A 53672-nucleotide genomic window follows, 5' to 3' on the forward strand; every position below is an offset into this window, starting at 1 on the left:
GGGCCGGCCGGCGTCGCCCGCCGCATCCACCTGCCGCTCGCGGCCCCCGCGGTCGCGACGGCGGCGCTGCTGGTGTTCGTGGACGCCATGAAGGAGCTGCCCGCGACGCTGCTGCTGCGCCCGCTTAACGTCGAGACGCTCGCGACCCACGTCTATGGCGAGGCCGCGCGCGGCACTTACGAGAGCGGCGCGGCCGCGGCGCTCGCCATCGTGCTCTGCGGCCTGCCGCCGGTGGCGCTCATCGCCCGCGCCACCCTGCGCCGGGGCTGACGGCCTCATCCCATCGTCCAAAGCCGCGACGTTCTGTCGCTAAGGAGAGTTCCGCGCGCGACAATTTGCACTAGAACGATTATGACCTGTCGTCGAAACGAGAGGCCGATGAACTACGACGACGTCTTCAAACACGCGGTCGACCAGCTTCATCTCGAGAAGCGCTACCGCGTCTTCGCCGACCTTGAGCGCCGCGCAGGGTCCTTCCCCCACGCCACCTGGCATGCGGAGGACGGCCAGCGCCGTCCGGTCGTCATGTGGTGCTCCAACGACTATCTCGGCATGGGTCAGCACCCCGCCGTGGTCGGGGCCATGACCGCGACCGCCCAGCGCCTCGGCGCCGGCGCCGGCGGCACCCGCAACATCGCGGGCACCAACCACCCGCTGGTGCTGCTGGAGCGCGAGCTCGCCGACCTGCACGGCAAGGAGGCGGCGCTGGTGTTCTCCTCCGGCTACGTCTCCAACGAGGCCGGCATCTCCACCATCGCCCGGCTGCTGCCCAACTGCCTGATCCTGTCGGACGAGCTGAACCACGCCTCCATGATCGCGGGCGTGCGCGGCTCGGGCTGCGAGAAGCGCGTCTTCCCGCACAACGACGTGGCCGCGCTGGAGCGCATGCTGCAGGAGGCGGGCGACCGGCCGAAGCTGATCGCCTTCGAGAGCGTCTACTCCATGGACGGCGACGTGGCGCCGATCCGCGCCTTCTGCGATCTCGCCGACCGCTACGGCGCCATGACCTATCTGGACGAGGTCCACGCGGTGGGCATGTACGGGCCCCGCGGCGCCGGCATCGCCGAGCGCGAGGGCGTCATGCACCGCATCGACGTGATCGAGGGCACGCTCGCCAAGGCCTTCGGCGTCATCGGCGGCTACATCACCGGCTCCCGCTCGCTGGTGGACGCGGTGCGCTCCTACGCGCCGGGCTTCATCTTCACCACCGCCATGCCGCCCGCCATCGCGGCCGCGGCCAGCGCTTCCATCGCGCATCTCAAGCGCTCGCAGGTGGAGCGCGACCGGCACCAGCGTCAGGCGGCCCGCACCAAGGCGGCGCTCGCCGGCCGCGGCCTGCCGGTGATGCACTCCGACACCCACATCGTGCCGGTGCTGGTGGGCTGCCCGGAAAAGGCCAAGGCCGCGACCGACCTGCTGCTGGCCCGCCACGGCGTCTACATCCAGCCGATCAACTACCCGACCGTGCCTCGCGGCACGGAGCGGCTGCGCATCACGCCGACGCCGTTCCACACCGACGCGCTGATCGCCCATCTCACGGACGCGCTCGATGCGGTCTGGTCCGAACTCGGTCTGGACCGCGCCGCGCTGCCGCTCGCCGCCGAGTGACGCCAGCGTCCGCCTGACACACGAAAACGGCCGGTCCTTGGGACCGGCCGTTTTCGTTTGCGCCGATGCGCGCTTTCGCGACGCGGAGACTTTCGCCCCGCCCGCCGATCGGGCGGGAGATCGCGGCCGTCCGCCCCGCCGCGCGGCCTGTCAGGCCTTGGGCGCGGCCGCGGCGCCCGTCTTCTCCGACTGCTCGCTGGCGCGGTGCTCGTCGGTGTCCTCGCCCTTGGGGTTCGGGGCGTGGCTGTCGCCCTCCTTGCCGTGGGCGTCGTCGGTCAGCCAGTCGGTGAGGGCGAGGAACACGCCGGACAGCACGAACACCGCGTGCACCAGCGTCATCCAGTAGATGTCGCGGTCGCTCACCGCCCCGAGGTCCATGAAGGACTTCAGCAGCTGGATGGCGGAGATCGCGACGATCGAGGCGATCAGCTTCAGCTTCAGGCCCGAGAAGTCGATCTTGCCCATCCATTCCGGGCGCACGCTCTGGTCCTTCAGGTCCATGCGCGAGACGAAGTTCTCGTAGCCGGAGAAGATCACCAGCAGCACCAGATTGGCGGTCAGCGACAGGTCGATCAGCGACAGCGCGCCGAGGATGACCTGGCTTTCGGTGGCGTGCAGCACGCCTTCGGCGAAATGGACCAGCTCCTGCAGGAACTTGACCAGCAGGACCACGAGGCCGACCACCAGGCCGACGTAAAACGGCGCCATGAGCCAGCGGCTGGCGAACAGGGCGCGTTCGAGCGTGCGTGCGATCATCATCGTCAATCCCCGGCCACGGACGCCCGCGGCGAAACCGGCCGTGCGAATGGCACGGCGCCGGACCTTGAGCAAGGCCCGGCGCCAAGACACATCCGCGCGTGCGTGATCACGCTTTCGCGCGCCGCCCTTACGGGCAGGCGACGCCGAGGCCGCGCACGCCGCAATAGCCGTCCGGATTCTTCGCCAGATACTGCTGGTGATAGTCCTCGGCGTAGAAGAATTCCGGCGCGTCCACGATCTCGGTGGTCACCGGGCCGTGCCCGCGGGCGGCGAGCGCCTCGCCATAGGCGGCGCGCGCCTGCGCGGCCGTCTCCCGCTGCGTCTCGTTCAACGGGTAGATCCCCGAGCGGTACTGCGTGCCCACGTCGTTGCCCTGGCGCATGCCCTGCGTCGGGTCGTGGCTCTCGAAGAACAGCTTCAGCAGCGCCGCGTAAGAGGTCTTCGCCGGATCGAACGCCACCTGCACCACCTCGTTGTGGCCGGTCAGCCCGGTGCAGACCTCGTGATAGGTGGGGTTCGGCGTCACGCCGCCGGCGTAGCCCACGGCGGTGGAGAGGACGCCGGGCGCGTTCCAGAACACGCGCTCCACGCCCCAGAAGCAGCCGAGGCCGAACAGGGCGATCTCCGTGCCCTCCGGGAACGGGCCTTTGAGTGGGCCGCCGAACACGAAATGGGTTTCGGCGGTGGGCAGCGGCGCGGCGCGGCCGGGCAGGGCGGTGGCGGCGGTCGGCAGGTCGAGAGGCTTGCGGGCGAGGCCGAACATGCGGGTCTCCATCGGTTCGCGTTCATGACGCCCCCGACCCGATCTCCCCTCGGGCCTTCAGCGCGGTCGGTTCAGGGCGCGACGCCCACGGCGGGGCGCGGCCGCCGTCCGAGAATCATCAGCAGCAGGCCGATCACGATCAGCGCCGCGCAGGCGGGCGCGCCGAGCAGCCAGGCGAAGGCCGGATCGACCAGCCCGGGCGAGCCGAGGCCCGCCACGGCGGCCCTGGCGCTGGCGAGCCCGTTCGCCGACAGCAGCGCCCAGGCCTGCTCGGCGGAGGTGAGGCGCAGCGCGCCGGCGGCGATCGAGCGGGCGCCGTCCGCGACCAGCGCGACGAAGCCCGCCGCGAGCACCAGGAAGCCGAGCAGGCGGAACAGGAAGCGAATCATCGGCGTCGGCGGCCTTTCGGGACGGCGGAACGGAGCGGCGCCGGGGCCAAAACCCCGTCCGCCGCCGAAAGATGGGCCGCCGGACGCCATCCGGCAATGCGGGAAAGCAGCTTATCGTCGCCCCATCCCCATCAGACGCTTGTCACCGCCCCCGCGGCTTGATAATCCCTGCGGCCTCCGACGGAGGGGTGGCCGAGTGGTTGAAGGCGCACGCCTGGAAAGTGTGTATGCGGGAAACCGTATCGCGGGTTCGAATCCCGCCCCCTCCGCCATTTATTCCTATATCATCATCCACTGAAGCCCCTTTCGCCATGATCCCCTTGGGATCAGGTTCGAAGCGGACTCTCTCGCGGTCCCCCGTCATACCCGGCAATCCGGCACGAAGCCGGGACAAAAGCCGGGTATCGGTAGCCGCAGGACCGGGTATAGGAGCCGTCCCGCCATGCCGCTCACCGATGTCCAGATCCGCAAGGCAAAGCCCGCGGACAAGCCCTACAAGCTCACGGACGGCGGGGGGCTGCACCTCTACGTCTCGATCGCCGGCGGCAAGGCCTGGCGCTACCGCTACGAGATCGGCGGCCGGGAGAAGCTGCTGACGCTCGGGACATACCCGGCCATGAGTCTCGCGGAAGCTCGGGAGGCCCGTGCTGTGGCGCGCGGCACGGTCAAGGCGGGGCGTGATCCCGGCGCGGAAAAGCGCCAGCAGGCGCTTGCGAGCGCGCCCGAAGAGGCCGCGCCGGTCGGCCCGACGTTCAAGGAAATCGCCGTCGAGTGGCACGCGCTCAACGCCGGCCGGTGGACGGAGACGCATGCCGGCGACGTGCTGGGCAGTCTGGAGAAGAGCGTGTTCCCCGACCTCGGGGGCAAGACGCTGGCGGAGATCGACGCGCCGACCCTGCTGGCGACGTTGCGCAAGATCGAGGCGCGAGGCGCGATCGAGACCGCCCGGCGGGTTCGCCAGCGCGTGTCCGCCGTCTTCGCCTACGCCATCGCCTCGGGCCGGGCCGCGCACGATCCGGCCGCCCAGGTTGAAAAGGCCATGGCCCCGCTACCGAAGAAGGGCCGCCAGCCGGCCATCACTGATCTGGACGACGTCCGGCAGGTGCTGCGCGACGCCGACGCGACGCCCGCGCACCCGGTCACGAAGCTCGCGCTGCGGGTGCTGGCGCTCACCGCCCTGCGCCCTGGCGAGCTGCGCGGCGCCCTATGGGACGAGATGCGCCTCGACGGCGACGATCCGCTGTGGGTCGTGCCGGCCGAGCGGATGAAGATGAAGGTGGAGCATGCCGTTCCGCTTTCCAAGCAGGCCGTAGAGACCTTGAAGGCGCTGCGCACGATCACGGGCAGGAGCCGCTTCCTGTTCCCGAACGATCGGCACGTCTCCAAGCCCATGTCCGAGAACGCAATGGGCTACCTGCTGAACCGGGCGGGCTACCACCGCCGTCATGTTCCGCACGGCTGGCGGGCCGCCTTCAGCACCATCATGAACGAGCGCTTCCCGGCCGATCGAGCTGTGATCGACCTCATGCTCAGCCACGCGCCCGATGATGCGGTGGAGGCCGCTTATAACCGGGCGCGGCACGCTGAACGGCGGCGCGAGCTGGCGCAGCTCTGGGCCGACCTGCTGATGGTCGATCAGACGCCGGTGGCTGAGGTCACGAGGGGAGTGAGAAGCGGGCGGTGATCAGTCGACGCCGGGGTGAGCGCGCTCCGTGTCGGCACATAGCGAGCATCGTCGGAGCTTGGACTGGCGGTCATCCGCCGATCTCTTTCTTCAGCCACGCCGCCACTTCCGATTGCCACCAGCGGGCGGCGCGCGACCCGACCTTGACCGGCTTTGGAAAGCCCGCCGTCTCGATCTTCTTGTAGATCGTCGACACCGCCAAGCCCGTCCGGTGGGACACCTCCGAAATGCGGAGCAGGCGATCGTTCTCAAGGTCGATCGTGGTCATTGCTCCACCTCTTTTGCCAGCACCGCGTGCGCAAGCATGGCCTGCGCCTCGTCTTTCTCACGGTGGCCTCCGTCCACGGCGCCGTTGCGCCAGCCGTGCCAATACGACAGCGAGCGGTTGTCGCCCGGCTCCGGGTCTCCGGCTCGTCCATCCATGTAGCCCTCCAGAACTTCGGCCTCGTCGAGCTCCGAGAGATCGGGCGCGTTGATGATCGGCTGGCGGCTCATGGCGCGCCCCCGTCCGTCAGCCGCTCCAGCGTCTCCGCGAGCGCGCCTCGCGTGCCGGGCGGCGGGATGTCCGCGGGCGGCGGGCCGGCGGCGATCATGTCGAGCAGCACGCCCATCGCGCCGGCCGCGGCGCCGGAGCCCTCCCGCGTCATGGCGCGGCGGATCGTGTCGAGCGGCGCGCCGAACTGCAGCGCGAGCGAGACCGTCACCGCCGCGTCGCGGGCGATGGCCTCACGCTCGGTCCCGGCCTTGGCGGCGTCGAGGAACACCTCGCCGGGGCGGCCGTCGTCGTAAAAGCCGACCGTTGCGTGATAGCGGGTGCCGAGATGCCAGAACGACAGCGTCTCGGAGCGTCGGCGGGCCGAGAGGGCTTCGCGGTGGTGGGTATGGCTCCAATTGGAGCCATCATCCGACGAAATCCGTCGCACGTCGTCGTTCGGGCGGTCGGTCATGCCCCCTCCTCGGCAGCCGCCGGCTTCCGCCGCTTCGGCCGCGCCTTGAACCAGACGATCGCCATCGCGCGCCACGCGGGCACGTTGAGCGTCGTCGCTGTGATCTTCGTCTCGTGCTCGACGGTGGGCGCCGCGGCGACGATCGCCGCCGTCAGGCCCTGTAGGTCGATCTCCGACGACATCTCGCCGTCGTGCAGGATGAAATCCGCCGCCTTGATCGCCGCGGCCGAGATCGGCGCGAGCTCCGCGTTCGCCAGCGCCTCGACGATCTGGCGGGCTCGCATCGCGCCACGCTTCGAGACCAGCGCCCCGATGGCGGCGAGCGCGACGGTGTCCCGCGGCGCATAGGCTCCGCGGTAGGGAGGCTGGCGGCGGATGGTGACGCCGGCCCTGTCACAGATCTGCTGGACCGTCAGCGCGTCCTCGTCCCCGGCCGCCACCGCCGCGTGGTGGAGATCCATGGCGGACACGGCGATCCGGTCGCGGTTGTGACCGATGAAGGCCGCCGCCCGCTGCTGGACCTCCGCAGCCTCGACGATCATCACGGGGATGGTCGCGACGCCGGGATGCGTCGCCGCGGCGATGGCCGTGTGCTGGCCGTCGATCAGCTCCAGCCCGTCGTCCACCATGACGGCGACCGGCGGCTTGAACCGGCGCCAGTCCCAGCCGGCGACGATCTTCGCGATCAGCGCGCGGCCCTTGGGCGAAAGCTCCCGCTGGTAGCGCTCGTCCACCAGAAGCGTTGCCGGGTCCACGTCCTCGAAGATCGGCCCGGTGGACGCCACCTCGTTCGGAGCGACGTCCGCGAGCGCGAGGGCCTCGACGGGGCGGCGGTCGGTGACGCGCGCGCCCTTGGTTTCCGAAACGGGATTTCCCGTATCGCTCATGCCGCCATCCCCCACGCGAGGACGCGCAGGCGCTGGACGTCGAGCGCCAAAGGGCGGCCGGCGTCGCCGCTGACCTCCTCGGTGGGCTGCGCGGCGAAATCGAGCGGCCGATCGTCCTCGGGCTCGTCGATGTCGTGCGACGGGCGCCCGCCGTGGGCGTTGAACCAGACGACCTGACCCTTCACGATCACCCCGGCGATCAGCGTCCCACGGCACTCGGCGCAGTAGGTGCGGCCCGGTAGGGTCGCCGCGCCGCAGACCATCATGTCGGCGACGGGCGTGCGGCGGCTGTCGTCCCAGAGCGGGCGGCGGCACTGGTCAAACCGGGCGTCGAGGAAGTGGGCGCTCATGGCTCCGTCCTCCATGCCGCGGCCGTGATCAGCGCCGTGGACGAAATGACGTAGCCGAGGCACGCCTGCTCGACGTCGGTCGCGCCGAACCAGAGCGCGATGGTCGCGACGATGTGGACGGCGGCGCCGCCGTATTCGAGCGCGCGGCAGACGGTGGCGGGCGTCATAACCGGCGGCTCCGCACCGTGCGATACGGGCTATCGCCACCGGACCCCTGCTCAATTTTGCGCAGGGCCGCCTCGTCGTATCCCGCCAGGTCCATCGCTCGAACCTGCTGCTTCGTCACGCCGAGCGCAGCCAGAAGGTCGAAGGCGTAGACCGGCTGGTCGAACAGGTTCACGAGGTTGCAGCAGGCGATGACGTAGCCGCGGTTGAACTCAGCCTCGGCGACCTTGTCGCGCCGGGATTTCTCGTCCGCCTGCGCCGCCAACCAGGCGTCGAGCCGCCGGATCATCGGGCATGCCGCTTTGCGCTCCTCAATGACTTCGACGCAAAAGGCCACGCATTCGTCGCAGATGCAGGTGGTCCGCTCCGTGAACATCACGCCCACGTCGTTGTTGCTCTTGCCGCAGAAGGAGCAAGAGAGGGTGACGTCTCTCATTGCGTCCTCCCCGTTGCAGCGGCGACGATGTCAGCCATGGGCGGCGGGCTCCGCTTGAACGACACGGCTCAGCGCTTCATCGCGCCAGCGCCGGAAGTCCTCCGTTGCAGCGGCGCTCTTCACCACCGCGTAGAAATGGGCCTCGAACGTGAGGGAGCGCTTGGCCTCAGCCTCGGCTCGTCCGGCGGCGTCACGCTCCTTGGCGGCGCGCCGGATGGCTCCGCGACGCTCCTGCGCGGCGTTGCGGCGGCGCCGGGCGGCCTTCAGGAACCGGCGAGCCGCAGTCGCCCAGACCGGATCAAGGCGCGCTCGTGAGGAGCTGATCTGGGCGTCGGTCGCGCCGATGGTGTGGTCGAGCGCGGCCATGACCGCCACTGCCTCGTCCTCGGTCTCGATCGCGGCGATGTCCTCGTCCGTGATGCGGGTCATGTCGTTCGGCAGGCTCATGCCGGCGTCCTCAGAGTGGCGACCGCCCGGCGCACCTGACACACGACCTTGCGGCTCATGTGCCCGTGGCTCTTGGGCGAGTTGGGGAACGGGATGCGGCGGGTCCGGCCATCGACGTCGATGACGACGACGGGGTGCTTGCCGCGGATGGTGAGGCGGTAGGCGACGCCAAGGCGCTGCAGCTCGGCTTCCACCGCCGGCCAGACGTCGCGGGTCCGCAGCATGGCGGCGAGGCGGTTTTTCACGACACCACCTCCGGGCCGAACGACACCGCCTCGGACCCGAGGAAGTAGGCGAGGGCGGAGAGCGCCAGCGCGGCGCCCATCTGATCGTTGTGGTTGCGATAGGCCTCGGTCGCGAGGCGCGCGGCGGCACGGGCCTCCGCGAGCGTCGTGCAGTCCTCGCCGCGCTCGATCACGACCGCCGCAACCGCCGCCGCAACGGACCCCCGCACATGAAAGCCAGCATCCGCCGCCGCCGTCGCGCCGCCGCGCCTCAGCCGCGCCTTCCGGGCCGTATGGTGCTGCCGGAGGACATGCTTCGGCCTGGCGCCTATGAGGCGGCTGTGGGCAGCTTGCGCGCCCGTCCCAAGACGCCCGGCCCGCGGGTCTGCGTGCGCCCCAAAGAGCCTATCGCGCCGCTCGACGTCGAACGGCGGTTGCTGCGGGCGATGATGACGCTGCGCGCCCTGCCGGATCGCGAGGCGCGGTTCCTCCGCGTCGGGAGCGGCTGGCCGGACTACGTGAGGGAGTTCATGGACGCTTATGGCGCCGTGGAAGCCATCGTCCCGCGCTTCCGGCCGTCACCCGCCGACATCTCCGACTGCCTGACGGCGCTGGCATGGGCTCGCCATCTTCAGGCCCACGAGTGGCGCGTGATCTGGTGGCGGTCTTTCGGGCTGTCCTTCGGGGTGATCTCCGAGCGGATCGGCCAGAGCGACGAGACCGCGCGCCGGAAGTACCGGAACGTCCTGCTCGACGTCTGGAAGGCGGCGAACGCAATTTAGCTTGCGCACCGCGTGGCTGTTGTGGCAATAAATGGGGTATTCCATTCAATTGTCGGAATTGCGCCTGGCGGTCAGTCGGGCGTCCTTCGTTTCAACCCGCCCGGTCGCCGAGGCGGGTTTTTTCGTGTCTGGCGGGAAGGCGCAGATGGACATTCAGAACCCCATCGAAGACCTGCGCCTCGCCGCGCTGGACGCCTATCCCGGCCTCGACTGCATCGTGCGGTTCGTGTCCTTCCCGGAGGAAGGGCCTTTCGGCGAGACGTTCTTTCCTGACGATGGGAGCCGCCCGGTCGTTCAGGTCGCGGTCGGCATCCCGCTTGAGGGTTCGATCGAGGTGATGGCGCACGAGCTGGCCCACGTCGTCGCGGGTCACGACGCCGGCCATGGCCCCGCCTGGGAGGCGGCTTTCGCTGCGATCCACGCGGCCTATGTGGCGCGGGCGGCCGCACACCCCGAGGTGGGATAGCCCCAGCACTTCAGCCCACGGGCCACGGCCTGACATCCAGCGCCAGCGCCGACATGGCGAGCCGCAGCGTAAGGGGGTAGTTCACCGGGCGCCCGTCCGGGTTCTGGCCGTTCTCGTAGATGCGGACCATGGCGACGCTGAGCCCCAGCGCCTCGGCGGTCGCCTTCTGCCCGCCGCGTCCGTCGAAGCCCATTCGGGTCTGCCAGCGGCGGAAGTCTTGGACATCCATCGGGATCGCTCCTATCTTCCTCTGCGGCAACCAGCCCCTTGTGGAAGGGGGCTGGCCGCCGGGATTACCGAGACTTCAGGATCAGGATCAGGCAGACCAAGATCTGAAGTTCGGCCCCGGAGAGTTCGATGATGAGGGTCATCGTCTTCTCCTTCGGTGGCGGGGATGAGGTGTTCATCCCCTCGACCACGAGATGACTATCGCTAATTATTAGCGCTTAGTCAAGGGCCGAAAGCTAGAAATTAGCCGTCCGCAGCGGAAAAGTTGCGGGCGGCTTCTTCGTGGATGACCGCCCGCATGGTCGCAATTTCGTTTAGCTCGCCAGATGCGCGCCGACTGGCTGGCGTTAGCCGGGCTGTGTGCGCGCAGTGGATGTCGCGGAGCATTTTCAGGCTGTCGAAAAACGACGACAGAGGGCGTAAGGGGCGTGGAGGCGAAGCCCGCATTTCTCTTGAAACTGCGCTCGTCTTGGCAGCCGCCGCCACTCTCGTTCGCTCGGGCTTTTCCGTTTCGAGCGCCTTTGCCCTTGCGGACAATGTGCGCGGCGAGGCCGGGATAGTAAGCCAAGGGGGCGACATCGCTCGGGTCCGTATTGATGCGGGCGCGATACGCCAGCGTCTCAAAAAAGGCTGGGTCGAGATTGAGGTCGCCGCCGGACGATTGAGCGAGGCTGACGCTTGGCTGGCGCTGGGCAGTAGCGCCAGCACTCAGGCGTGATGCCCAAGCGCCCGCCGCTGCACGCCAAGGCGGACGACAAGGCCCGCGAGCGCCGCAACGACCAAGCCAGGGGCTCCGCCCGCGCCCGAGGCTACACGGCGCAGTGGGATCGTGAGGCCCGCGCGTTCCTCCTCCTCAACCCGGTGTGCGCCTACTGCGACGCTGATGGGCGGACGGCGGCGGCCAAGGTGGTCGATCACCTGTACCCGCAGCGCCAGTGGCCCGGCGCGTTCTGGGAGCGGCGCTGGTGGGTGCCGTCCTGCCGCCCGTGTCACGATGGCATGAAGCAGCAGGTGGAGAGGCAGGGGCGCGAGGCCATCGACGACCTGGCCCGGCGTCTGGGCATGCCGACCATGGGCGAAGCGGCGAGGGGCTGACCGGAAGGTGGGAGGCGGCCCGCCGCCACCCCAAGCGATGTTGCAAATATATCACCATCATTTCGGTGTGTATTAGAGTGTTGCACTTGGGCAACATGCGACATAAGTACAACACTTGAGGGGGAGGGGAAGGGTCGATCTCTCAGGGGCGCGGCTTGCAGGACCGGCGGCCCCGTCACTTTTCTCCGCGTGCGAAATTGAGGACGTTTTCCATGCGTGGACGCAAGCGGAAGCCCGACCACCTCAAGGTCGTCTCGGGCACGGACCAGCCGTGCCGCATGAACCCGGATGCGCCGGTGGCTGACGCCGGCTTGCCGGAGCCGCCCGAGAACCTGTCGCCGCTCGCTGCGGAGAAGTTCCGGCAACTGGTGCGGATCATCGCCGATATGGGGATCGCGTCTTCGTCGGACGTTCACAACCTGACGGTGCTCGCCATGAGGCTGGAGGAGGTCGACGTCTGCACGGTGGCGATCGAGGACGGCGGTAGGTTCTTCGTCTCCTCGGTCGAACTCGACGATCAGGGCCGCGTGGTGAGCCAGCAGATCAAGGGCCACCCGGCGGTGGCGCAGCGCTCCGAAGCCATGCGCCACGCGCAATCCCTGCTGTCCGAGTTCGGATTGTCGCCGGCCGCGCGGTCGAAGGTATCGGCGACGAAGAAGGCGGACGAGAACCCGTTCGCATCGTTCGGCTGATGGATGAGCAAGCACCCTCACGTCGCCGCGGCGAACCGCTACGCCAAGGACGTCGTGGCGGGGAAAATCCCGGCCTGCCGATGGGTGCGGCTCGCGTGCCAGCGGCATCTGGACGATCTGGCGAAGTCGAAGGACCGGGCCTACCCGTACCGCTTCGACCCTGACGCCGCTGAGAAGTGGTGCCGCTTCATCGAGATGATGCCCCACACCAAGGGGCGGTGGGCGGCGAAGTCGGAGAAGCTGAAGCTGGAGCCCTGGCAGGCGTTCAAGACGGCCTGCATCTTCGGGTGGCTGCGGAAGTCGGACGGGTTCCGCCGGTTCCGCAAGGCGCTCATTCTGGAGCCGAGGAAGAACGGCAAGTCGGCGTGGGCGGCCTCGGTCGGTCTCGGCATGCTGACGATCGACAAGGAGTACGGCGCGGAGGTCTATTCGGGAGCGACCACCGAAAAACAGGCGTGGGAGGTCTTCCGTCCGGCCCGGCTGATGGCGGCCAAGACGCCGGCGCTCCAGTCGCATTACGGCATCACTGTCAACGCCTCGAACCTGCACATCCTGGCGAACGGGAGCAGGTTCGAGCCGGTGATCGGGACGCCCGGCGACGGCTCGTCCCCGAGCTGCGCGATCGTCGACGAGTACCACGAGCACGACACGGACGCGCTGGTTTCGACGATGGAGACCGGCATGGGCGCCCGCGACCAGGCGCTGCTGCTGATCATCACGACCGCCGGCTCGAACATCGCCGGCCCCTGCTACCAGATGGTGCTGGAAGCCCGGCTGATGCTGGACGGGGTCACGGACGACCCGGAGCTGTTCGCGCTGATGTACGGCGTGGACGCGGCGCGCGGCAAACCGGGCGACGACGACTACGAGCCGGCTGACGACTGGACGAAGCCGGAGACCCTTCGCAAGGCGAACCCGAACTTCGGGGTGTCGGTCAAAGGCGACTGGCTGGAGAAGCAGCAGCGGGACGCCATCGCCAACGCCCGCAAGGCTTCGGCCTTCCGGACCAAGCATCTGAACGAATGGGTCTTCGCACGCGAGGCCTATTTCAACGTCGCGAAGTGGATGGCCGCGGCGCAGCCCGGTCTGAAGCTGGAGGACTACGCGGGCATGTCGTGCTGGGTCGGCGTCGACCTCGCGAGCAAGATCGACATCGCCGCGGTCACGTATCTGAGGCGCCCGGCGATGACGCTTTAGACATCAATGCGTTTGGCGTTGCGGTGCGGTCAGGCTTCGTCACGCCCCAAGCCGATGACGAGGCCCATATCCGCCATGCGCTTGGCTTGCCCGACATGGGCGCGGCGGTGCGATCGTTGTGGGACGAGCAGGGTGGCGTTCACCACCTTATCGCCCATCCATAGGAGCTTTCACGATGGCGAATGCGCAGGAACTGAGCGGGCGTCAGATCGAGCGGCGGGCGCAGCAGATGACGAAGCGCCTCGACAGCATCACGGCCGCCACGCTGCGCAGCGTGGCTCCGGGCTTCGGCGTTCTGGCGGGCGCCATCACCACCGGCGAGGTGCTGAAATACGCCGACGCCTGGACCAAGGCCAAGAACAGCCTGGCGGTGGCGGGCGTCACCGGCCGCAAGCAGGCTGCGCTGCTGGACGAGCTTTATGAGAGCGCTCAGCGGAACGCCGCGCCGATTGGCGCTCTGACCTCGCTTTACGGTTCCGCGGCGCAGGCCCAAGGCGAGCTTGGCGCGTCGTCCGCCAGTCTCGTGAAGTTCACGGACGGCGTCGCGGTGGCGCTGAAGGTAGCGGGCAAGTCCTCGACCGAAGCCTCGGGCGCGCTGATGCAGCTCGGGCAGCTTCTGGGCTCTGCGCGCGTGCAGGCGGAAGAATTCAACAGCATCAACGAGGGCGCGCGCCCAATCCTGATCGCCGTAGCAAACGGCATCGACGAGGCCGGCGGCTCGGTCTCGAAGCTCAAGGCTCTCGTGAACGATGGGAAGGTCTCGAACAAGCAGTTCTTCGACGGCTTCCTCAAGGGTATGCCGGCCATTCAAGCCATGGCGGCGAGCAGCACGCAGACGCTGGAGCAGGGATGGACGAAGGTCGACAACGCTCTCACGCGCTACATCGGCCGTCAGGATCAGTCACTGGGCGCGACCTCGATGCTGTCGAAGGGCCTGAACGCGCTGGCGGACGACTTCGACAACATTGCCGACGTGACGCTGAAGGTGGCCGCCGTCATCGCCGCCGCGCTGGTGGGCCGTGCGGTCGGCGGCCTGATCGTCAAACTTATCGCCGCCGGCGTCGAGGTGAAGAAGCTGGTTGCGGCGCTCCGCGGCCTTCAGGGCGCCACCGCGCTCATGTCGTTCTCGTCCGCTGCAGGACCCTTGGGGGCGGCACTCGGCATCGCGGCCGCGGCGACTATCTACTTCTCGTCGAGCGCTCGCGCGGCTGGCTCCAACACAGATGGACGCCGGCTGGGCCGTGGCCTCGGGCGCGGTCAGCGACCCGATCCACCCTGTCACCATCGCCCGCGGGGAGCTCGCGCACGCGCTGGCCTGCGCCATCGACGCCATTGCGGCCTGAGAGGTCATCATGCGGTTTCAAAACACCAATGCGCCGGCGAGCGGCAACGCCATCGGCTATGATTTCCCCGACATTGCCGGCCTGATCGGCTTCTGGAACTTCGGCGGGTCCGAACTGGCCTCGCGCCGGAACTGGGTGGACGGCTCGCTCGCCAGCGTCACCGGCGCGGTGACCTATGCCGACAGCTACGCCATCTTCGACGCGGACGCGGGCTTCTATACCACCAACATCGCGGAGCCGCGCGACGTCAGTGTGCTCGCGCTTTTCAAGACGCCGGACACGCTCGCCGACAACGCGCACCGGCCGGTGATCCTCGCCAACGACGACACCGCCGCCGTGGCTGACCCCTTGCGGACGTCGCAGGGCGTGAGCCTGTTTGTGTCGTCGGCCACGGCGATCTCGTTCGCCGCGGCGCGCTATGCATCCGGCACGTCCTCCTCGGGCGCGCTGGCGGCGACTCTGCCGGCCGGGGCTCTGGCGAGCTGGAGCCTGCTGGGGGGGCGAGCCTCAGACACAGTACGGCGCACCGAGTCCGTCACCGGCAACGTCAGCGCGACGGCCGCCGCATCGGCGCGCGATCCCGCCTCCTCGTTGATGAAAATCGGCGGTGGCATCTCGGGTTACGGAGGCGTCGGACACCTGTCGCTGCTGGCGATTGTGAGCGCGGCCTACAGCGATGCGGACCGCGACCTGCTCGCCGAGTTCATGCGCGCCGTTGCTGCGGGCAAGCCGACGCCGATCACGGGCATCTGACATTCCTCGCTACCAACTGACCGTCCAGCCCGCTTCGAGCGGGTTTTTTCATTTCAGGAGGACTGCACACATGGCGTCACCCATGACGGCCATTGGCCTCGCCGCGCTCAAATCACGCGAGGGCGTTCGGCTCACCGCCTACAAGGACAGCGTCGGCGTCTGGACGATCGGTTACGGCTCGACGAAGGGCGTGAAGCAGGGGGACAAGATCACCCAGGCGCGCGCCGACGAGCTGCTGATGGAGGATCTGGCGGCCCACGACATCACCGCTTTCGTGACCGTGCCGCTGGCGGATCACGAGGCGGACGCGCTGCGCTCGATCGCCTTCAACATCGGGCTCGCGGGCGCGAAGGGTTCGACCTTCATCAAGCGGCTGAACACCGGCGAGAGCCGCCAGAGCGTCGCCGAGGCGATCATGATGTGGAAGAAGCCGGCGGAGATCATCAGCCGGCGCGAGGCGGAGCGGGACCAGTTCCTGACGCCGTACACGAAGGCTCTGCCGAAGGCCCGCAGCAACGACGCGAAGCCGGTGACCGCGCCGGCGGAGCCTGCCGCGCCCGAGCCGGACGACATTCTCGCCGGCGCTGAGCCTGAGGTCGGAGAGGATGACGACCCCGCTGCCCGGCTGGCCGAGCTCGACGCAGCCATCGCCCGGCTGCGCGCGGCGCTGGTCGACGTGCTGGTCGCGCGTGAGGCGCTGTCGTGACCCCGCCCGACGAGCCATACGAGCCGCCGCTGCCCCCAGTGCCGGGCGCGGATGACGGCGCGGACGCGTAGAGCGCGGCCGCCATCATGGACCTGCTCGTCATTCTCGGGCTGCTGCTCGCCGCCCATGCGCTCTGCGATTACCCGCTGCAGGGCGACTGGCTCTCAAAGGCCAAGAACCACACGCTCGGCCTCGTGCCGGGCGAAGCCATCTGGCCCGGCGCGCTCGCCGCCCACGCAGCGATCCACGGCGCCGCGGTCGGCCTCATCACGGGCTCGCTTTGGCTGGCCCTCGCGGAGACCGTTGCTCACGCGGCGATCGACTACGCCAAGTGCGACGGCCGGCTCTCCTACAACGCGGATCAGGCTCTCCACGTCGCCTGCAAGCTGGCCTGGGTGGCTCTGATCGCCGCCGGCGCCTGATTCCCAAGCTGACCAGAGCACCACCCACCACGCCGAGATCGTCTTGGCGCGGACATCGATTCCCTTTTCCTCGGAGCACCATCATGACCACCCGCATCATCAACGCCGATCAGTTCGCCGCGCTGCTCCGGACGGCTCTCCAACTTGCCGGCGCATATGTCGCCGCCAATGGCTATGCGAGCGGAGCTGAGTGGGAGCTGATCTCCGGCGCGCTCCTGACCCTCGCCACCACCGCCTGGGGCATCTGGGCTCGCTCCGACGCCAATCTGATCGTCTCCGCGGCCGAGGTGCCCGGCGTTGAGAAGATCGTCGCTCCCGGCACGCCGCCGGCGGCGCTCGACGGGCACCCGAAAGTGACGGTGCGCTGAGCGTCGCCGCCTCCATAGGATCACGCATCGCATGACCGGCCACTATCCCACGGAGGGGCCGATGCCTCACCAGATGCCGCAGCTCACCCGTCCGCCGGCGGTCGACTGGATCAAGATCGCGCCATACGTCACGGTCCTGCTCACCATCGTGAGCGGCATCCTTGGGGTTGGGATGTGGCGGATGATCGACCAGATCAGCGACACGGCCAAGCTCGCCGCCACCAACGCGGCGGCGATCGAGCGGATCGACCGGGACCGGGCGTCCCGGATCGCCACGACCACCAGCGCCATCGAGCAGCTTGAGCGCCGCACCGGGCCGATCGACGCCATGCTCAAAGACATCGGCCGGCTGGAAAGCTCACGCGACCAGCTCGACACGCGGCTCACTCAAGGCCGGGACGAGCGGCTGGCGGACACGGCCAAGCTGGTCGACGCGATGGCGGCGCTCCGCACAGAGGTCGCGCTGCTGCGGCAGGAGCAGTCTCAACTGAGGCAGGCGGTTGAGGCGCGGGAGCGCGAGGACCGGCCGATGATCCCGCGGCGCTCGGACCTTGTGCTGCCGGTGTGGGAGACGCCAGGGTGAGAAGGAAGGGGGGCGGCGGGGAATCGAACTGAACCGCTGGTCGTAGCTCCGTACAAACCGGGTACATAACCGGGTATAAAGGCGAACGATATGGCGCATTAACCAAGAGAGCCAACGGTTCTTGACGGACGCCCCCTCCGCCATTTATTCCTATATCATCCACTGAGGCCCGTTTCGCCCTGATCCTCTGCAGATCAGGCGTTAGACGGCCTCTCTCGCGGTCCACCCTCATACCCGGCAATCCGGCTCACAGCCGGGACAAAAACTGGGTATCGGGCGCCGCAGGACCGGATATAGGAGCCGTCCCGTCATGCCGATCACCACACCCCCACCAATCGGCATACAGAAACGCCTATTCTACGCTAAAACCCGGTATTTCTTGAAGGCCGGCAATAGCCGCCACCGCCCGTTTTGACCATTCATGCGGTTTTGAACGCTCCTGAAAGCGGTCTCTTTCACGGGCTACTGACCGCAGCAATAAATGCCGCAGAAGTTAGACACAAAAATTGAACAGAACTGGGTATTCTGCGACGGTGTCATGGCTATTCACAAACTTTACGGCGAACTCGCTGTCTCTCTCGTGCAAGGGTGCTGGCGACAAGGTGTGGTGCTCCCACGCGCCGGAGCCGACCTCGGCGGTTGGGGAGGCTTGTCTGCATTCGAGGGAGCTAACGATATCCTCAGAAGGCTGGGGTTGGCGACGGTTGACGACAGACTGACGGTCGATACTGACCAGGTCTTTCAGTTTATTTCCGACCGATCCCAGGCGAGCCACATGACCTTGCCGCCGATCGACGCTGTCCTTGCAGCCTGGATATCTTTGATGAACCAGCTGGGGCGTGCATCCTTGAAGCGCCTGCCTTTTGTACCGCACAATGATATCATGCCTGTGATGGATGCTCTTGTTGGGTTGGATTACGCTAGGATGCTCGACAATACGTTCTTATGGACGGACAAGATCGGTCGCGCGATGCAGATGAGCGGCTGGTGGGACGAGCAGGGCTTTTCATATGAAGAGCTGCAGGAACGGGACGTTGATCGGGAGATGCGCTCTGCTTTGACCTCCATCCCCGAGGAGGTCAGACTTGCAGCTCTGAGGGACGACCAAATGACTGTCGCCAAGGCCTTGCAAGCTCGTTGGGTCGCCGGCGCGTGGCTGCCCGATAGCATTGATGACGCCTCGCCATGGCGTTGGGCGGCTCTCGGTCCTGAGGCAAAACGGCTCGTGCAATTGGTCCAAGGCGCGGACGGTCCATCGACGCTCGCCATAAACTAAAACCGCATCACAATTTAGAGGGCTGTAGCTTAGAGACTGTTTGGAAATTCGTGTTTGACGTCATGCCCGAGCTTGTCTCGGGCATCCACGACTTGAACGACCAAGATATGCTCGTCGAAAAGTCATGGATACCCGGCTGCGCCGGGCATGACGGGAGCTTAAATCGCCCGCCGCGGCCATTTCCAAATAGGCTCTTAGCTGTAGTTCTCCGCTTCGTTGCTCTCGGCCCGCCACCCAGATCAGCCCACCGCGATAAAGCACTCAGGTCTGAGCGAAGCCGGTCGTCGGCGCTTAACTGATGTTACCCGTTACGTTGCCCACGTTCGGGCTGCGCGCTGGTCGTCAGCCTCCGGGCGGATCGCCCGTTTGCGCGTCGGAGGCACTGGGCTTTCGGTCCCATGCGCCGGCCGGCGGCTCATGGCGGGCTGTGTCGTCGCCGTTCTTTTGCGGACGGCCGCCACCTCTGCGCGGTGGACACCGCGGTCACCTCTCGGCTCTATCCCTGACCGGACGGCTCGTCTGGCGCGCGCTTTGCTTCAGGGCGGGCGGCTTCGGCTCAGGCAAGGGATCGCGGCGCTTGGCTCGCTCGTCGGAGCGGGCGCTCGGCGCAGGACGCGGGGCACGGCGGATGGCTGGGCTTTCAGAACGGATGGAGACGGCATGACGGACGACACCAGGGCGCTCGAGGCGCATCTCGACGCGGCGACCACGTTGCTTGGCCTGCCGCTGTCGCCCGCCTGGCGCGGCTCGGTTCTGGCGCATCTGGAGGCGACCATGCGGGCCGCGCGCTTTGTCGACGCGTTCCCGTTCGACGACGTGATCGAGCCCGCCCCGGTGTTCGCGCCGGCCGCGCGGGAGGTCGCGCCGTGACGGCGGCGTCGGGTTCCGGAACGCCGGGTTCCGTCGAGCAGGCGATCGGGGCCTCGCTCGCGCGGATCGGTGAGGTGAACGGGCGCGTCGGCGCCTTCACCGACGTGACCACGGAGCGGGCGCTCGCCACCGCGCGCGCGATCGATGCCGGCGCCGTCGGCGGCCCGCTCGCCGGCGTCGCCTTCGCGGTGAAGAACCTCTACGACGTCAAGGGACTGGCGACCCGGGCCGGCTCGCGGATCAACCGCGAACGCGCGCCTGCGGCGAGCGACGCCGAGCTCGTCACGCGCCTGGAGGCCGCAGGCGCGGTGCTGGTCGGCGCGCTCAACATGGGCGAATACGCCTATGACTTCACGGGCGAGAACATCCACGACGGTCCCTCGCGCAACCCTCACGATCTCGGGCGCATGACCGGCGGATCGTCGGGCGGCACGGGCGCGGCGGTGGCGGCCGGTCTGGTCGACGTCGCGCTCGGCTCCGACACCAACGGCTCGATCCGCGTGCCCTCGGCGCTGTGCGGCTGCTTCGGGCTGAAGCCCACCTATGGCCGGCTGCCCCGCACCGGAACCTTTCCCTTCGTGCAGAGCTTCGACCATCTCGGCCCGATCGCGCGCTCGACCCGGCTGCTGGCGCTCGCCTATGACGCCATGCAGGGGCCCGACGCGGGCGATCCCGCCACGACGACGCGCGCGCCCGAACCGGCGGCGCCCTCGCTCGACGCAGGGCTCGGAGACCTCCGGATCGCAACGCTCGGCGGGCATTTCGCGCGCGGCGGCGAGCCGGACTGCTTCGAGGCGGTGGCGCGGGCCGCGGCGGCTCTCGGCGCGGAACGGGTCGTGGAGCTGCCGGAAGCCGCGCGCGCCCGCGCCGCCGCCTATGTCATCTCCGCCACCGAGGGCGCGGCGCTCCATCTCGATCGCCTGCGGACCCGGCCGGACGATTTCGACCCCGCGGTGCGCGACCGCCTCATCGGCGGAGCGACGGTTCCGGCGCCCTATGTGGCCAAGGCGCAGCGCTTCCGCCGCTGGTTCGCCGACGCGGTGGCGGCGGTGTTCGAGGAGGTCGATATTCTGCTCGCGCCCGCGACGCCCTGCCGGGCGCCGCGTCTCGGACAGACGACGTTCGAGCTGAACGGCGAGACGGTGCCGGTGCGGCCCAATCTCGGCGTGTTCACACAGCCGATCTCCTTCATCGGCCTGCCGGTCGTCTGCGCGCCGGTCTTCCTCGACGACGGCCTGCCGCTCGGCGTGCAGGTCATCGCCGCGCCCTGGCGCGAAGCCGACGCGCTGCGCGTCGCCCGCGCGCTGGAGGCCTCGGGCGTGTCCCGGTTCCGCGACGCCAGGCTCTGACGTTGACGCGCCCGCAGCCCTCACTGCGGGCGCGTCACGCCGTCAGCCGCGGCCGGCGAAGATGTCCTTCTTCACCACGGCGTGGACGCCCCAGTTGCCGTCCACGACCTGCGTCACGCCGAAGTCGACCGCGATCGACATGAGCGAGATCGCCTCGTCCTCGGTCAGCTTCTGGGTCGTCATCAGGAAGTGGCGCATCTTGCGGAAGGCGTCGCGCATCGCGAGGTCGACCGAGGACTTGCCGTAGATCGCCGACTGCGCCTCCGGCCCGAGCTCCTTCAGGTAGTTGGCGAAGGAAAAGCCGTGGACGAGCCACTCGTCCTTGGTCTCGAGCATTGGATAGTCGAGCGCCTCGAGCGGGGTGCCGGCGAGGTCGGCCTTCTTGTGCAGGATGAGCTGGAAGACGCCGGTGAGCGAGCACTCGATCGCGGTGCCGCAGAGCTCGCTGTCGCCCTGGCTCGCATGCGGGTCGCCGACCGAGAGCAGCCCGCCCTCGACCGCGACCGGATAGTACATCGTCGCGCCCTTGCCGATGCGCCAGTTGTCGATGTTGCCGCCCACCCAGTTCGGCGGGATCGTGTCGACGAAATCGACCTCCGCGGGCGCGAGCCCGAGCGTGCCGAAATGCGGCCGGATCGGCACGCGCACGCCCTTCAGCACGTCCATGTTCCGCGTGGTCGTCGCGTGGTCGACCGGCACGCCCGGATAGTCGATCGTCTCGTGGACCACGCCGAAAGGGTCGGTCTGCGGAACCCATTTGAAGTTGTAGACCGCCTGCGCCCAGCTCTTCGCGCCGGAGGCGTCCACCTCGTAGATGGTGATGACCTCGCGTTTGTCTCCGTTCAGCAGGTCGTTGTAGTGAAAGCCCCACCAGGCGGCGGCGTTCGACCCGAAGCTCTTGCCGGGGAATTTGGCCGAGGGCCGCGGCGCGCAGTCTAGGATGCGCACCTCCAGCACGTCGCCGGGCTCGGCGCCTCGCACATAGACTGGCCCGGTCATGACGTGGACGCCCTGACCCTCGCCGGACCCCTTCTTGTAGACCTTGGGGTCGGTCGGCCCCGCGCCGCGGCGGTCGACGCCCTTTTTGTCCTTGGTCCAGAGGAAGACGCTTTCGGCCCCCTCGTCGCCCTCGACCATGCGCTCGCGGTCGTCGCAGGCGTGGTGGGTCAGCGTCTCGATGGTGACGATGTCGCCGGAGTCGCATTCGACGCGGGGCTTCAGGGTCTTGGAGAAATAGCCCCAGTGCACTGTGTCGGCGTTCGCCGGCAGGTAATGATGCGTGCGCTGCGCCGGCGCCTTGGCGGCGGTCGCCTGCGCCAGGGCGGGGGTCACCAGCGTGGCGCCGCCGGCCGCGATCGTCGCGAGACCGCCGGCGGCGACAAAGCTGGACTTGAGGAAGCTGCGCCGCTCGGCGGCCAGATCGCGCTTCAGCGCCTCATGGTGCAGCCTAAATTCCGGGCAGCGCGGATCGTCACCTTGGCACATCGTGCGACAGTCTCCCGAAGACAGCGTGACTGCACGACGGTTCGCGCAGCTCCCGGGCGAGCGCAGCAAGCGCGGCGCCAGTCCGCGCACGGCAAGGCTTGGACGTCTCCGGACCGCGCAGACATTTCCGGCGATGGGAGGTCCGGAGCGGGCGCGCGATCGGCCCGCCCCGGACCCCGCGAGCTTATGCGGCGCTCCACGGCGCCGGGAGGCCGAGATCGGCGGCGATGAGATCGGCCGCGCGTTCTCCGATCAGCACGCAGGGCGCGAGCGTGTTGCCGCCCGCGATCGCCGGCATCACGGAGGCGTCGGCGATCCTCAGGTTCTCGACCCCATAGACCCTGAGGCCGCCGTCGACGACGGCCATGGGGTCCCGGCCCATCTTCGCGGTGCAGGACTGGTGGAAATAGGTGCCGGCGGCGTTGCGCAGGAAGTCGAGCTGGGCGGCGCCGGCGAGCGGGCCGGGCATCAGCTCGCGCGCCACGAAGGGACGCAGCGCGTCGGAATGGCCGATCTCGCGGCAGAGTTCGAGCGCGATTCTGAGCGCCGTCACGTCCGCCTCCTCGCTCAGGAAGTTGGCGTCGATGCGCACCGGGTCCTCCGGGCGAGGGCCGGTGAGGCTGACGCGTCCGCGGCTTTTCGGGCGGATCAGGCCGGGCGCCAGCGTGAAGGCGAGCGAGGGATCGACCGGCAGCCCGTAGGCCGGGCCGGTCACCTCGGAGCCGAAGGCCGTCTCCTCCAGCATGGGCTGCAGGTCGGGCGAGGGCAGGGAGGCGTCGCTCTTGCAGAAGAAGGTGAACTCGGCCGAATTGTTCCGGGGCGGCTCGGGCGTGCGGTATTCGAACACGCAGCCGCCGACGAGGATGTGGTCCTGGAAATTGCGGCCGACGCCCGGAAGATGCTGCGCGACGCTGATGCCGTGCCGCTTCAGCTCGCTCTCGTCGCCGACGCCGGACAGCATCAGCGCCTTGGGCGTGTGGACGCCCCCGAGCGACAGCACGACCTGCCGCCGCGCCTCGACCATGCGGATCTCGCCGTCGGCCTCATATTCCACGCCGGTCGCCCGGCCGCCCTCGATCCGCACCCGGCGGACCGTCGCGCCGGTCAGGACCGTGAGGCTGGGCTCGCCCCTGCGCGGGGCGAGATAGGCGCGCGCCGTGGAGACGCGGGTTCCGTCCGGCGCGACGTTGACGTTGGCGACGGCGCAGCAGCCGTCGCCCGCCATGGCCTCGGCGTTGTGATCCTCGACGCGCGGCACGCCGAAGCCGGGGAGAGCGTCCAGCAGGCCGCCGACCACGGGCGCGGGGTCTTTCGGAAGGGTGATGGGCATGGGGCCGGACGTTCCGCGCATCGCCGAGGGCGGGCCGTCCCAGGCTTCGATCCGCCGGTAGAGCGCGACCGCAGCGTCGAACCCCCAGCCGGCGTCGCCGGTCTCGGCCTCCCAGAGGTCGAAGTCCGCCTTGTGGCCGCGCGCCCAGACGAGGCCGTTGACGCTGGAGCCGCCGCCGAGCACGCGGCCCATGGGCAGCGGCGCGCGGCGGCCGTTCAGCCCGGCGCAGGGTTCGGAGGCGAACCGCCAGTCGCGCTCGGAGCCGATGTTGCGCATCCAGATCTTCGGGTCGGTGACCTCCGCGACGTCGCCCGGCCCGCCGGCTTCCAGCAGCAGGACGCTGACGTCGCCGAGCGACGCGAGCCGGCCCGCGATCACGCAGCCGGCCGCGCCGCCGCCGCAGATGACGATGTCGTAGGATGCTTGGACGGTTCGGGTCATGCGTGGTCCGCCAGGTTTATGAAACGGGATGTCGCGGCGCCGGATGAGCGGCGTTGCCGTGGTGCGTCGCAAGGTGCGACCTTTTCAGGGTTGATCGCGGCGATCCGCCGTGGCGAGGTCGCGCCGGGGAACGGACAGGGCCGATGAGCGTGACAGAGCCGGACATCGCCGAGCCGACCGAGGACGCGCCCGAGGGGTGGCGTCTGCGTCCGCTGCAGGTGCGCCCGGGCTTCCTGATCCGGCGGCTGCACCAGATCCATGTGGCGCTGTTCCTGGAGGAGTGCGCGTCCGAAGGGCTGACGCCGGTGCAGTACAGCGTGCTGACCGCGCTCGACCAGATGGGCGCCGTCGAGCAGGCGGCGCTGTCGCGCGCGGTCGGGCTCGACCGCACCAACGTCGCCGAGGTGATCGTGCGGCTGGAGCGGCGGCTGTTCGTCCGCCGCCGTCCCTCTCCGGAAGACCGCCGGATGAAGCTCGCGATGCTCACCGAGGTCGGGCGCGCGGCGCTGAAGCGCGTCGAGCAGAGCGCCTCGCGGGCTCACGAGCGCACGCTCGCGGCCCTGCCTCCGGACCGCCGCGAGCGGTTCCTCGAGGACCTCGCGACGCTCGTCGAAAGCAGCAACTCCATGAGCCGCTCGCCCGTCGTCGGCTGACGCCGGGCGCGGCCTGGCCGCGCGTTCCGCGATCGGTTCGTCGAAATCGTCAGTACCATGACGAATGCCTTTCGATGAGGCGCCGTGCGCAAGCAGGCGTCGCGATTTTGATCAGCCGCGCCCGACAGGTTTCCGCTAGACGCCGTCGCTAAACGGCGAGGCTCGCCGTTTTCAGCGGTTGGCATGCAACTTGATTGCCAGAATTTGTCTAAGTCGGCTTTCGGACGGCTCCGGCGCGCGCCCCTCGGGCGGACGCCTGTCCGGCCTCCGACAAAAATTAGGATGTACACTGATGACTGTGGTGCGGTTCGAGGCGGTGACGAAACGGTACCCCGGCGTGGACATGCCGGCGGTCGCCGATCTGAACCTCGTCTGCGGCGACGGCGAGATGCTCGCGCTGCTCGGCCCCTCCGGCTGCGGCAAGAGCTCGACCCTGAAGATGGCGGCGGGGCTCGAGGAGCTGTCCGAGGGCGAGATCCGGTTCGACGACGAGCCGGTGTCGCGGCTCGATCCGGGCGCCCGCAACATCGCGATGGTGTTCGAGGACTACAGCCTCTACCCGCGCATGACGGTGCGGGAGAACATCGCGTTCCCCCTCGCGGCCCGCGGCGTCGACCGCGAGACGGCGAAGGGCCGCGTCGACGACGCGCTCGCGCTGCTCGGCCTGACCGGCATGGCGGACCGGCCCGTGACGGGGCTCTCGGGCGGCGCGATGCAGCGCATCTCGATCGGCCGCGCGCTGGTCCGCGACCCGCGCCTCATCCTGTTCGACGAGCCGCTCTCCCATCTCGACGGCGACCAGCGCGTCCAGCTCCGCACCGAGATCAAGCGCCTGCAGAAGACGCGCGGCGTCACCTCGATCCTCGTCACCCACGACCAGACCGAGGCGACCGCCATGGCCGACCGGATCGCGGTGATGCGCCACGGCGTGCTGCAGCAGGTGGACACGCCCGAGGCCATGTACGAGCGGCCGGCGAACGTCTTCGTCGCGAACTTCATCGGCGAGCCGCCGATGAACATGCTCGCCGGCCGCCCCGCCGGCGCCGGCGCCGTCCATGTGGAGGCGTTCGGGCGGGCGTTCGCGGTGTCGCCCCTGAGGGCGTCGATCGCGAACGCCCGCGGCCAGGACCTCATCATCGGCATGCGCCCCGAGCATCTCGCGATCGCCCGCGCCGAAGGCGCGACCGCCGACGCCGTCGTGAGCTACCGCGAAAGCCGGGGCGACGCGGACTCGCTGGTGCTGGAGCCGAGAACCGGCGCCGACGTCGACATTCTGGTCGAGATCGCGGGGCCCTCGGACATCCGGCCCGGCGACCTGGTCTCGGTGTCGATCGCGCCCGAACGGGTCCATCTGTTCGATCGCGTCAGCGAGCGCAACGTGGAGCAGCGCCCGTGAGCGGCCTCGCGCTGTCCGGCGTCGCCAAGCGCTTCGGCGAGACGCTCGCGCTCGATGGCGTGAACCTGTCGGTCGGCCCCGGCGAGGTTCTGGCGCTCACCGGCCCGTCGGGCGCCGGCAAGACCACGCTCTGCCGTGTGGCCGCCGGGCTCGAAACGCCGGACGCCGGCGCGGTGCGGCTCGGCGGGCGTTCCATGGACGGGGTCGCGCCGGGCAAGCGCGGCGTGGCGTTCCTGTTCGAGTCTTACGCGCTCTATCCGCATCTCACCGTGCGCGAGAACGCGCTGTCGCCGCTCCGGGCGCCCGGAAGCGCCGTTCCGCGCGAGCGGCACGACGCCACGGTCGCCGAGGTTCTGTCGCTGCTCGAGATCGCGCATCTCGGCGACCGGCTGCCCGCGGCGCTGTCGGGCGGCCAGAAGCAGCGCGCCGCTCTCGCCCGCGCGCTGGTGCAGGCGCCGCGCGCGCTTCTGCTCGACGAGCCGATCTCCCATCTCGACGCCAAGCTCCGCCACAAGCTGCGCGGCGCGATCCGCCGATCCCTGATGACGCGCGACAGCCCGTCGATCTGGGCGACCCCGGACGGGCTCGAGGCGCTGTCGGTCGGGGATCGGGTGGCGGTGATCGACGGCGGCCGGATCGAGCAGGTCGGCACGCCCGAGGAGATCTGGCTGAGCCCCGCGAGCGTCACCGTCGCGCGGCTGATCGGCGATCCGCCCATGAGCGTGCTCGACGGCGAGCTCGCCGAGGAGGGCGGGGCGACGGTGTTCCGGCGTCCCGGTCTCCAGATCGCGGTGCCGGAGGGCGCGGCGGCCGCGGCCCGCGGCCGGAAGGTCTGGCTCGGGCTTCGCGCATCGGAGCTTGCGCTTGCGCCCGCTGGCGCGGCCGGCGCGGTCGCCGGCGAGATCTACTCGCACGAGCCGTTCGGCAAGCACGAGATCGTCACCTTCAGCGCGAGCGACGGCGCGCAGATCAAGATCAAGACACGCGAGGCGGCGCAGGTCCGCATCGGCGAGGCCGCGGGACTTTCCTGTCCGGCCGCCGCCATCGCGCTGTTCGACGGAGAAACCGGCCGGGCGATTCCGGCCGCGTGAAGAACGGAACTGTCATTCGCCGACCGCAGCGGGACGCGGCGGCCAACGAAACGGGGTGGTGCGACGATGAAATCCTGGACACTTGCCACCGCGGCCTCCGCCGCCGTGCTCGCCTTGAGCGTCGCCGGCGCGGCGGACGCGGCGGACTTCTCCTACGCGGAGGCCGCCAAGCCCTACACGGGCGTCTCGATCCGCGTGCTGGACGAGGTGACGCCGCTGCAGGAGACGCTCTCCACGCTGGTGCCGCTGTTCGAGAAGGAGACCGGCATCAAGGTCGAGTACCAGCTGCTCGGCCATATGGAGGTGATCAACCGCGGCCAGGCCGACATGCTGTCGGGGCGCGGCCATTTCGACGCCGTCATGCTGCACGGCTTCCAGATGGGCCAGATGCTTGAAGCCGAGGCGCTGCTGCCGATCGACGATCTCGTCGCCAACAAGACGCTCACCAATCCGAACTTCGACGCGGACGACCTGATCCAGAAGCCGTTCCGGAGCCTGTCCTTCTTCGGCGGCAAGCAGTACGGCCTGATCAACTGGAACTACAACCACGTCTACTGGGCGCGCGCCGACCTGCTCAGCGACGCGGGCGAGAAGGCCGCGTTCAAGGCGAAGTACGGCTACGATCTCGCGCCCGCCAAGACCATCGAGCAGATGCGCGACATCGCCGAGTTCTTCACCCGCAAGAAGGGCGAGGCGCTCGCCGGCCAGCCGCTCGCGGGCGATTTCTACGGCGTCGTGTTCGACGGCGTGAAGGGCTCGGCCTCGCTGTTCGCCTTCGTGAACAACATCATGAAGAACTACGGCGGCGACATCATCGACGCCGAGGGCAAGCCGGCCTTCGACACGCCCGCCACGGTCGCGGCTTTGAAGATGTACGCCGACCTCTGGAAGTTCGCGCCTCCCGGCACGGCCGAATACTCCCTGCTCGACGTGCCGACGGTGATGGGCAACGGCATCGCCGCGCAGGCGATCGCCTTCTCGGACTTCGTGCTCGGCGTCGACAAGCCCGGCGCCTCGCCGTTCGCCGGCAAGTTCGTCTACGCGGGCGTTCCCGTGAAGGACGGCGCGCCCCCGCAGTTCGCCTCCGCCGAAGCCGAGCCGTCGATGATCGCGATCGCGGCCAGCAGCAAGCATCCCGAGGCCACCTACCTCTTCATGCAGTGGCTCGCCGACAAGAAGCAGCAGGGCACGCTGCTCGAGACCGGCAAGGGCGGCGTGCCGATCCGCGAGAGCTCGTGGGCGCTTCCCGTGCTGAAGGACGCCGCCAATCCGAGCCTGTTCCGCGCCATGAAGGCGACGCTCGGGGTGGCCGCGGCCAAGCCCCGGATGCCCAAGTATCTGGAGCTGTCCGACGCCCTGTCGGGGATCATCCAGCAGGTCGGTCTCGGCAAGCTGACGCCCGAGCAGGGCGCGGCCGAGGGCCAGAAGGCGCTCGTCCGCATCTGCGGCGACAAGTGCACGCTCTGACGCGAGCCGAACATCGGGCTCAGGGCGGTCCGCCGCCCGGAGCGTTCTGAAGACGTCACCGAAAGCCGATCATGTCCATCGCAACCGAAGCGTCAGCCGCGCCCGTCGCGCGCCGAAAGTCCCGTGAGCAGGGCTTCTGGTACCCCTATCTGCTCATCGCGCCGACGATGATCACGCTGGTGGTCGTCTCGCTGATCCCGTTCGCCTATGCGATCTACCTGAGCTTCCACAAGGCCAAGTACGGCCGCGTCGGCGACTTCATCGGCTTCGACAACTACATGAAGCTGCTGGCCGACCCCGCCTTCTGGAACTCGCTCAAGGTCGCGGGGCTGTTCGTCGTCATCGCGGTGCCGATCGAATTCATGATCGGGCTCGGCGGGGCGCTCGTGCTGAGCGCCGGCGTGCGCGGCCGCTCGGTGCTGGTGCCGCTGCTGTTCATCCCCACCATGATGGCGCCGATCGTCGTGGGCCTGCTGTGGAAGATCATGCTGGCCGGCTCCTGGGGCCTGATCTCCTACAATGTGTTCGAACGCTTCGGCATGCTCGGCGACCAGTCGATCTTCGCGTCGCCGGACCTTGCGCTCTACGCGCTGATGTTCGTCGACATCTGGCAGTGGTCGCCGTTCATGATGCTGGCCTTCTTCGCCGGGCTTCAGGCCATGCCGGTCGGCCCCTACCGCGCGGCCGCGGTCGACGGCGCGTCGCCGCTGCGCGTGTTCTTCAAGATCACGCTGCCGATGATGACGCCGCTGCTGGTCGTCATCACCCTGCTCAGGCTGATCGACGCCTTCAAGGTGTTCGACACGGTCTTCATCCTGACGGGCGGCGGACCGGGCGTCGTGACGCAGACCCCGAGCGTGCTCGCCTACAAGATGACGTTTGAATTCTGGAACATCGGCGAGGCGTCCGCGCTCGCCGTGCTGGTCTGGGTGGCGTTCTTCATTTTCTGCAACGTCTTCTACCAGATCGCCAAGAAGAAGCTGGGGGCGTTCTGATGAACCGGAAATCCAGTCTTGTCTGGACGGCGGTCGCCGCCGTCTACGCGCTGCTGATCCTGTTCCCGGTGCTGTGGATGGGCTCGATGATGGTCAAGCCCGCGGACGTCATGTTCGCGCGCCCGACCGAGTTCCTGTTCACGCCGACGCTCGCGAACTTCAACTACGTCATCGCCGAAGGTTTCGCCTGGAACCTGCTGACCTCCTTCGTGCTGTGCTCGATCTCGACGGCGCTCGTCGTGCTGATCGGCACGCCCGCGGCCTACGCCTTCGCCCGCTTCGAGATGAAGGCCAAGGACGACCTGTTCCTGTTCATCCTCGCCACCCGCATGGGGCCGCCGGTCTGCCTCGTGATCCCGTTCTACCTGATCTTCGCCAAGGTCGGCCTGCTCGACACCTTCACCGGCCTGACGCTCGCCTATCTGACCTTCAACCTGTCGTTCTACGTCTGGGTGCTGCGCAGCTTCTGCCGCGACCTGCCGGTGGAGCTCGAAGAGGCGGCGGCGCTCGAAGGCTGGTCGCGGCCGCAGATCTTCTGGCGCGTGACGCTGCCGCTGCTGCGCAGCGGGATCGTGGCGACCTCGGTGCTCTGCTTCATCTTCGCGTGGAACGAGTTCCTGTTCGCCTTCATGCTCGGCGGCGACCGCATCCAGACGCTGCCCGTGGCGATCCCGAAGCTCATCACCGCCCAGGGCGTCCGCTGGGGCGAGGTCGCGGTGGTCGGCATCGTGGCGCTGGTCCCCGTGCTCACCGTCGTGCTGCTGCTGCAGCGGCACATCGTGCGCGGCCTCACGCTCGGCGCGGTGAAAGGCTGACGATGGCGCGGTTCGTCCTCGTCCATGGCTCGTTCCACGGCGCCTGGTGCTGGGAGCGCCTGACGCCGCTGCTGGAGGCCGCCGGCCACCAGACGACGGTTCCGAACCTGCCCGCGAGCGGCGGCGACCCGGCGCCGATGGAGAACGCCGATCTCGACGCCTACGCGACCCGCGTCGCCGGCGTGATCGACGGGATCGCGGGGCAGGTGATCCTCGTCGGGCACAGCATGGGCGGCATCGTCTCGGCGCAGGTCGCGGAGCTGCGCCCGCATCGCCTCGCGGCGGTGGTCTACGTCAACGGCCTGATGCTGCGCGACGGCGAGAGCCTAGGCAGCTTCCTCGACGCGCACGCCCATCTCGAGGTGGACGACCTCGTGCTGAAAAACATGGTGGTCTCGGCCGACGGCGCGGAAGCGCGCTTTCCCGCAGAGAAGGCGGCGGACGTGTTCTACGGCGCATGCGCGCCCGACGCCGCCGCCTGGGCGGCGGCCCGGCTCGGCCCCCAGCGCACCAAAGTCTACGGCGACCGGCTCCGCCTGACGCCCGAGCGCTTCGGGACGGTGCGCCGCGCCTATGTCCGCGGCCTCAAGGACAACGCGGTGTCGCTCGCCTACCAGGACGCGATGCTGGGGCGCACGCCCTGCGACAGCGTCTTCGACATCGACGGCGACCATTCGCCTTTCCTGTCCGCGCCCGAACGGCTTGCGGGCATTCTCGATCAGGTCGCGGCGGCGTGACCGTCCAGGCCCCTCATTCTCCGCGGCGCATCGGCCGTCATCTTCGCAGGAGCACGCCATGAACCCCGCAGCGTTCGACGTCGTCGACGGCGTCCCGCACTACAAGCTGTTCATCGACGGCCAGTGGACCGACTCGTCGCGCAACATGCTGCATGACGACGTGAACCCCGCGACCGGACAGGTCTTCGCCCGCACCCAGCTCGCCGGCGCGGCCGAGGTCGACCGGGCGATCGCGTCCGCGGACGCGGCGCAGAAGCTCTGGGGCGCCGCGATGGTGGCCGAGCGCGAGACGATCCTGCTCAAGACCGCCGACGTCATCACGCGCCGGACGCCCGAAATCCGCGACCTGCTGATCGAGGAATGCGGCTCGGTGTTCTCGAAGGCGCTGTGGGAGATCGAGTATGTGGTCGACGCGCTGCGGGTCGCGGCCGGCGACGCCCGCCACGTCATGGGCGAGACCATGCCCATGACGATGCCGGGCCAGATCTCGCTGTCGGTGAGGAAGCCGCTCGGCGTCATCGCAGGGATCGCGCCGTTCAACTCGCCCTTCCTGCTGTCGATGAAGAAGATCGCCTACGCGCTCGCCGTCGGAAACGCCTTCATCCTGAAGCCCTCCGAGGAGACGCCGCTCTCGGGCGCGATCATCGCCGACCTGTTCGACGAGGCGGGCCTGCCGAAGGGCCTGCTCAACGTGGTGCCGGGCGTGCCGTCCGAGGTCGGCGACCAGCTGATCGCCGATCCGCGGGTGAAGATGATCACCTTCACGGGCTCCACCCGCACCGGGCGCCATCTCGCGGTCGAGGCGGCGAAACACCTCAAGCGGTTCACGCTGGAGATGGGCGGCAAGAGCCCGCTGATCGTGCTCGCCGACGCCGATCTCGACTATGCGGTCGACGCCGCCGCCTTCGGTGTGTACCTGCACCAGGGGCAGGTCTGCATGGCGAGTTCGAAGGTCATCGTCGAGGCGCCGCTGTTCGACGCCTTCGCGGAGAAGTTCAAGGCCAAGACCGCCGGCGTCAAGGTCGGCGACCCGAAGGACCCGGACACGGTCATCGGCCCGCTGATCCGCGCGCGCCAGTGCGCCTTCATCGAAGGCCAGCTCAAGGACGCGACGGAGAAGGGCGCCACGGTGGTGGCGGGCGGAACCTATGAGGGCCACTTCTTCCAGCCGACCGTGCTGACCGGCGTCACGCCCGAGATGCGCATTTATTACGAGGAGAGCTTCGGCCCCGTGGTGTCGCTCATCAAGGTCGCGGACGCGGAGGAAGCGCTGAAGGTCGCGAACGACACCGAATACGGGCTGTCGGCGGCGCTCATCACCAACGACATGCAGAAGGCGCTCGACCTCTCGCTGCGGCTCGAATCCGGCATGGTGCACGTCAACGACACCACGATCTCGGACGAGCCCCACGTGCCGTTCGGCGGCGTGAAGAACTCCGGCTTCGGCCGCGAGGGCGGGCGCTATTCGCTCGAGGAGCTCACCGAGGTGAAGTGGGTGACGCTGCAGATGGGCAAGCGCCAGTTCCCGTTCTGAGCGGCGGCCGGCCTCTCAGGCCGGCTCGTCGATGACGCTGACATGGGCCGCCACGACCTTCCAGCCCTCGGGGAAACGCACCCAGGTCTGGGTCTGGCGGCCGATCTTTCCGGGCGCGCTGTCCCGGCGGAACAGCGTGCAGGCGGTCGCGGCGTCGCGGCCGTAGGTGGTGATCACGGTCTTTTCGAGCGCGCGGTCGAGGCCCGCCGGCGAACGGCCCCGCCGGAACGCCCGGATCTCGTCCATGCCATAGAGGTTTTCGGTCGCGCCGTAGCGGAGCGTGCGCGCGTCGTCGCGGAACAGCGCCTCGAGCGTCGCGACGTCGTTGCCGGTCAGGGCCTTTTCGTAAGCGGCGAAGGCGGCGCGGACCTCGTCCAGCACCTCGGGCAGATCGACCTCGGGCATCGTGTCAGGCTCCCTTGCGGCGCGGCGGCCGCGCGTCCTCGGTTGATCTCAGCCGCCGAGATAGGCGGCGCGCACATGCGGATCGGCGATCAGCTCCTTGCCGAGCCCGCGCCGCACCACGCGGCCGGTCTCGATGAGATAGGCGTGGTCGCAGAGTTCGAGCGCCGCGAAGGCGTTCTGCTCCACGAGCAGCACCGTCGCGCCGCCGTCCCGGATCGACCGGATGATGCCGAGCGTCTGCTCGACGATGGTGGGCGCAAGTCCGAGCGAGGGTTCGTCGAACATCACAAGCTTCGGGCGGGACATCAGCGCGCGGCCGATGGCGAGCATCTGCTGCTCGCCGCCCGAGAGCGTGCCCGCCGCCTGGTGGCGGCGCTCGGCGAGGCGCGGGAAGTCCGAATAGACCCGGTCGTAATCCTGCCGCACGAGGATCGGGTCCGTGCGCAGATAGGCCCCCATGGCGAGGTTGTCCGCGACGCTCATATAGGGGAACACGCGCCGCCCCTCGGGACAGTGGGCGACGCCGGACGCCAGGATCTTCGCCGGGTCCGCGCCGGTGATGTCCTGCCCCGCGAAGCGGATCGCGCCGGATTTCGGCTTCACCAGCCCCGAGATCGCGCGCAGCGTCGTCGACTTGCCGGCGCCGTTGGCGCCGATCAGCGCCACCAGCTCGCCCTCGCCGACGTCGAGGCTGATCCCTCGGAGCGCCGCCACCGGCCCGTAGCCGCATTCGAGGTCGCGGATCTCAAGCATGGACGGCCTCCGTTCCGGCCTGAAGGGTCGCGGCGCTCTTGCCGAGATAGGCTTCGATGACGGCGGGGTCCTGCCGGATCCCGGCCGGCGTGCCGTCCGCGATCAGGCGGCCGTGGTTCAACACGACGATGCGGTCGGAGACCTCCATCACCATGGGCATGTCGTGCTCCACCAGCAGGATGGTGACGCCGCGGTCGCGCACCGACTGGATCAGCCGCACGAAGTTCTTGGTCTCCGACGCGTTCATCCCCGAGACCGGCTCGTCGAGCAGCAGCATCGACGGGTCGGTGGCGAGCGCCAGCGCGACGCCCACGAGCCGCTGTTCGCCATAGGACAGCGAGCCCGCCCGCTCGTCCGCGCGGGAGCCGAGGCCGACCCACTCGATCAGCTCGCGGGCCTTCGTCCGGCGCGCGGCCTCGCCGGCGCGCTCCCTCGGCAGGTTGAGGATCGCGTCCAGCAGGCTCGCCCCGCCGTCGTCGCGGTGGAGGCCGATCAGCACGTTGTCGAGCACGGTGTCGTCCGGGAACACGCTGGTGCGCTGGAAGGTGCGGGCGAGCCCCAAGCGGTTGATGCGGTTGGGCGAGAGGCCGGCGAGGCTCGCGCCCTTGAACCGCACCTCGCCCTGGCTCGGCCTGAGGAAGCCGGAGCACACGTTGAACGCCGTGGTCTTGCCTGCGCCGTTCGGCCCGATGAGGCTCAGAATCTCGCCTTCGCGCACGTCGAAATGCAGGTCGGCGATGGCGACCAGGCCGCCGAAGCGCACGCCCACATGGTCGATCGAGAGGATCGGCGCCCCGCTCATGCTTCTGCTCCATCGCAACCGAGCGCCGCCGCCCACCTCTCCCCAGCGGGGAGAGGTCGATCGGCGAAGCCGAGCGGGTGAGGGGGATCAGCCCTGCCCGGACAATGCGAGGTCCCCTCATCCGACGCTGCGCGCCGACCTCGCCCCACCGGGGAGAGGTGAAGGCCTGCGCGTCTCGCGTCATGTGCGCTCATGGCTGGCCCTCCAGCTGCGGCTTGGCCAGGGGCGAGGGCGCCTTGGCCCGCGTCAGCCGTCCCCTGAACAGGTCGTCGAGGAAGGGCGCGACGCCGCGCGGCATGAGGAAGAGGATCAGGATCAGCACCGCGCCGTAGACGATCCACTGCGCTTCCGGCGCCATGTAGGGGCGCAGCGCCACCGGCAGCGTTCCGAAGATCACGCCGCCGATCACGGGGCCCGCGAGCGTGCCCTTGCCGCCCGACACCACCATGATCACCATCGTGACCGTGTAGGTGAACAGGAAGACGTCCGGATCGATGATGCGGAAGTAGTGCGCGTAGAGGCTGCCGGCGGCGCCCGCGATCGCGGCCGAGAGGGTGGCGGCGACCGTCAGCGTCTTGGTGGCGTTCACGCCGACCGACATGGCGAGCTGCTCGTTCTCCTTCAGCCCGCGCATCGCGCGTCCGAAGCGCGAGCGGACGAGCCGCGCGACCACCAGATAGGCGAGCGCCGCGACGCCGAGCATCAGGTAGTAGTTCTGGACCTTGGTCCGGAACGTCAGCTCGCCGACGCCGGGAAACCCGAGCTTCATGAAGGGGATGGAGGTGAGCGCGAGCGGTCCCTGCGTCAGCTCGATCCAGTTCAGCGCCACGAGCCGCACCACTTCCGCGAAGCAGATCGTGACGATCACGAAATAGGCCCCGCGGACGCGGAACGAGAGGCGTCCGACCAGATAGCCGAACAGGCCCGACACCACGATCGCGGCCAGAAACCCGAAGAACGGATGCGCGCCCTCGTGGACGATGCGGACGCCGAACGGCAGGCCGACGTCGAAGCCGAGCGCGGTGAGGGCGCTCGCATAGGCCCCGATGCCGAAGAAGGCGATGTGGCCGAGGCTGAGCTGGCCGGTGAAGCCGAGCAGCAGGTTGAGGCTGATCGCCCCGATGGCGAAGATGCCGCCGGTGATCAGGGCGTTGAGGATGTAGGGGTCCTTCAGGCCGAGCGGCAGCAGGGCGAGGACGACGAGGATGAGGGGCGGGAGATAGCGGGTCATCCGACGCGCTCCGCGCGGGCGAACAGGCCAGTGGGCTTCGCCAGCAGCACGGCGATGATGATGAGGAAGCCCATCGCGTCGCGGTAGCCGGACGACACGTAGCCGGCGCCGAACTCCTCCGCCAGCGCCAGCACGAAGCCGCCGATGGTCGCGCCCGCGATCGAGCCGAGGCCGCCGAGGATCACGATCGCGAAGGCCTTCACCGCGGCGAGGTCGCCCATCTGCGGGAACACCACATAGACCGGACCGAGCAGCGCGCCGGCGGCCGCCGCGAGGCTTGAGCCGAGCGCGAAGGTCGCCGTGTAGATGACGCGGACATTGACGCCCATCAGGGCCGCGGTGTCGGCGTCCTGGAAGGTCGCGCGCATGGCGCGGCCGAGCCGCGTGCCGTTGATGAGCGCGTAGGCGCCGACGATGAGGGCTGCGGCCGCGACCAGCACGAACAGGCGGATCCACGAGATCGACACGCCGAGGACGGCGATCGGCGCGTCCGGGAACGGGTTCGGGATCGCCTTGGCCACGCCCCCGAAGGTCCAGAGCGTGCTCGACTGCAGGATGATGCCGGCCCCGATCATCACCAGCATCGTGGTGTCGATGTCCGCGCCTCTCAGCGGCCGCAGCAGCAGCATCTCGATCAGCGCGCCGAGCGCGAGGCCCGCCACGATGGCGACCGGCAGCGCGAGGAAGAAGTTCAGTCCGAGCGAGACCGAGGCGATGTACATCGCATAGGCCCCGAAGGTGTAGAGCGCCCCGTGGGTGAAGTTCACCACGTTCATGATGCCGAAGATCAGCGTCAGCCCGATGCCGAGCAGGGCGTACGCGCCGCCGAGCACCATGGCGTTGACGAGATGTTGCAGGAATTGGTCCACGGGAGCTCCGTTCGATCGACGTCACTGCGACGCTGGCGGCGCCGCGTCTTCGCCTCTCCCCGGCCGGGGAGAGGCGGCGAGGCCCGAAGCCGCCCTCAGAGCTTCACTTCGCGGATCGCGCCGTCGGCGATCTGGACCAGGTAGACGCCGGGTCGGGACTGGCCGCTTTCCTTGCCTTCCGGTCCGGACTTCGCGAACTTGATCGCGCCGTTGAGGCCGGTCAGCTCGACGCTCCAGAAGGCCTGCTGGATCGCCTTCGGCTCGGCCGAGCCCGCCTTCGTGATCGCCGCCGCGATGGTGCGGATGCCGTCATAGCCGCGGAAGCTCTCGGTCGCGCCCGCGAACGGGTGGCCGCGCTTCTTCCACTCCCCGAGGAAGTATTCGGTCGCCTTCTGGTCCGGGGTCTTGGCCGGATCCCAGGGCAGGAAGGTGGTGAGGTGCATGGTCTTCTCGGCCGCGGCGCCCGCCTGGGCGACGATCTGGTCGGGGTTCTGCGAGCCGCCGGTGGTGATGACGCGCTTCTTCACGCCCATGGCGGCCATCTGCTTGAACACGAGCGTCAGCTGATCGACCGCCGCGGTGATCATCAGCGTGTCGGCGTCGGTGCCTTTGATCTTGGCGAGCTGGGCGCTCATGTCCTGGGCGCTGGCGTCCATGGTCTCGGTCAGGCCGACCGCGACGCCCTTCTCCTTCAGCATCTTGCCGAAGTCGGCCGCGGCGCCGCGGCCCCAGTCGTTGTTGATGACGAGGAAGTCCACCTTCTTGACGCCGATCTTCTCGACCATCGGCGCGAACATCTCGGCCTCGAGCGCCGACGGCGGCGAGATGCGGAACACGAAGGGGTTGCCCGAGGTCGTGATCTTGCCCGACGACGAGGTCTCCACCAGCATCGGGACCTCGTACTCCTCCAGCTTCGGCAGGACCGCGAGGGTCAGGCTTGAGCCCCAGGCGCCCATCATCACCGGCGTCTCGTCGGAGGTGATGAGCTTCTCGGCGACCGCAGCCGCCTCGGTCGGGTTCGACTTGTTGTCCTCGACCACGAGCTCGATCTTCTTGCCGAGCAGGCCGCCCTTGGCGTTCACCTCGTCCGCCGCGATCCGGGCGCCGTTGACCACATAGGCTCCGGACGCCGCGAACGGGCCGGTGAGAGGCTGGTTGACGCCAATCTTGATCGTGTCGGCGGCGACGGCGGGGGTCACGAGACCGAGGGCCAAAGCGGCGATCGAAACTATGCGCAACGTCTGCATGGCCATCTCCTAGACGTGGGTGTCGAAAACGTAAGAGCGCGGCGGCGTTCAGGCGGCCGCGCGGGTCTGGGCGTCCGCGAGGACGGCGAGCGCGGCCTTCACCAGCGCGCCGTCCGCGGATCGGAATCCGTCGAGAATGGTGAAGTGGTCCGCGCCCTCGATCGGGATCAGCGGACCGGGCGCGCCGGCCGCCTCGCGCAGGGCGTGGAACGCGCGGCTGTCGCGCACGAGCGCCGGCGTCTCCGCCGTGCCGAAGGCGATCGCCATTGGCTTGTCGATCACCGGCAGCGCGAGCGGCGACAGGGTCGCGACCTCCGTGTCGGTCAGCTGGAGCGCGGCGTTGAGGAAGGTGTCGCGGATCGGCCCGAGCTCGTAGACGCCCGAGACCGCAAGGCCCGCCCTCACGGCCGAATGGCCGAGCAGCATGGCGGCGAGGTGGGCGCCCGCCGACCAGCCGGCGAGCACCACTGGGCCGTTCAGCCCGTGCTGGCGGCCCTCGCGGGCGATCCAGTCCAGCGCCTCGCCGATCTCCGCCACGATCGCGGTGAGGCTCGCTTCGGGCGCGAGCGTGTGGCTCGGCATCGCCACCGACCAGCCGGCCGCGAGCGCGCCTTCGGCGTAATGGGCGAACACCTCGCGCGAGTTCTTCTGCCAGTAGCCGCCGTGGATGAAGACAAGGCAGGGCGCGTCGCGGTTGTCGGAGCGGTAGACGTCGATCCGGTTGCGCGGTTTCGGCCCGTATTTCAGATCGAGCTTCGAGCCATGGCCCGCGCGGAACGCGGCCGCCAGCCGGTCGCGCTCCGCGATCAGCTCCGCGCTGTTCGCGACCGCCGCGTTGTTGTTGTACGCGGCGTCGCGCTCACCTTGTGAGAGCGACGCCCACACGTCCTGGGGGGCGGCGGCCGGCCCGCCGGCGACAGCGCTCACGCGGCGATCGCCTGCGGCAGGATCGGGCTGTCGGCGTCGATGCGCTTGCCCTTGCGCAGGCAGAAGGCCGGCTGCAGCAGGCGCTCGGCGATGACGTGATGGTCCTCGTTGTCGCGCAGCACGAACCGGCCGCGCACGTCGTCGAGCACCGAGACGTCGGCCGTGCGCCCGACCGCGAGCGAGCCCAGCGTGTCCTCCATCTGGAGCATCTTCGCCGGGTGCGTCGTCACCATCCTGACCACGTAGTCGAGGTCGAGGCCGAGCGTCATCATCGAGCTCATGGCCTGGGTCAGGCTGAAGCGCGCCTGGCCCTTGAACGGATGGTTCTCGTCGTCCTCGTGCTCCTCCGGCGTGCCGAGCGGGACCGGGATCTCCGGAACCTGCGTGTTGTAGCCGTGCATGTCGGCGCCGAGCGTGTGCGGGACGACGCCGGCCGCCAGCGCCTGCTTGGCGAGACGGTAAGAGAAGTGCGACCCGTGGCCGACATCCACCTTGAGGCCGCGATCGATCGCCGCCTGGATGACGTGGTGCAGCTCGCCCTGGCGGTTCACGAAGCCGCCGGGATGGCGGGTGAACGGATGGGCGAGCACGTCGCCCTCCTTCAGCAGCGGAATGACGCGTTCGAGGATGGTGTCGGCGTCCTCGCCGTTGACGCCGCTTTCCGGCAGGCCCCAGAGCTGGCCGAAATGGACGTAGAGCGGGACTTCCGAGCGCCGCGCGATCTCGGCCGCCATCTCCATGACCTTGATGCCCCAGCGGGCGAAGCCGCCGATTTCCGCATGGCCCTTGATGCCGCGCACGATGTCGCGGTTCGCGGTGGCCGAACGGACGGTCGCTTCGATGTCCACGCAGTCGGGCTGGTAGAGGTTCGGATAGAAGTGGCCCTCGAGCCCGCCGACCAGATAGGCGGAGAGGAACGCCAGCACGTTGGTCTCGGCGGGCTCGGCGATGAACTTGCGGAAGCCCGGCAGCGTCATGCAGGACGGGCCGCCCTGATCGACCACTGTGGTGACGCCGGACCGCACGCCGACCATGTCGGGGTCCAGTCCGAAGCGGCCGGTGACGTACTGGTAGATGTGCCCGTGGGTGTCGATCAGGCCGGGCAGCACCAGCTTGCCCGAAACGTCGATGACCTCCTTGGCGGCGCTCGGAAGGATCGCCTCCTCGATCGCCGCGATCTTGCCGGCCTGCACGGCGACGTCGCGGATCCCGTCGATCCCGGACGCGGGGCAGATGACGCGGCCGCCCTTCAGCAGCACGTCGTATATGATCGGTTCCGCCATCTGCGGCCTTCCTCTTGCCTGTGGCCCGCGGTTTGCGACTGCGGGCGAAAAAGCGAAGTATGCTTCGCAATTCCATATGCATGCGGCATGCCAGAATCCGGGTGGGCCGCGCAGAAACGTCGTTGGATTGGAGCGGTGACGTGGCTGAAATTCTGGATGAAACGCCAGTCGGTTCAAACGCTTCCAATGAGGCCTGGCCGCTGGAAAGCCGCCCCGGCTTCCTTGCGCGCCGTCTGCATCAGATTCATGTGAGCCTGTTCATGGAGACCTGCGCCGAGTTCCGCGTCACGCCGCTCCAGTTCAGCCTGCTGACGGCGCTGGAGGAGCTCGGCACCGCGGACCAGTCGACGCTCGCCCGCCTGGTCGCGCTCGATCGAACGACCACCACGGGCGGCCTTAAACGATTGGAAAGTCGAGGATTTATCCAGCGCGTGGTGTCCGAGCGCGACCGGCGCTCGCAGGACTGCCGCATGACCCCGGCCGGTCTGGAGCTGCTGTCGCGGATGCGCAAACCCGCCCGCGACGCCCACGACCTCACCCTTGCGGCGCTGAGCCGATCCGAGCGCGTCACCTTCATGCGGCTGCTGACCCGCGTGGTGACGGCCAACGGGTCCCGCGGCGCCGTCGGATTGCGCGAAGATTAGGCGAGCGGCGCCTTGGTCTTGCGCATCGGCCGCCCGAAGGCGGCCCCGCTCAGGCCCGCGCCAGCGCGAGCGGCTCGATGGTCGCGAAGCCGCCCTCGATCCAGCCGAGCGGGGCCGCAGCGCCGTCACGGCCGACGATGTGGGCCACCTCGCCGATGAACAGCGTGTGGGTGCCGAAGGGCACCTCCTGCTGGACCTCGCAGAAGATCGCGGCGCAGGCGTTCGGCAGATAGGGCACGCCCTCGTGGCGGGCCCAGTCCTCGGCGGAGAACCGCTCGTCCCGGCGCGCGCTGTCGGCGAAGGGGCCGACGAGATCGGTCTGGTCGGTCGCCAGCAGGTTGATGCAGAACCGGCCCGACCGGGCGATCGGCCCGTGGGCGCTCGCCTGGCTGTTGATCGAGATCAGCATAGAGGGCGGGTCCATGGAGATCGGGATCACCGCCGAGGCCGCGAGGCCCGCCGGCGCCCCCTCGCTCGGATCGACCGTGGTCACGAGGCAGACCGCGCCGGGCATCCGCCGCATCGCCGCCTTCAGGGCGTCCCTGTGTTCGCCGTTTCGCATCGTCATCTCTTCATGTGCATGCTGTGCACGGTGATCTTGCGGATCTCCTCGCGCGACAGCTCGATATGGCGGCGGATCAGCGCCTCGGCCTCGTCGAAGGCGCCGGCCATCAGCGTCCGCACGATGCGGCCGTGTTCGTCATAGGTCTCTTCGATGCGCCGCTCCGAAACGAAGTCGACGCGGCGGATGATCCGGATGCGGTCGGTGATCTCCGCGAAGGTGCGCAGCATCGACGCGTTGTTGGCGAGCCCGACGATCGCGAGGTGGAACGCCTCGTCGCGCTCGGCCACAAAGTCCGAATCGAGACGCCGCTGGCCCTTGGGCGCGCACCAGAGTTCGGCCAGCGCGTCGAGCCCGCGCAGGGCGCCCGCCTTGCCCGCGAGCCGGATCGCGAGCGCCTCCAGCTCCGAGCGGAAGTCGTAGAGGTCCTCGTAATAGGAGAGGTCGAGCGGCCGCACCTGCCAGCAATTGTGCCCGCCCACGTTCTGCAGGTAGCCCTCATGCTCAAGGATGTGCAGCGCAAGGCGCAGCGGCGTCCGCGACACCTCCATCATCTCGGCGAGCGCGGCTTCGGAGTAGCGCTGGCCGGGGGGAAGGCGGAAGTCGAAGATGCCCTGCTTCAGGCGGGCGTGGACCTCCTGCGAGAGCTTGCCGCGTTTGGCGTCGCTCAGCTCGTGGACGTCCGCCGCCGGAAGCGCCTTGATCACCGCCGTCTCTCCCAATCCCCGCGCGGCCCCGTCGGCGCGCGTCGCCTCAGCTGTACTTGGTCACGCCGAGATGGTCGCGCAGATGCGCGCCGGAATACTCTTTCCGGAAAATCCCGCGCCGCTGCAGCTCCGGCACCACCTGCGTGGTGAAGTCCTCCACCCCGCTCGGGAAATGGGTCGGCACCGCGAGGAACCCGTCGCAGGCGTCGGCCTCGAGCCACTCCTGCATCCGGTCGGCGATCGTCGTCGGGGCGCCGACCAGCTTCATGTAGCTGCCTTCCGCGAAGAACCGCGCGGTCTGGAGGATCGACAGGTTCCCGCGGCGGGCGAGCGACATGATCGCCTCCCGGTGCGATTTGCCGGCGTTGGTCTCCGGCAGGTCGGGCATGGGGCCGTTGAGGTCGAAGTCGCGGAAGTTCAGGCCGCCAGAATGCGGGGCGAGATGGCTGATGGCGAGCTCCTCGGGGATGAGGTCGCGCATCCGCGCGCGCAGCTCCTCCGCCTCCTCGTCGGTGCGCCCGACGATCGGCGTGATGCCGGGCAGCACCTTGATCATGTCCGGGTCGCGGCCGAAGCGGACGGCGCGGGCGCGGATGTCGTCGCGGAACGCGCGGGCCTCGTGGATGTCGGTCTGCAGCGTGAACACCACGTCGGCGGTGCGCGCGGCAAGCTCGCGTCCGGGCTCTGAAGATCCGGCCTGGAAGATCACCGGCCGCACCTGCGGGCTGCGGTCCATCGGCAGGGGGCCGCGCACCTTGAAGAAACGCCCCTCGTGCTGGAGGAAATGCATCTTCGCGACGTCGAAGTAGACGCCGCTCTCCTTGTCGCGGGTGACGGCGCCCGGCTCCCAGCTGTCCCAGAGCCCGGTCACGACGTCGATGAACTCGCTGGCGCGCTCGTAGCGGAGCGAATGGTCGACATGCTTGTCGAGGCCGAAGTTCTGCGCCTCGTTCTCGTTGAACGAGGTGACGAGGTTCCAGCCGGCGCGGCCGTTGCTGATGAAGTCGATCGAGGCGAACTTGCGCGCGACGTTGTAGGGCTCGTTGTAGGTGGCGGTGGATGTCGCCGCCAGACCGAGATGCGTGGTCTTCATGGCGAGCGCGGGCAGCAACATCGTCGGGTCGAAGTGGATCGCGCGTGGATGCGCCGCGCCGTAGGTGTCGCCCTTCAGGATGTCGTTGGCGCGCGGCACGGCCGCCTGATCCTCGAAGAAGATCGCGTCCATCTTGGCCGCCTCGGCCATCTGGGCCGCCCGGACATAGTGCTCGACGCCGACGTCGAGCTCCGGAACGGCCTCCGGAAGACGCCAGGCCCCGAGGTGCTGACCCGGGAACAGAAACAGGGCGAGACGCAGCATTTTGCCGGCCATGTGCGGGTCCTCGACGCGAAGCTGTGAGCCGATTTCGGCGACACCGTCAAAACAAAACTCAATTTGGGATCCCAAACTGAACGCTGTTTTGATTACGATCTCGCCCTAAAAATCGTCAAGGCGAAATTGTGGGCGCCAAGCGGTCATATCGGGAGCAATTGGCAGCGGTTGGGTATGCGCCAATGTCGCCCAATGCATGGAAAAAACGGCCTCCCGCCGGGCTTGGGTGATCGGGTCGATCCGCCAAGCTTTGTCGCCGCGGAGCCGGCTGCGATGTAGGGCGGCGGGCCGTTCTCTCCGGCGGCGATCAGGTCGAATCCGCGTTCGCTCAAAACCCGCGCGCCGCCGCCACACAGGTCGCATGCATTGCATAATAATAAGTAATATCAGCACATCCGTCATGCTGACAAATTTCGGCCATAATAAATTCGTGATCGGGGCGGGGCTGGATTTACTTCCGTGGGAAGTGTTTCCCTCCCGAAAGGGGAAGTGTTCCCTTTCGGGAGGGGGAGCTCAATGAAGAAGAAACACCACCGTGTGGCGCTGTTCGCGGCCACCGGCGTGGCGGCTTTGCTGGCGCCCGCGGCGCTTCGCGCCCAGGAGAGCGGCGCTATACAGCTTGAGCAGATCGACGTCAGCGGCGGCCCGGCGCAGGCCCGCACCGCGGGAGCGACGGCCGAGAAGGGAGCCGTCGGCCCGATCGACGCGCGCCAGCTGCTGCCGGCCGATCTCCAGACGTTCGCGGGCTCGGCGAGCCGGGTGTCGTCTCAGGATCTGGCGAACCAGCGCCCGCTCACGACCCATGACGCGCTGCGGAACGTTCCCGGCGCCGCCACCGTCTCGGACGACGGCTACGGCCGGCATTCCGGCATCAGCCTGCGCGGTTCGCCGTTCCGTCGTTCGCGCAAGGTCCTCGTGATGGAGGACGGCGTTCCGATCAACTTCTCGACCTATCTCGACGCGGGCACGCACTACACGCCGCCGATGGACCGCCTCGAGAGCATCGACGTTCTCAAAGGCCCGCTCGTGAACTACGGGCCGCTGAACAATCACGGCGTCGTCAATTTCCGCAATCTCTCGCCCTTCGGCCCGAAGGAGACCGTGTTCAGCGCGGGCGTCGGCAGCACGGAAGGCGCCGACCAGCGCGTCAACAACACGCGCCATGCGCACACGCGCCAGACGTTCGACAATGTGGGCGTGGTTCTGTCCTATTCCGGCCTCAACGCCGGCGGCTCATGGGACGCCGAGCGACTGGGCTACGACGACTTCTACGGCGCGCTCGGCATCCGCGGCGACAATCAGGACCTGACTGTCTCGGGCGGATACTTCCGCCAGCGCGACCGTTACGACGAAGACAACTTCTCCGGCACGCTTGCGGACTTCAAGAAGTACCGGCACGACAAGAAGCGCGCTGCGGAAGCCGGCCATTTCCCCGTCTCCTGCGGCCGCTGCTACGAGTGGAACACCTACAACGCCGACTATTTCCGCGCCCAGGTCGCGCACAATCTCCACATCGACAGCAAGACGACGCTGTCCACGCGGATTTATGGCAACCATCACGACCGCGCCCGCTTCTATGTCAGCGACGACTCGGACAATCCGCCGTCTGATTTCGTGATGGAGGGGCGCGACCGCCTCTACCGGAACTACGGCGCGGATTCGCGCATCGAGTTCGCCGATCTGCCGCTCTTCGGCGGCGTCACGCACACGGTGCAGGCGGGCCTGCGCTACGAAGAGCATTTCTTTGATAATAAAAACCGTCTCGGATCGACCAACGAGCGCCTGGACTTCGGCAACCGCGGATCGCTCGACGGCAAGCAGAAGCTGACCGCCCAGTCCTTCGCCGGCTTCGCCCAGACGGCCATCCAGATCACGCCCACGTTCTCGGTCGTGCCCGGCGTGCGGCTGGAGCGTTACAAGATCAGCTTCCGGGACTTCGACGAGCCCGGCAACGACGGACACTCCACCTACGTCCAGGCGCTGCCGATGCTCTCCTTCGCCTGGGAGGTCGCGCCGACGACGACGCTGTACGGCGGCTATCACCGCGGCCTGTCGCCCCACATCGTGCGCGACGTGCTCGACACGGACACCGGCTACATCGCGCCGAAGAAGGAGATCGGCGACAACTTGCAGATCGGCGTCCGCACCAAGGCCGTTCGCGGCCTCACCTTCGACGGCGCCTATTTCCACAGCGACATCCGGAACTACCAGTTCGGCGAGGCCTTCCAGTCCAACCTCGGCGACCGGGTGTTCAGCTCGCTCGACAAGGCGCGCTTCGACGGCGTCGAACTGTCCGCGCGCCTCGACAGCCGCGCCTTCACCAACAGCCCGTGGAACGTCTACGGCGAAGGCGTCTACACGTTCGTCAACAGCAAGATCGTGCGGGGAACGGCGGACGGCGGCGTCAACGTCGCCGGCAACGAAGTGCCCGAGTCCATGAAGCACACGGCCAATCTGACGCTCGGCGTGGAGCACGACAGCGGCCTCGACGCCAGCCTGAGCTGGACCTATCGGGGCTCCTTCTACACCGACGCGCTCAACCTGCCGATGAACCCGCTCGACGTGGAGGAGGGCAAGGTCAAGGGCGTGTGGCTGCTGTCCGCCCGCGCCAGCTACAAGGTCACGAAAGAGCTCACGGCCTGGGTGTCGGGGCAGAACCTGACGAACGAGTTTTACGTCTCGGATCGCAGCGACGGCGCCAAGCCGGGCGTCGGACGCACCGTGATGGGCGGCCTCACGCTCAAGTTCCACTGACGCAAGGCTCAGCTTCACGGGCCCGGAATGCGCCGGAAGGCGGGTTCCGGGCCCGAAAGGCCCGAAGGCCGCGCGGCTACTGGGGACGTCGTGGGTGGGCGGCGTCCGCCCGCCGCGCGGGCTCGCTTCGGCCGCGTTCGGGCGAACGGGGTCAGCCGGCGCGGAACGCCTGGCGCGAGGGCGTGGCGGTCCGGCGGAGATCGGACGGGCTCAGGCCGTAGCGTTTGCGGAACGTCCGGTTGAAATAGGACAGGTCGTTGAACCCGACGTCATAGGCGATCCGGTTGATCGGAACGCCTATGGGGCTGAGCATGATCTCGGCCTTGGCGCGCTCCAGCCGCCGCTCCAGCACATAGCGCGAGAACGTGGTGCCCTCCCGGCTGAACAGCTTCTGGACGGTGCGGCAGGTCACGCCCTCGTCCGCGGCGATGTCGGCGAGCGACAGCGCGGCGTCCGTCAGGCCGCGCTCGATCCGCGCCTTGACGGCGTTGGCGCGCCCCGGCGCGTCCGCAGGGCTCTCGCCGGAGACGTCCGCCACGAGCGGAAGCAGCGCGTAGAAGTGCGCCACCATCAGGCTGGCCTCCCGCGGGTCGCGCGGCGCGCGCCGCAGCAGATAGCCGGCGTAGCTCGTCAGCAGCTGCAGCGGCAGAAAGTCGTGCGGCAGCGTCCGCATCAGCAGGTCGGCGATCGGCGCGGTCGCGACGCCGGGCGCATGCGCGGGCAGGCAGGCGCAATCGAGCCGTCCGCCCTCGGGCAGCTGGATCTCGAGCGGCTCGCGCGTTGAGACGAACAGGTAGTCCGCCGTCTCCGCCGCCACGGTCCGCCGCGTCTGGCGCACGATCGCCGGCCCGTTCATGGCGCGCAGGATGACGACGCTCGCGTCCGTGGCGCCGCATGTCGCCAGCTGTACGGCGCCTTGCGGAAAATAGAACGTCGCCAGCGACAGCGCCTGATCGCTCCAGAACAGGCCCCGGACGCCCGGCCTGGGCCCGTCGGGCAGCACCCGCGTCCCGGCGCCGAACATGTCCTGGAGGATCGCGCCGCAAATCCGCTCGCCCTGATGGCCGGAGAGGTCGGTGTCGCCGAAGGTTCGCGCGCCTGTCGTTTCGAATTGTTCCAAACTTCAGCCCCGGGCGGTTCGCAATTGTCCGCGGTCAGTTCGCTATTCTCCAAGCGCTTAGCACCGTCGCCCTGTAAAAGTAAGCAGACCTTACTCGTTTAGAAGCGCTCTCATCTAGTAACGGCGGGCGAAATCCGAAGGACGGGCGCCTGTCGGATGCGTTGGTTTGATTTGGGGACAGTCATGATCGTCAATTTTCGCGCGCAGGCCTCCCGGCTCGCGCTGTGCGTCGCGGCGGTGGCCTGCGCGGGGAACGCCCGCGCCCAGGACGCGGCCGGGGAGCCGGAGGCCGTCGTCCAGCTCGACGACATCACCGTGACCGCCGGCCGCTCGCCCCAGCGCATCTCCGAGACGGCGCGCACGATCTATGTCCTCGACGGCGACAGGATCCAGGCCAAGGCCCGCACCGGCCAGACGCTGCAGCAGATCCTCGGCCAGGAGATTCCGAGCTTCGACGCGGTGAGTTCGGGCGCCCGCACCTCCTACGGCCAGAACCTGCGGGGCCGCACGGCCCTCGTTCTGATCGACGGCGTCTCGCTCAACTCCGCCCGCGGCCTCAGCCGGCAGTTCGACTCGATCGACCCGTTCAACATCGCCCGCGTCGAGGTGCTTTCGGGCGCGACCGCGCTCTACGGCGGCAACGCCACCGGCGGCATCATCAACATCATCACCAAGAAGGGTAAGGACGCGGCGCCGGGCGTCCACGGCGAGGTCACGGCCGGGCTCGAGACCGGGTTCAACCGCAAGGACGACGTCGACCGCAACGCCGCCGGCGCGGTGACCTACAACAGCGAGCGCTGGGACGCCCGGCTCTCGGTGGCCGGCGCCCGGTCCGGCGCGTTCTACGACGGGAGCGGCACGATCCTCGTGCCGGACATCACCCAGACCTCCACCGCGTTCAACGGCCGCGTCGACGTGATGGGCTCGTTCGGTCTCCAGATCGATCCGGGCCGCCGGCTCGAGATCGGCGCGCAGCATTTCCGAAGCGCGCAGGACTCGAACTACGGCCTGTACTACGGACCGAACTTCGCCGCCCTTCGCGACCCGAGCCTGTTCGAGACCCGCAAGGGCTACAAGTCCGACTTCGATCCGCAGACCCAGCGGTCGATGGTCAACGCCAGCTACACGGATTCCGACGTGTTCGGCCAGGAGCTACTGGTGCAGGGCTTTTACAGGCGGGAGGAGGTGAACTTTCACCCCTTCCCCTATGGCAGCTACTTCGGCGGCAGCGAGCAGAACACGGATTACTACGGGTTCAAGACCGCGCTGGTCGCGCAGCCGATCGACAAGCTGCGGATCACCTACGGCGTCGATGGCGACAAGGACCAGCTCGGGTCCCGGCTGCATATTTTCGACCTGCTGACGGCGGCCCAGACCGGGGGCCTGACCTTCGAGACGAGCGGGATCACGGGGCTCTATCCGAAGATCGACGTGGAAACGATCGCCGGTTTCGCGGACGTGTCCTACGACGCCACCGACAAGCTGACCCTCACCGGCGGCGCGCGCTATCAGTATGTGAAGACGAAGGTCGGCAGCTTCGTCGGCCTCGCGCAGCAGGTCGCGATCCTGCAGGGATCGGCCACGTCGGCGGACGCCATCTCGGGCGGATCGACCAACTACGACGCCCTGCTGTTCAACGCCGGCGCGACCTACCGCCTGACGAACGCGCAGCAGGTCTACGCCAACTTCAGCCAGGGCTTCGAGCTGCCCGATCCCGCCAAGTATTACGGCGTCGGATCGTATCAGCTCTCGGGCGGCCATTACACGCTCCTGAACGGCGCCAGCGTCAGCGGCTCCGCGCTGGACGCGATCAAGACGAACTCGTTCGAGCTGGGCTATCGGTACAACGACGGCGTCTACAATCTCGAGACCTCCGCCTACTACTCGCTGTCCGACCGCTCCATCGCGCTCAACCGCACGACGCTCGCGATCGACGTGGAGAAGCAGAAGCGGCGCGTCTACGGCGTGGAGGCCAAGGCCGGCGCCCAGCTCGGCAACGGCTTCGAGGTCGGCGCCGTCGGCCAATGGCTCGACACCGAGATCCGCGACGGCGGACGCTGGCGCAACGACACGGTGGGCAGCGCCAGCGTGTCGAAGCTCGGCGGCCACATCGGATGGCAGGGGCACGGGCTGAGCCTCCGCCTCGACGGCCAGCACGTCTTCGATCTGAGCGACTCCGCCGGATACAAGATCCAGGGCTACACGCTGTTCGATCTGACCGGCGCCTACACGTTCGCGGCCGCCGACGTGACGCTGAACTTCGGCGTCCACAACCTGTTCGACAAGAACTACACCACGATCTGGGGCCAGCGCGCCAAGGCGCTCTACGGCGCGCTCGCGGACGAGGCGATCTTCGACTATCGGGGCCGCGGCCGAACCTTCGCCGCCTCCGTCACCAAGACGTTCTGAGCGGCGCAACGGGATCGCCTGAAGTCCTCTCCTCCGATCGCGCCGGCCGCGGGGTCCGCCCCCGCGGCCGGCGTCTTGTCTCTCACGCCCGCAGCCCCACCGCAGGACCGCCCGTGCCGCATTCCGACCCCTTCGCCGGCGCCGCCCGCGGCGCGCAGGACCGAACCGGCGCCGTCCGCCTCTACGCCGTCCTCGGCGGGCTCTATCTCGCGCAGGGCGTGCCGACCTATCTGCTGCTGGTGGCGCTGCCGCCGATCATGCGCGAGGCGGGCGCCTCGCTCACCGTGATCGGCCTGTTCTCCTTCCTGATGCTGCCGCTGATCCTGAAGTTCGCCGTCGCTCCGCTGGTGGATCGGTGGTCGCCGGCGCCGCGGCTCGGCCACCGCCGGGGCTGGGTGGCGCCCACGCAGGTGCTCGTCAGCCTCGGCATCGCCTCCATGGCGCTGTTCGAGCCCACCGACGCGGCCGCCCTGTTCGCGATCGGCTTCTGCGTCACCGTGCTGTCGTCGCTGCAGGACATCGCCACGGACGGCTACGCGGTGCGCAGCCTGACGGCGAGGTCACGCGCCGTCGGCAACGCGATCCAGGCGGGCGCGATCGCGCTCGGGGTCATCATCGGCGGCACGCTGGCGCTGGTGCTGTTCCATGCGGTCGGCTGGCGGGCCACCATCCTGACGGTCGCCGCGCTGTCTCTGCTGCCGCTCGCGGCGACGGTCTGGATGACGGAGAGCGCTCGGGGGGCGGACGCAGGCGGCCCCCGCGCCAGCCTGCGGGGCTTCTTCCGGCGCCCCAACGCCTGGCTGGTGCTCGCCTTCGCGCTGACCTACCGGGCGAGCGAGGGTCTCGTGCGCGGCATGGAGGCGCCCTATCTCATCGACCGCGGCCTGCCGATGTCGTGGATCGGCTATCTCTCGGGCGGCTCCGCCGCCACTGCCGGGCTGCTCGGCGCCATCATGGCGGCCGCGCTGATCCGGAAGGCGGGCCTGACCGCGACGCTCGGCCTGCTCGGGGCCCTGCGCACGCTCTGCTTCCTCGTCTTCACGCTGAGCGCCTTCGACGTGCTGCCGGGATTTGCGCCCGCCATGACGGCCTCCGCGCTGCAGACCTTCATCCGCTACATGGAGCTGGTCGCGATCTACTCGCTGTTCATGGCCGCGGCCTCCGACGACCAGCCCGGCACCGACTTTACGATCCTGGTCTGCGCCGAACTCGTCATCTACCTCGTCGGCTCGTCCGTCGCCGGCCTGCTGGCGGACACCTTCGGCTACGCCAGGCTGTTCGCGCTCGCGACCGCGATCTCCGTCCTCGGCGTCGCCGTGTCCTGGCGGCTGCTCGGGCGGATGGAGGGGCCGAAGGCGGCCCGATGAACGACTTTCTGCATGCCAGGCATGGATGTTCGAGCCCTAAAGGCCATGGTGCGAACGTAACCGGGGCCGCAAGCAGGGCGCTCCGGACGGACCACACGGACGGGAGAAGGGAGGCGCTTGCGTCTCGATGCCCATACGACGGTTGAGGCGTCGTCGGTCCTGCGGGTTGAGGGGGGCGCCGCAGGCCGTATTTCGATTGTGCCAATCCGGTCTTTTACCCTATACGGTCTGCGTCATTTGATTGCGCTAAGGTGGTCGAGCTATGACGGGTGTTGCCGCTCGTGGGTCCAAAGTCGCGATTGTAGCGATCGCCCGGAACGAAATGAAATACATCGTCGAGTGGGTGGCGCATTACCGGCGCCTGGGCGCGGCGGAAATCATCATATTCGATAATGAAAGCACGGACGGAACGTCCGAATTGCTCGCAGAACTTGATGGGGCGGGGTTTCTTCGCCACGTCCCGATCCAGGACGCCGATTGCGGCGCGGTCGCTCCTCAGGTCGTGGCCTATCGAAAGGGCTTCGAGCAGACCAGCGCCGAGTGGATCCTGTTCTGCGACATCGACGAGTTCCTTCACCTCGAAGACGGCCTGAACTTCGATTCTTATGTGTCGCAGTTCGAGGACGATGTGGGCGTCGTCCTGCTCAACTGGCGGGCCTTTGGATCCGGCGGGCAGAGCAAATCTGGCGACGCTCCTGTGACGGAGCGGTTTACGCAGGCGGCGTTCTCCCAGAGCGAGGCCAACAAATGGGTGAAATCCTTGGTGCGCCGGCGACTGTTCCTGCGCCCCGCGGTTCACATCGCCTATTCCAAAGGACGCTACGTCAACGCTGACGGCACGGAGTTCGTCACCGCGGTCCGGTCCGACGGCAAGGAAGCCAAAAGCAAGAGCGCGAACGTCGTGCACAAGCCTGCGGCGCTTGCTCATTTCGGCACGAAATCCGAAGAAGAATTTGTCGAGAAGATCGCCCGTGGAACGGGGAAGCCGTCTCAACAGGGAAAGAGCACGCCTACGGGCGAGGCGCGGCAGAAGTGGAAGACATATAACGTCAACGACGAATATGTCGACTATTTCGTCAAGACGGCGGGTGAGCTTAGGAAAGAGATATCCTACATAAACAAAACGCTTGGCTTGCCTGATCAGGACGAGAAAGACGACGCGGGGCTGGTCGCGCGCCTGCGGCGCATGCTGGATCTGGATTGAGGCGAAGGGCCGCCCGATCATCGGGCGTGCCTTCCATCTGTGCGTTCCGCAAGCTGAACCATTGGCGGGGCGCTTGTTTAGGAGGAGCGCCTTGGATCGAAAACGGGCGTGCGCCCACGCCCACAGGCGGCAGGGAGGCGAGCCATCCGGGATATGCGGCCGCCGGAATGTCGGTTGGGCCAAACGCGCCGGCCTCGCCTGTCAGGCGCAGGAGCCCAAGTCGGTCGCGCGGCGGGTGATGGCCTATTCGGACAACGTCCGCGCCGGCCAGATCGAACCCTCGACGCACTGAGCGCCCCGGAAGCCCCGTAGCTCAGCCGGATAGAGCACCAGCCTTCTAAGCTGATGGTCGCTGGTTCGAATCCAGCTGGGGTCGCCATATCTGACAAAAGATACGCGGCTGTCGCGCACGGGCCCGCAGTTTCCCGCTCGTCGCCGGGCGCGTCGTCCTGCCGAAAAAAAGCTCCGGCCGCCCAGGGCGCTCGCGCTGTCGCGAGTCGTTCTAAACAAATCACACAGAGTTTTCGGTACTAGGACGCACCTTCCGTCATAAGTCGCAACTGCTTCCCGTAGGTGCTTTCGGATGAATGATCCGTCGATCATCTCTGCGGGATCTCGTGACTTCTCGGGGGAGAACCTGCCCATGACGACGACGTTCGACTCTGACGACCAGCCGCGGCGCGGCCCGCTTCCGGTTCAATCGTCCGACGGACTGCGCACGACGCTTGGCCTGCTGCCGATGATCGCGCTGTCCGCCGCGCTGACCGGGACCGCGGCGGCGCAGGAGGCGGCGGTGGGCGTCACGCCGCTGGACGAGATCCGCGTGCAGGGCGCCGGCTCCAACCTCTACCAGGTCAAGGAGCTGTCCTCGGACAAGGCGACCGCCTCCGCGCTCGACACGCCGCAGACGCTGTCGGTGGTGCCGCGCGAGATCATCGAGGAGCGCGGCTCCCGCACCCTGACGGACGTGCTGCGCAACACGCCGGGCATCAGCTTCGACGCCGGCGAGAACGGCTTCGGCACCTCCACCAACAACTTCACGCTGCGCGGCTTCGACACCAGCGGCAGCGTCTATGTGGACGGCGCGCGCGATTCCGGCAGCTACGCCCGCGACACGTTCAACATCGACCGGGTCGAGGTGTTTAAGGGCCCCGCCGCCGACAACGGCCGCGGCGGCCTCGGCGGCTACGTCAACATCGTGACCAAGGCGCCGACGCTCGACACCTTCGCCCGCGGCGAAGCCAGCCTGAGCTTCGACCAGTACGGCACAAACCCGCTGAAGCGGG

60 protein-coding genes, 1 tRNA gene and 1 pseudogene (1 of these 62 running past the window's edge) are annotated in these 53672 nt (G+C 68.4%); 33 read left to right on the forward strand and 29 right to left on the reverse strand.

The window, feature by feature from the left end:
• Positions 1-270, forward strand: a pseudogene (locus tag ACFQ4O_RS02000) (iron ABC transporter permease); the annotation flags it as partial.
• A 108-nt stretch (positions 271-378) separates the two neighbouring features.
• The gene (gene hemA / locus ACFQ4O_RS02005) at positions 379-1608 is read left to right on the forward strand and encodes a 5-aminolevulinate synthase (RefSeq protein WP_378773960.1); all 1230 of its coding nucleotides are present in this window, start codon (positions 379-381) and stop codon (positions 1606-1608) included.
• A gap of 150 nt (positions 1609-1758) precedes the next feature.
• On the opposite strand, the gene ACFQ4O_RS02010 is transcribed toward hemA, so the two are convergent.
• The 3 genes from ACFQ4O_RS02010 to ACFQ4O_RS02020 form a co-directional block, all read right to left on the reverse strand.
• Positions 1759-2364, reverse strand: coding sequence for a TIGR00645 family protein (locus ACFQ4O_RS02010; RefSeq protein ID WP_378774027.1), 606 nt, complete (start codon positions 2362-2364; stop codon positions 1759-1761).
• 130 nt (positions 2365-2494) lie between these two features.
• Complete coding sequence (msrA, locus tag ACFQ4O_RS02015) at positions 2495-3130, reverse strand: peptide-methionine (S)-S-oxide reductase MsrA (RefSeq protein WP_378774028.1); 636 nt, start codon at positions 3128-3130, stop codon at positions 2495-2497.
• Between the two features lie 71 nt (positions 3131-3201).
• Complete coding sequence (locus ACFQ4O_RS02020) at positions 3202-3519, reverse strand: hypothetical protein (RefSeq protein WP_378773962.1); 318 nt, start codon at positions 3517-3519, stop codon at positions 3202-3204.
• Between the two features lie 182 nt (positions 3520-3701).
• Here ACFQ4O_RS02020 and ACFQ4O_RS02025 point away from each other — a divergent pair.
• Together ACFQ4O_RS02025 and ACFQ4O_RS02030 are read left to right on the forward strand one after the other, a co-directional pair.
• Positions 3702-3791 (forward strand) — tRNA-Ser (locus tag ACFQ4O_RS02025).
• A 170-nt stretch (positions 3792-3961) separates the two neighbouring features.
• Complete coding sequence (locus ACFQ4O_RS02030; protein ID WP_378773963.1) at positions 3962-5203, forward strand: tyrosine-type recombinase/integrase; 1242 nt, start codon at positions 3962-3964, stop codon at positions 5201-5203.
• A gap of 70 nt (positions 5204-5273) precedes the next feature.
• Here ACFQ4O_RS02030 and ACFQ4O_RS02035 read toward each other — a convergent pair whose 3' ends face one another.
• From ACFQ4O_RS02035 to ACFQ4O_RS02080, 10 genes are read right to left on the reverse strand one after another with little or no spacing between them, the layout of a single operon-like run.
• Positions 5274-5471 (reverse strand): helix-turn-helix transcriptional regulator, encoded by a 198-nt coding sequence (locus ACFQ4O_RS02035; protein WP_378773964.1) that lies wholly within the window; start codon positions 5469-5471, stop codon positions 5274-5276.
• Complete coding sequence (locus tag ACFQ4O_RS02040; protein WP_378773965.1) at positions 5468-5698, reverse strand: hypothetical protein; 231 nt, start codon at positions 5696-5698, stop codon at positions 5468-5470. The genes ACFQ4O_RS02035 and ACFQ4O_RS02040 overlap by 4 nt, the downstream gene beginning before the upstream one ends.
• On the reverse strand, positions 5695-6150 hold the full coding sequence (locus ACFQ4O_RS02045) for a hypothetical protein (RefSeq protein WP_378773966.1): 456 nt from the start codon (positions 6148-6150) through the stop codon (positions 5695-5697). Before ACFQ4O_RS02045 ends, ACFQ4O_RS02040 begins: the two co-directional genes overlap by 4 nt.
• On the reverse strand, positions 6147-7037 hold the full coding sequence (locus ACFQ4O_RS02050; RefSeq protein WP_378773967.1) for a hypothetical protein: 891 nt from the start codon (positions 7035-7037) through the stop codon (positions 6147-6149). Before ACFQ4O_RS02050 ends, ACFQ4O_RS02045 begins: the two co-directional genes overlap by 4 nt.
• On the reverse strand, positions 7034-7387 hold the full coding sequence (locus tag ACFQ4O_RS02055) for a hypothetical protein (protein ID WP_378773969.1): 354 nt from the start codon (positions 7385-7387) through the stop codon (positions 7034-7036). The genes ACFQ4O_RS02050 and ACFQ4O_RS02055 overlap by 4 nt, the downstream gene beginning before the upstream one ends.
• Entirely contained in the window at positions 7384-7554 is a 171-nt protein-coding gene (locus ACFQ4O_RS02060) for a hypothetical protein (protein WP_378773970.1), read from the reverse strand. The genes ACFQ4O_RS02055 and ACFQ4O_RS02060 overlap by 4 nt, the downstream gene beginning before the upstream one ends.
• Complete coding sequence (locus ACFQ4O_RS02065) at positions 7551-7988, reverse strand: ClpX C4-type zinc finger protein (protein WP_378773971.1); 438 nt, start codon at positions 7986-7988, stop codon at positions 7551-7553. The genes ACFQ4O_RS02060 and ACFQ4O_RS02065 overlap by 4 nt, the downstream gene beginning before the upstream one ends.
• Positions 7989-8018: 30 nt before the next feature.
• The gene (locus tag ACFQ4O_RS02070; protein ID WP_378773972.1) at positions 8019-8435 is read right to left on the reverse strand and encodes a hypothetical protein; all 417 of its coding nucleotides are present in this window, start codon (positions 8433-8435) and stop codon (positions 8019-8021) included.
• On the reverse strand, positions 8432-8680 hold the full coding sequence (locus ACFQ4O_RS02075; RefSeq protein ID WP_378773973.1) for a hypothetical protein: 249 nt from the start codon (positions 8678-8680) through the stop codon (positions 8432-8434). The genes ACFQ4O_RS02070 and ACFQ4O_RS02075 overlap by 4 nt, the downstream gene beginning before the upstream one ends.
• The gene (locus tag ACFQ4O_RS02080; protein ID WP_378773975.1) at positions 8677-8889 is read right to left on the reverse strand and encodes a hypothetical protein; all 213 of its coding nucleotides are present in this window, start codon (positions 8887-8889) and stop codon (positions 8677-8679) included. The genes ACFQ4O_RS02075 and ACFQ4O_RS02080 overlap by 4 nt, the downstream gene beginning before the upstream one ends.
• A gap of 63 nt (positions 8890-8952) precedes the next feature.
• Between ACFQ4O_RS02080 and ACFQ4O_RS02085 the strand changes: the two genes are divergently transcribed.
• Together ACFQ4O_RS02085 and ACFQ4O_RS02090 are read left to right on the forward strand one after the other, a co-directional pair.
• Positions 8953-9441, forward strand: coding sequence for a DUF6362 family protein (locus ACFQ4O_RS02085; RefSeq protein ID WP_378773976.1), 489 nt, complete (start codon positions 8953-8955; stop codon positions 9439-9441).
• A gap of 145 nt (positions 9442-9586) precedes the next feature.
• Positions 9587-9907, forward strand: a complete 321-nt coding sequence (locus ACFQ4O_RS02090) for a hypothetical protein (RefSeq protein WP_378773978.1) — start codon at positions 9587-9589, stop codon at positions 9905-9907.
• A 10-nt stretch (positions 9908-9917) separates the two neighbouring features.
• Here the strand turns inward: ACFQ4O_RS02090 and ACFQ4O_RS02095 are convergent, their stop codons facing one another.
• Entirely contained in the window at positions 9918-10136 is a 219-nt protein-coding gene (locus ACFQ4O_RS02095) for a hypothetical protein (RefSeq protein WP_378773979.1), read from the reverse strand.
• A gap of 285 nt (positions 10137-10421) precedes the next feature.
• Between ACFQ4O_RS02095 and ACFQ4O_RS02100 the strand changes: the two genes are divergently transcribed.
• The 4 genes from ACFQ4O_RS02100 (at position 10422) to ACFQ4O_RS02115 (ending at position 13119) form a co-directional block, all read left to right on the forward strand.
• Entirely contained in the window at positions 10422-10853 is a 432-nt protein-coding gene (locus ACFQ4O_RS02100; RefSeq protein WP_378773980.1) for a hypothetical protein, read from the forward strand.
• Positions 10853-11230: an HNH endonuclease gene (locus ACFQ4O_RS02105; RefSeq protein WP_378773981.1), complete on the forward strand. Its 378-nt coding sequence runs from the start codon at positions 10853-10855 to the stop codon at positions 11228-11230. Before ACFQ4O_RS02100 ends, ACFQ4O_RS02105 begins: the two co-directional genes overlap by 1 nt.
• A 278-nt stretch (positions 11231-11508) precedes the next feature.
• Positions 11509-11922, forward strand: coding sequence for a P27 family phage terminase small subunit (locus ACFQ4O_RS02110; protein ID WP_378773982.1), 414 nt, complete (start codon positions 11509-11511; stop codon positions 11920-11922).
• A 3-nt stretch (positions 11923-11925) separates the two neighbouring features.
• A complete protein-coding gene (locus ACFQ4O_RS02115; protein ID WP_378773983.1) occupies positions 11926-13119 on the forward strand; it encodes a terminase large subunit in 1194 nt (397 codons plus the stop codon).
• A 29-nt stretch (positions 13120-13148) separates the two neighbouring features.
• Here ACFQ4O_RS02115 and ACFQ4O_RS02120 read toward each other — a convergent pair whose 3' ends face one another.
• Positions 13149-13277, reverse strand: a complete 129-nt coding sequence (locus tag ACFQ4O_RS02120; RefSeq protein ID WP_378773984.1) for a hypothetical protein — start codon at positions 13275-13277, stop codon at positions 13149-13151.
• A 17-nt stretch (positions 13278-13294) separates the two neighbouring features.
• On the opposite strand from ACFQ4O_RS02120, the gene ACFQ4O_RS02125 reads away from it, so the two are divergent.
• The 9 genes from ACFQ4O_RS02125 (at position 13295) to ACFQ4O_RS02165 (ending at position 20789) form a co-directional block, all read left to right on the forward strand.
• Positions 13295-14524: a tape measure protein gene (locus ACFQ4O_RS02125; RefSeq protein ID WP_378773985.1), complete on the forward strand. Its 1230-nt coding sequence runs from the start codon at positions 13295-13297 to the stop codon at positions 14522-14524.
• Positions 14472-15215 carry a hypothetical protein gene (locus tag ACFQ4O_RS02130; protein WP_378773986.1) on the forward strand — a complete coding sequence of 248 codons (744 nt, stop codon included), beginning with the start codon at positions 14472-14474 and terminating at the stop codon, positions 15213-15215. The genes ACFQ4O_RS02125 and ACFQ4O_RS02130 overlap by 53 nt, the downstream gene beginning before the upstream one ends.
• A gap of 70 nt (positions 15216-15285) precedes the next feature.
• Positions 15286-15921 carry a lysozyme gene (locus tag ACFQ4O_RS02135; RefSeq protein ID WP_378773987.1) on the forward strand — a complete coding sequence of 212 codons (636 nt, stop codon included), beginning with the start codon at positions 15286-15288 and terminating at the stop codon, positions 15919-15921.
• A gap of 86 nt (positions 15922-16007) precedes the next feature.
• Positions 16008-16343: a DUF3307 domain-containing protein gene (locus tag ACFQ4O_RS02140; RefSeq protein ID WP_378773988.1), complete on the forward strand. Its 336-nt coding sequence runs from the start codon at positions 16008-16010 to the stop codon at positions 16341-16343.
• A gap of 83 nt (positions 16344-16426) precedes the next feature.
• On the forward strand, positions 16427-16711 hold the full coding sequence (locus ACFQ4O_RS02145; protein ID WP_378773989.1) for a Pam3-gp28 family putative phage holin: 285 nt from the start codon (positions 16427-16429) through the stop codon (positions 16709-16711).
• 31 nt (positions 16712-16742) lie between these two features.
• Positions 16743-17294, forward strand: coding sequence for a hypothetical protein (locus ACFQ4O_RS02150; protein WP_378773990.1), 552 nt, complete (start codon positions 16743-16745; stop codon positions 17292-17294).
• Positions 17295-17775: 481 nt separating this feature from the next.
• A complete protein-coding gene (locus tag ACFQ4O_RS02155) occupies positions 17776-18570 on the forward strand; it encodes a hypothetical protein (protein WP_378773991.1) in 795 nt (264 codons plus the stop codon).
• Positions 18571-19230: 660 nt separating this feature from the next.
• A complete protein-coding gene (locus tag ACFQ4O_RS02160; RefSeq protein ID WP_378773992.1) occupies positions 19231-19440 on the forward strand; it encodes a DUF4089 domain-containing protein in 210 nt (69 codons plus the stop codon).
• Positions 19437-20789: an AtzE family amidohydrolase gene (locus tag ACFQ4O_RS02165; RefSeq protein WP_378773993.1), complete on the forward strand. Its 1353-nt coding sequence runs from the start codon at positions 19437-19439 to the stop codon at positions 20787-20789. The genes ACFQ4O_RS02160 and ACFQ4O_RS02165 overlap by 4 nt, the downstream gene beginning before the upstream one ends.
• Before the next feature lie 42 nt (positions 20790-20831).
• Here the strand turns inward: ACFQ4O_RS02165 and ACFQ4O_RS02170 are convergent, their stop codons facing one another.
• Both ACFQ4O_RS02170 and ACFQ4O_RS02175 read right to left on the reverse strand, forming a co-directional pair.
• Positions 20832-22274 carry an acetamidase/formamidase family protein gene (locus tag ACFQ4O_RS02170; protein WP_378773994.1) on the reverse strand — a complete coding sequence of 481 codons (1443 nt, stop codon included), beginning with the start codon at positions 22272-22274 and terminating at the stop codon, positions 20832-20834.
• A gap of 184 nt (positions 22275-22458) precedes the next feature.
• On the reverse strand, positions 22459-24045 hold the full coding sequence (locus ACFQ4O_RS02175) for a GMC family oxidoreductase (RefSeq protein WP_378773995.1): 1587 nt from the start codon (positions 24043-24045) through the stop codon (positions 22459-22461).
• A gap of 143 nt (positions 24046-24188) precedes the next feature.
• Between ACFQ4O_RS02175 and ACFQ4O_RS02180 the strand changes: the two genes are divergently transcribed.
• The 8 genes from ACFQ4O_RS02180 (at position 24189) to ACFQ4O_RS02215 (ending at position 32733) form a co-directional block, all read left to right on the forward strand.
• A complete protein-coding gene (locus ACFQ4O_RS02180) occupies positions 24189-24698 on the forward strand; it encodes a MarR family winged helix-turn-helix transcriptional regulator (protein ID WP_378773996.1) in 510 nt (169 codons plus the stop codon).
• A gap of 292 nt (positions 24699-24990) precedes the next feature.
• Entirely contained in the window at positions 24991-26094 is a 1104-nt protein-coding gene (locus tag ACFQ4O_RS02185) for an ABC transporter ATP-binding protein (protein WP_378773997.1), read from the forward strand.
• Entirely contained in the window at positions 26091-27185 is a 1095-nt protein-coding gene (locus tag ACFQ4O_RS02190; RefSeq protein WP_378773998.1) for an ABC transporter ATP-binding protein, read from the forward strand. Before ACFQ4O_RS02185 ends, ACFQ4O_RS02190 begins: the two co-directional genes overlap by 4 nt.
• Positions 27186-27251: 66 nt before the next feature.
• Entirely contained in the window at positions 27252-28652 is a 1401-nt protein-coding gene (locus ACFQ4O_RS02195; RefSeq protein WP_378773999.1) for an extracellular solute-binding protein, read from the forward strand.
• Between the two features lie 71 nt (positions 28653-28723).
• The gene (locus ACFQ4O_RS02200; RefSeq protein ID WP_378774000.1) at positions 28724-29647 is read left to right on the forward strand and encodes a carbohydrate ABC transporter permease; all 924 of its coding nucleotides are present in this window, start codon (positions 28724-28726) and stop codon (positions 29645-29647) included.
• Positions 29647-30462 carry a carbohydrate ABC transporter permease gene (locus ACFQ4O_RS02205; RefSeq protein ID WP_378774001.1) on the forward strand — a complete coding sequence of 272 codons (816 nt, stop codon included), beginning with the start codon at positions 29647-29649 and terminating at the stop codon, positions 30460-30462. Before ACFQ4O_RS02200 ends, ACFQ4O_RS02205 begins: the two co-directional genes overlap by 1 nt.
• A gap of 2 nt (positions 30463-30464) precedes the next feature.
• Positions 30465-31199, forward strand: a complete 735-nt coding sequence (locus tag ACFQ4O_RS02210) for an alpha/beta fold hydrolase (protein WP_378774002.1) — start codon at positions 30465-30467, stop codon at positions 31197-31199.
• 58 nt (positions 31200-31257) lie between these two features.
• The gene (locus tag ACFQ4O_RS02215; RefSeq protein ID WP_378774003.1) at positions 31258-32733 is read left to right on the forward strand and encodes an aldehyde dehydrogenase family protein; all 1476 of its coding nucleotides are present in this window, start codon (positions 31258-31260) and stop codon (positions 32731-32733) included.
• Between the two features lie 15 nt (positions 32734-32748).
• Here ACFQ4O_RS02215 and hpxZ read toward each other — a convergent pair whose 3' ends face one another.
• The 8 genes from hpxZ to ACFQ4O_RS02255 form a co-directional block, all read right to left on the reverse strand.
• The gene (hpxZ, locus tag ACFQ4O_RS02220; protein WP_378774004.1) at positions 32749-33138 is read right to left on the reverse strand and encodes an oxalurate catabolism protein HpxZ; all 390 of its coding nucleotides are present in this window, start codon (positions 33136-33138) and stop codon (positions 32749-32751) included.
• A gap of 48 nt (positions 33139-33186) precedes the next feature.
• On the reverse strand, positions 33187-33891 hold the full coding sequence (locus ACFQ4O_RS02225) for an ABC transporter ATP-binding protein (RefSeq protein WP_378774005.1): 705 nt from the start codon (positions 33889-33891) through the stop codon (positions 33187-33189).
• Positions 33884-34693, reverse strand: a complete 810-nt coding sequence (locus ACFQ4O_RS02230) for an ABC transporter ATP-binding protein (protein WP_378774006.1) — start codon at positions 34691-34693, stop codon at positions 33884-33886. The genes ACFQ4O_RS02225 and ACFQ4O_RS02230 overlap by 8 nt, the downstream gene beginning before the upstream one ends.
• Before the next feature lie 190 nt (positions 34694-34883).
• Positions 34884-35924 carry a branched-chain amino acid ABC transporter permease gene (locus tag ACFQ4O_RS02235; RefSeq protein ID WP_378774007.1) on the reverse strand — a complete coding sequence of 347 codons (1041 nt, stop codon included), beginning with the start codon at positions 35922-35924 and terminating at the stop codon, positions 34884-34886.
• Positions 35921-36793, reverse strand: a complete 873-nt coding sequence (locus ACFQ4O_RS02240) for a branched-chain amino acid ABC transporter permease (protein ID WP_378774008.1) — start codon at positions 36791-36793, stop codon at positions 35921-35923. Before ACFQ4O_RS02240 ends, ACFQ4O_RS02235 begins: the two co-directional genes overlap by 4 nt.
• A 95-nt stretch (positions 36794-36888) precedes the next feature.
• The gene (locus tag ACFQ4O_RS02245) at positions 36889-38046 is read right to left on the reverse strand and encodes an ABC transporter substrate-binding protein (RefSeq protein WP_378774010.1); all 1158 of its coding nucleotides are present in this window, start codon (positions 38044-38046) and stop codon (positions 36889-36891) included.
• A gap of 42 nt (positions 38047-38088) precedes the next feature.
• Positions 38089-38967: an alpha/beta hydrolase gene (locus ACFQ4O_RS02250; protein ID WP_378774011.1), complete on the reverse strand. Its 879-nt coding sequence runs from the start codon at positions 38965-38967 to the stop codon at positions 38089-38091.
• On the reverse strand, positions 38964-40250 hold the full coding sequence (locus ACFQ4O_RS02255) for an amidohydrolase/deacetylase family metallohydrolase (RefSeq protein ID WP_378774012.1): 1287 nt from the start codon (positions 40248-40250) through the stop codon (positions 38964-38966). Before ACFQ4O_RS02255 ends, ACFQ4O_RS02250 begins: the two co-directional genes overlap by 4 nt.
• Positions 40251-40309: 59 nt before the next feature.
• Here ACFQ4O_RS02255 and ACFQ4O_RS02260 point away from each other — a divergent pair, with 59 nt between their 5' ends.
• A complete protein-coding gene (locus ACFQ4O_RS02260; protein WP_378774013.1) occupies positions 40310-40894 on the forward strand; it encodes a MarR family winged helix-turn-helix transcriptional regulator in 585 nt (194 codons plus the stop codon).
• A 49-nt stretch (positions 40895-40943) separates the two neighbouring features.
• Here ACFQ4O_RS02260 and ACFQ4O_RS02265 read toward each other — a convergent pair whose 3' ends face one another.
• Genes ACFQ4O_RS02265 through ACFQ4O_RS02275 form a run of 3 tightly spaced genes read right to left on the reverse strand, consistent with a single transcriptional unit; the run spans position 40944 to position 43532 of the window.
• Complete coding sequence (locus tag ACFQ4O_RS02265; RefSeq protein WP_378774014.1) at positions 40944-41456, reverse strand: flavin reductase family protein; 513 nt, start codon at positions 41454-41456, stop codon at positions 40944-40946.
• Positions 41457-41458: 2 nt separating this feature from the next.
• Positions 41459-42163, reverse strand: coding sequence for a GntR family transcriptional regulator (locus tag ACFQ4O_RS02270; RefSeq protein ID WP_378774015.1), 705 nt, complete (start codon positions 42161-42163; stop codon positions 41459-41461).
• A 46-nt stretch (positions 42164-42209) separates the two neighbouring features.
• Positions 42210-43532: an LLM class flavin-dependent oxidoreductase gene (locus tag ACFQ4O_RS02275; RefSeq protein WP_378774016.1), complete on the reverse strand. Its 1323-nt coding sequence runs from the start codon at positions 43530-43532 to the stop codon at positions 42210-42212.
• A 516-nt stretch (positions 43533-44048) separates the two neighbouring features.
• Here ACFQ4O_RS02275 and ACFQ4O_RS02280 point away from each other — a divergent pair.
• Positions 44049-46286: a TonB-dependent receptor family protein gene (locus ACFQ4O_RS02280; RefSeq protein WP_378774017.1), complete on the forward strand. Its 2238-nt coding sequence runs from the start codon at positions 44049-44051 to the stop codon at positions 46284-46286.
• Positions 46287-46437: 151 nt separating this feature from the next.
• On the opposite strand, the gene ACFQ4O_RS02285 is transcribed toward ACFQ4O_RS02280, so the two are convergent.
• Complete coding sequence (locus tag ACFQ4O_RS02285) at positions 46438-47406, reverse strand: helix-turn-helix transcriptional regulator (protein WP_378774018.1); 969 nt, start codon at positions 47404-47406, stop codon at positions 46438-46440.
• Between the two features lie 183 nt (positions 47407-47589).
• Between ACFQ4O_RS02285 and ACFQ4O_RS02290 the strand changes: the two genes are divergently transcribed.
• The 4 genes from ACFQ4O_RS02290 to ACFQ4O_RS02305 form a co-directional block, all read left to right on the forward strand.
• Positions 47590-49815 carry a TonB-dependent receptor gene (locus ACFQ4O_RS02290; protein WP_378774019.1) on the forward strand — a complete coding sequence of 742 codons (2226 nt, stop codon included), beginning with the start codon at positions 47590-47592 and terminating at the stop codon, positions 49813-49815.
• A gap of 113 nt (positions 49816-49928) precedes the next feature.
• On the forward strand, positions 49929-51182 hold the full coding sequence (locus ACFQ4O_RS02295) for a RhtX/FptX family siderophore transporter (protein WP_378774020.1): 1254 nt from the start codon (positions 49929-49931) through the stop codon (positions 51180-51182).
• Positions 51183-51444: 262 nt separating this feature from the next.
• Positions 51445-52386 (forward strand): glycosyltransferase family 2 protein, encoded by a 942-nt coding sequence (locus tag ACFQ4O_RS02300; protein ID WP_378774022.1) that lies wholly within the window; start codon positions 51445-51447, stop codon positions 52384-52386.
• A 643-nt stretch (positions 52387-53029) separates the two neighbouring features.
• On the forward strand, positions 53030-53672 hold the 5' portion of the coding sequence (locus ACFQ4O_RS02305) for a TonB-dependent receptor (protein ID WP_378774023.1). The gene runs 1682 nt beyond the window's last position; only the first 643 of its 2325 coding nucleotides appear in the window; the start codon lies at positions 53030-53032; its stop codon lies beyond the right edge, outside the window.

It is taken from the genome of Methylopila musalis, assembly GCF_042679725.1.
GTDB classification, from domain to species: Bacteria; Pseudomonadota; Alphaproteobacteria; order Rhizobiales; family Methylopilaceae; genus Methylopila; species Methylopila musalis.

What these genes read in the sequence shown, in the direction of transcription:
- ACFQ4O_RS02245 (WP_378774010.1), bottom strand. Translation starts at nt 38,046, where the DNA reads ATGGCCATGCAGACGTTGCGCATAGTTTCGATCGCCGCTTTGGCCCTC.
- ACFQ4O_RS02020 (WP_378773962.1), bottom strand. Translation starts at nt 3,519, where the DNA reads ATGATTCGCTTCCTGTTCCGCCTGCTCGGCTTCCTGGTGCTCGCGGCG.
- ACFQ4O_RS02055 (WP_378773969.1), bottom strand. Translation starts at nt 7,387, where the DNA reads ATGAGCGCCCACTTCCTCGACGCCCGGTTTGACCAGTGCCGCCGCCCG.
- msrA (WP_378774028.1), bottom strand. Translation starts at nt 3,130, where the DNA reads ATGTTCGGCCTCGCCCGCAAGCCTCTCGACCTGCCGACCGCCGCCACC.
- ACFQ4O_RS02180 (WP_378773996.1), top strand. Translation starts at nt 24,189, where the DNA reads ATGAGCGTGACAGAGCCGGACATCGCCGAGCCGACCGAGGACGCGCCC.
- hemA (WP_378773960.1), top strand. Translation starts at nt 379, where the DNA reads ATGAACTACGACGACGTCTTCAAACACGCGGTCGACCAGCTTCATCTC.
- ACFQ4O_RS02095 (WP_378773979.1), bottom strand. Translation starts at nt 10,136, where the DNA reads ATGGATGTCCAAGACTTCCGCCGCTGGCAGACCCGAATGGGCTTCGAC.
- ACFQ4O_RS02265 (WP_378774014.1), bottom strand. Translation starts at nt 41,456, where the DNA reads ATGCGAAACGGCGAACACAGGGACGCCCTGAAGGCGGCGATGCGGCGG.
- ACFQ4O_RS02040 (WP_378773965.1), bottom strand. Translation starts at nt 5,698, where the DNA reads ATGAGCCGCCAGCCGATCATCAACGCGCCCGATCTCTCGGAGCTCGAC.
- ACFQ4O_RS02210 (WP_378774002.1), top strand. Translation starts at nt 30,465, where the DNA reads ATGGCGCGGTTCGTCCTCGTCCATGGCTCGTTCCACGGCGCCTGGTGC.
- ACFQ4O_RS02145 (WP_378773989.1), top strand. Translation starts at nt 16,427, where the DNA reads ATGACCACCCGCATCATCAACGCCGATCAGTTCGCCGCGCTGCTCCGG.
- ACFQ4O_RS02125 (WP_378773985.1), top strand. Translation starts at nt 13,295, where the DNA reads ATGGCGAATGCGCAGGAACTGAGCGGGCGTCAGATCGAGCGGCGGGCG.
- ACFQ4O_RS02300 (WP_378774022.1), top strand. Translation starts at nt 51,445, where the DNA reads ATGACGGGTGTTGCCGCTCGTGGGTCCAAAGTCGCGATTGTAGCGATC.
- ACFQ4O_RS02200 (WP_378774000.1), top strand. Translation starts at nt 28,724, where the DNA reads ATGTCCATCGCAACCGAAGCGTCAGCCGCGCCCGTCGCGCGCCGAAAG.
- ACFQ4O_RS02030 (WP_378773963.1), top strand. Translation starts at nt 3,962, where the DNA reads ATGCCGCTCACCGATGTCCAGATCCGCAAGGCAAAGCCCGCGGACAAG.
- ACFQ4O_RS02225 (WP_378774005.1), bottom strand. Translation starts at nt 33,891, where the DNA reads ATGCTTGAGATCCGCGACCTCGAATGCGGCTACGGGCCGGTGGCGGCG.
- ACFQ4O_RS02195 (WP_378773999.1), top strand. Translation starts at nt 27,252, where the DNA reads ATGAAATCCTGGACACTTGCCACCGCGGCCTCCGCCGCCGTGCTCGCC.
- ACFQ4O_RS02140 (WP_378773988.1), top strand. Translation starts at nt 16,008, where the DNA reads ATGGACCTGCTCGTCATTCTCGGGCTGCTGCTCGCCGCCCATGCGCTC.
- ACFQ4O_RS02010 (WP_378774027.1), bottom strand. Translation starts at nt 2,364, where the DNA reads ATGATCGCACGCACGCTCGAACGCGCCCTGTTCGCCAGCCGCTGGCTC.
- ACFQ4O_RS02110 (WP_378773982.1), top strand. Translation starts at nt 11,509, where the DNA reads ATGAACCCGGATGCGCCGGTGGCTGACGCCGGCTTGCCGGAGCCGCCC.
- ACFQ4O_RS02185 (WP_378773997.1), top strand. Translation starts at nt 24,991, where the DNA reads ATGACTGTGGTGCGGTTCGAGGCGGTGACGAAACGGTACCCCGGCGTG.
- ACFQ4O_RS02275 (WP_378774016.1), bottom strand. Translation starts at nt 43,532, where the DNA reads ATGGCCGGCAAAATGCTGCGTCTCGCCCTGTTTCTGTTCCCGGGTCAG.
- ACFQ4O_RS02060 (WP_378773970.1), bottom strand. Translation starts at nt 7,554, where the DNA reads ATGACGCCCGCCACCGTCTGCCGCGCGCTCGAATACGGCGGCGCCGCC.
- ACFQ4O_RS02135 (WP_378773987.1), top strand. Translation starts at nt 15,286, where the DNA reads ATGGCGTCACCCATGACGGCCATTGGCCTCGCCGCGCTCAAATCACGC.
- ACFQ4O_RS02150 (WP_378773990.1), top strand. Translation starts at nt 16,743, where the DNA reads ATGACCGGCCACTATCCCACGGAGGGGCCGATGCCTCACCAGATGCCG.
- ACFQ4O_RS02065 (WP_378773971.1), bottom strand. Translation starts at nt 7,988, where the DNA reads ATGAGAGACGTCACCCTCTCTTGCTCCTTCTGCGGCAAGAGCAACAAC.
- ACFQ4O_RS02045 (WP_378773966.1), bottom strand. Translation starts at nt 6,150, where the DNA reads ATGACCGACCGCCCGAACGACGACGTGCGACGGATTTCGTCGGATGAT.
- ACFQ4O_RS02100 (WP_378773980.1), top strand. Translation starts at nt 10,422, where the DNA reads ATGACCGCCCGCATGGTCGCAATTTCGTTTAGCTCGCCAGATGCGCGC.
- ACFQ4O_RS02130 (WP_378773986.1), top strand. Translation starts at nt 14,472, where the DNA reads ATGCGGTTTCAAAACACCAATGCGCCGGCGAGCGGCAACGCCATCGGC.
- hpxZ (WP_378774004.1), bottom strand. Translation starts at nt 33,138, where the DNA reads ATGCCCGAGGTCGATCTGCCCGAGGTGCTGGACGAGGTCCGCGCCGCC.
- ACFQ4O_RS02170 (WP_378773994.1), bottom strand. Translation starts at nt 22,274, where the DNA reads ATGTGCCAAGGTGACGATCCGCGCTGCCCGGAATTTAGGCTGCACCAT.
- ACFQ4O_RS02155 (WP_378773991.1), top strand. Translation starts at nt 17,776, where the DNA reads ATGCCGCAGAAGTTAGACACAAAAATTGAACAGAACTGGGTATTCTGC.
- ACFQ4O_RS02105 (WP_378773981.1), top strand. Translation starts at nt 10,853, where the DNA reads ATGCCCAAGCGCCCGCCGCTGCACGCCAAGGCGGACGACAAGGCCCGC.
- ACFQ4O_RS02290 (WP_378774019.1), top strand. Translation starts at nt 47,590, where the DNA reads ATGATCGTCAATTTTCGCGCGCAGGCCTCCCGGCTCGCGCTGTGCGTC.
- ACFQ4O_RS02070 (WP_378773972.1), bottom strand. Translation starts at nt 8,435, where the DNA reads ATGAGCCTGCCGAACGACATGACCCGCATCACGGACGAGGACATCGCC.
- ACFQ4O_RS02205 (WP_378774001.1), top strand. Translation starts at nt 29,647, where the DNA reads ATGAACCGGAAATCCAGTCTTGTCTGGACGGCGGTCGCCGCCGTCTAC.
- ACFQ4O_RS02215 (WP_378774003.1), top strand. Translation starts at nt 31,258, where the DNA reads ATGAACCCCGCAGCGTTCGACGTCGTCGACGGCGTCCCGCACTACAAG.
- ACFQ4O_RS02085 (WP_378773976.1), top strand. Translation starts at nt 8,953, where the DNA reads ATGGTGCTGCCGGAGGACATGCTTCGGCCTGGCGCCTATGAGGCGGCT.
- ACFQ4O_RS02115 (WP_378773983.1), top strand. Translation starts at nt 11,926, where the DNA reads ATGAGCAAGCACCCTCACGTCGCCGCGGCGAACCGCTACGCCAAGGAC.
- ACFQ4O_RS02175 (WP_378773995.1), bottom strand. Translation starts at nt 24,045, where the DNA reads ATGACCCGAACCGTCCAAGCATCCTACGACATCGTCATCTGCGGCGGC.
- ACFQ4O_RS02050 (WP_378773967.1), bottom strand. Translation starts at nt 7,037, where the DNA reads ATGAGCGATACGGGAAATCCCGTTTCGGAAACCAAGGGCGCGCGCGTC.
- ACFQ4O_RS02230 (WP_378774006.1), bottom strand. Translation starts at nt 34,693, where the DNA reads ATGAGCGGGGCGCCGATCCTCTCGATCGACCATGTGGGCGTGCGCTTC.
- ACFQ4O_RS02120 (WP_378773984.1), bottom strand. Translation starts at nt 13,277, where the DNA reads ATGGGCGATAAGGTGGTGAACGCCACCCTGCTCGTCCCACAACGATCG.
- ACFQ4O_RS02235 (WP_378774007.1), bottom strand. Translation starts at nt 35,924, where the DNA reads ATGACCCGCTATCTCCCGCCCCTCATCCTCGTCGTCCTCGCCCTGCTG.
- ACFQ4O_RS02090 (WP_378773978.1), top strand. Translation starts at nt 9,587, where the DNA reads ATGGACATTCAGAACCCCATCGAAGACCTGCGCCTCGCCGCGCTGGAC.
- ACFQ4O_RS02160 (WP_378773992.1), top strand. Translation starts at nt 19,231, where the DNA reads ATGACGGACGACACCAGGGCGCTCGAGGCGCATCTCGACGCGGCGACC.
- ACFQ4O_RS02280 (WP_378774017.1), top strand. Translation starts at nt 44,049, where the DNA reads ATGAAGAAGAAACACCACCGTGTGGCGCTGTTCGCGGCCACCGGCGTG.
- ACFQ4O_RS02260 (WP_378774013.1), top strand. Translation starts at nt 40,310, where the DNA reads ATGCTTCGCAATTCCATATGCATGCGGCATGCCAGAATCCGGGTGGGC.
- ACFQ4O_RS02255 (WP_378774012.1), bottom strand. Translation starts at nt 40,250, where the DNA reads ATGGCGGAACCGATCATATACGACGTGCTGCTGAAGGGCGGCCGCGTC.
- ACFQ4O_RS02035 (WP_378773964.1), bottom strand. Translation starts at nt 5,471, where the DNA reads ATGACCACGATCGACCTTGAGAACGATCGCCTGCTCCGCATTTCGGAG.